Raw genomic sequence first — 57671 nt, forward strand, 5'->3', positions numbered from 1 at the left:
TTCGCCTTCTGAAACTCTTGAACCTGATCGCCCAACATCTCAATCGGATCATTAAGCATCTGTGTGTATTGATATATCAGAAACAGCGTTCCGATGCTGATGATGCCTTGCATGTAGTAATGAACACCGAGCAGAAGTACTGCCGTGACTGCAAGGGCGAACAGAATGACCGTCGTATTCCAAGGAATAACCCGAAGCAGCCAGGCTTTCCTTCCTTTTTGAAATACAACACGCATCGTGCGATAAAAACGATTCATTACATACGGGACATGCCCGTTCGCTTGAACATCTTCAATTCCCGCAATACGCTCTTCAATTAATCCGAACAAGGTTGCACTCGCTTCCCGCTCATTTTTGGAAGAATTTACTCCCAGATTCCGAATGATCACCATAAACAGAATCGATAATAATGTAAACACCGTCATGACGATCGCAATCGGTACGTTTACGCTGAACATAAATCCGAGGATTCCGGCAAGCAAGACAAAGCTCCCAACCACTTGCACAATGAACATCGCGAAGAAGTTGGAGATACTCGTCACATCACCATCCACCCGTTCAATCATCTCTCCCGGTGTCTTCACATTATGAAACCGCATATCCAGACGCAGACAATGCTTCAGGAGATCTCCCCGTAATCGGTTCGTTGCCCGCCAGGCCACATCGTTACCCAGATAACTTACGGCTACTGTAATCAGTTGATTTACAACGGCAACAACCAGAAACAATCCGGCAAGCTGGAACAGGTTAGAAAGGACTCCCCCACTTGCGGCCGTATCAATGAATCGTTTGATAATTTGTGGATTCAGGAGCTGCAGTCCCGTTGACGTCAGCAACATCACCATAAGCAAGGCCAATCGTCCTTTGACGGGTTTTAGATATTGTAGCAGCCAGGACATGGAGCGTTTCTCTGTTTTGGGCATAGCCCCTCACCCCTTCGTATAACATTTCTATTTTATTTTGTGATTCAAAGCATTTTAGTTCCTCGCTAAGATGAATCATACATAATAACAATAAATGCAACATTTCCAACCCGTGGATGAATCTTACCAAGTGTGTTTACCATTTAACATTCTCCCAATCCCTCTGGCATTCTTCCCGAAATCTTTGCACCCATTGTTCAGAAATCTCGTCTGCGATCGGGTCAAAGGACGGGGGCGATACGGCAACACCGTCAGATTGAACATCCAAAAACTCTAGCACTTTCATAACGGTCCCCTCGTAATCTGCTATAAAATCCTCATAAACAATCGTCAGCGGCACAATGCCTGACTCGGACAAGAAATCTTCAATTGCTGCTTCGCACATGTTACTCTCCACAAGCAGATGTTTAATCGCTTCAAAGTTATATTGATCAGCAATATCTTGTAACTGAGGGCTGTCTCCATGCTTGCGGTGCCATTCACCCGAGACGATGGCTCTCCACCACGACACAGCCAATCTGACTTTGTTGCGACGCGTCATGTAAATATGCTTGGTGCAATTAGGGAAACCCGTACTCCATACCTCAGCCCGCGATAACGCTGTTGGCAGACTATAGAGACTGCGGAATGCGTCAATCCATCGTTGTTCAAAATTAATTTTGATTCCGAATACTCCGTTCGACGTTGTTCCCTGATCCCAGATCTGCTCTAGATCTTCACGCTTTAATGTGTCTGGGCTCTTATGCTGATAATGCAGCCACTCCCTCGGATATCCTGCGACACCCGTAGAACTTAAGGCTTCACCCAGCAAAGTACTGCCGGTTCGTTGGGAAAACCAAATGGTATAACTTTGAGTAGGTTGTTTCATATCGCTGCCTCTCTTTCTCCCCTTAGGGGTAGTTTCATACCAAAAAGCACTACAAAATCTCCCTTCTATGTGCAATAAATTGGGTGGAATGCATGCAAAAAAGCCATAGATGAACTAATGTTCATCTACAGCTTGTAACAATAAGAGAACCATATGAAATAAGAAGCGTTTCCGGATTTCTCCTCTGCACGCAATAATGATGAGCGTCCACGACAGGGGTGCACAAACATGACTGTCCAAACGCCAACACCAAAAACATTGGTTAAGTCACTTGCTCATGCGTATTCAGTTATCGATTTAGAATTCGCCCTGTCTGGAACATGTTCATCTTAACCACCCGTCACACATATTTGTTGTTTATTGTATTCGCTCCACCGTAATCCGTCAAGATAATATTAACTTAGTTGTTATTTTCTTCATATCACTGAACATCATATGCTGTGATTTCAACGATCATAACCCAGATAGGGAATTTCTCTGAGATTAAACATTAACTGATTCACTTTCCATACACCATTACTGTAAACTAGTTCAATATTTCGATCATTTACATAATGAGAATCACCCGTTAATGTATTTCCGATTACGAACGATTGGGATAATGTCGCTGTTGTACTGCTTGTATAATAAACGGAAGTCTCTGGAGCATCATATACCATCCAATCACTTACTAGATCCTGTCTCTTGAGAATAAATTGGATTAAATCTTCAGTGAAATAAGGCTTGAAATACGTACTGACCTGCTTTATCTGAGACAAGCCTGAAATTTCATTCAATTTCTCTGACAAAACATTTATTCTTCCCTTTGTTATTTTCACAGAATCAGGTATTTGGATGGTCTCCTCTTGCATACTTACAATCATGTTTTGTTTATTCAAATGGATGGTTGCCTGTTTAGTTTGTGGATTCCACTCTAGCTTGGCTCCTAACGTTTGGCTAACAAATCGCAGCGGAACATATGCTGTATTTCCAATTATTTCAACAGGAGAATCCATTCTAATGATCTGTTCATTCACTTTCGCATTTTTAAAGTTAACCACAAGCCAAATTTCTTTTTCATCCGTTTGAATTCGAATGCTCTTCCCTTCCTTATACCACGTTACTTCTGCTCCCAAGTTGCTGGACACAACCCTCAAAGGAATTAACACCCGGTTATTGGACAATACGCCAGTCCCAATCTCTAGCGTCGCTTCCTCAGCTGAACTCGGCGTTGAAAACGCGGCAAACATAACACACGCCAGTAATGCTAAAGTAAACTTTTTTAATATCATTTGGAACCCCCATGAGGAAATGTTTAACTAATTAACGCTGATTTCTCAATGAAAGTTACCTTTCTCCAAAAAAAGTTAAAACAGCTAAAGCTTATACGCCATGCAACTGTCATCGCTCAAGCTAGGCGCTCACTTGTATGGGTGGTGTTTCCCTCTCCCTGACGACAAGGCGTTTATGCGCTACGATAAGAAAAGGCAGTCCAAGGGCAGTGGTCAGTGCCAGCGGTACAAAAACGAACAGGCCATTCCCCGTCCCATATTGAGTTAATAGGAGCCCTCCAAGAATCGGTGCCATGACGCTTCCCAAGTTGTTGAATCCAATTGTGCCAAAGTAGGTCCCTTTCCATTCAGGTTTGGCAATACGGTCAATCAGAACATCCATCATGGTGAACATGAGCACTTCCCCAATGGTGAACAGAATGACACTAATCATCAGCAGCATAACGCCTTCAGCTATGCCAAACAGGAACAAGCTTGTTGCGACCAGCACGTTTCCAAGAATGAGGGGCACAACCGGCGGGAATTTGCTGGCTACCCGCACAATCGGGAATTGGATTACAAGCACAGTCAACGCATTGAGTGAAAGCATATAGGAAAACACTTGACTTCCATGTTCAAAAAGAGGATTCTGGGCCACATACTGAGCCAGGGTTGAGCTAAAATGCCCATACCCGAGCACGCAAAACGTAGTCCCGATAAGTACTGGAAAAAATACACGGTCGCGTCCCGCAGTAGCGAGTGCATCTCGTAAACGAGGTGCACTGACCTGAACATGTTCCGGCAGATTTGCGCGTTGCAATCGAAATTGCAGGAACAAAACGAGGCCGTAAACGATATATACCAACCCGGAGATCATAAACGGAAACGTAGACTCCGCTGATCCAAGCTGAAGACCGATAATCGGTCCAAACACAACCCCCAGATTAATGGCTGCATATCTGAGGTTGAAGACAAGCAGTTTATTTTGCGGTGGAGTAATATCCGATAGAAGTGCACGTGACGTAGGCTCAAACACGGCGCGGCATAATCCGTTTAACGTATTGGCTACAAAAAATACCCACAGATGCTCAGCTGCTGAAAAGATGAAGAAAACACAGGCCCAGCCAAATACGGAGACCATCATGACCACTTTGCGGCCGATTCGATCCGAAATATAACCTCCATAAAAGCTGACCATAACCCCCGCTAGAGAACTAACCGCGACGGTAATTCCAGTCTGTGTGGGTGTAGCTCCCAGTACCTGAGTCAGATAAATGGATAAAAACGGGATGCTCATGGACGTAACAAGACGTCCAAACATCGTTCCAACAATGATGGTCCAAGCTAAAGGGTGAATTTGACGTAAATGTTGCTTCATGCGTATGGTTCTCCTTCTCCTGTTCTAGATGTTTTTGTCTCAGATGGGCTACCTTTGCCCTATCCCTTTATGTATAATTGTATGGATAAAAGGGGGAAATAAAAGTGTAAGAAAACGTGAGCACATTTCACCCTTTAAGAAGGAGCACTTCATATGGATACAGCAACAACCCATTATCTGCGTCTTGCCACAGCAAAAGAACTTTCTCTTAAATTTCATGAAGCGGTTCCGGTAACGATTGAGAGCCTTTCCGCTGCCCTATGCTGTACTCCACGCAACGTGAAGTTTATTCTGCGCAAGCTGGAGGAACAAGGCTTTATACACTGGCAGCCCGGGCGTGGCCGGGGTCATCATTCTGAGATGACATTGCTGCGCAGTGTGAATGAGGCGCTCGAGGAGAGTTTTTTGGAGCTCATGGGCAGAGGCAAAATGAAGGAAGCGATCGAGTTGATCGGCAGCACAGAGAAGAATGATGCTCTCCGGGAGCGACTGCTGAATTCGTTGAACAAGCAGATGGGATTCCACAGTCATGCCGAGAGCTCTTCCGGTCAGGACGTGCTTCGCATGGTGAGGTCACGAAGGTTGGCAGAGCTGGACCCTGCTTTTGTGTATACTGCTTTTGAAACCTATCTGCTTGGGCAGGTATGCAGCACGCTAATCACCTATGACGCCAAAACAGGAACCTTCCTGCCGGATCTGGCGCATATGTGGGAGTACAACGAGGATCAAAGAGTTTGGATTTTCTATCTGCGCAAAGGTGTGCGATTCCACCATGGTCGGGTAATGACATCCCGAGATGTCCAAGCTACATTAGAGCGCTTGCGCACTGTAGACAGTCCATTCATTTGGCTGTACCGGGATATTGAGCGTACCGAAGTTGTCGGGGATTACTGCATTCGTTTTTATCTAAGTCGGCCTAATCGCTTCTTTCTGCACTTGCTTAGTTGTGTCTCCATGACGATTCTCCCCTATGATGTCGATGTAACCCAACAATTAATCGGTACCGGACCTTTTCGGATCAATGAAATAAATGAAACGGTGTTGATCATAAGCGCATTCGATGCCTATTATGGAATCCGTCCTCATCTGGATCGAGTAGATATCTGGTTTGTGCCCAATCTGGGTCCTTATGAACGTCATTATGAGTTACCAGGAACAGACCGACTTAAATTGGCTACAGACGATACGGGGAGCAACAGTGTTGATTATCCAGCAACAGGATGCCGATATATGCTGATTAATTTTCGTAAAGCCGGTATTCACCATCAACTGGAATTTCGGCAAGCCATGCGCATTGTTTTCGATCCAGTCGCTTTGGTGAGGGAACTTGGCAGCAATCGAATTACACCGGCAAACAGCTTTCTTCCCTGGAAAAGCGCAGAGCATGCTTGGCGCGAGTCTTCACTTGAGGATGCCCGTGAGCTCCTGTACAGCAGCGGATACCAGGGAGAAAAGATCATACTTGCTTATACTGTAGCTAAAGATCAAAAAGAAGCAGAATGGCTTAAACAACGCGGAGCCAGCATCGGTTTATGTATTGAGTTGCAACCCTTCGTTGAATTTCCCAATGTGAGAGAAACAAGCGAAGCCGATTTGATTATCGCAGAAGAAGTTTTGGAAGATGACTGGCAATTTGGCATGATTAATTTTTTCATCAACAAACGTAACTATTTTCATATTTGTTTATCACCCGATTTACAGTCCATATTTTATCGAAAGATGGAGAATTTCCTTCAGCAGAATGAAGAGCAAAGGTCTGTGATGCTCAATGAAGCCGAGGATTTGCTTCGCGATAACTGCTGGATATTGTACGGCTGCCACATGAATAAAAAAGCCCTGCTTAATCAAAGTCTCTTTGGCCTTCATACCGCTGAGTTTGGGTTTATGGATATCTCCAAACTATGGATCAAAAATCAGTAATTTAGTCATTCCCGGAATGGGACAATAGCAAAAAGGCCGTTAACTTATCCATGGATAAGTTAGCGGCTCCATTGCCAATCAAGAATCCGTTCCTACGGAATGTTGAATTCAATTGTAAGTAGTGGGATATTTCTTTATTTTGTAGAATTCCTCCATCACTTGCATAATGGATTCACTTTTAATTGGTTTGCTTACATACGCATCCATTCCAGCCTTCAGACATTTGTCCATATCCCCACGAACTGCGTTCGCAGTAACCGCAACAATATAAGGGCATGCCTCTGGCCGCATTAATTCCTTAATGGCTTTGGTCGCTTCGAATCCATTCAGTCGAGGCATGTGCACATCCATAAATACAATATCGTACGCACTTCTTTTGACAGCTTCCACTGCCTCTATTCCATTCACTACATAATCGACAAGATGTCCCTTCTTCTCAATCATCCGACGCAGAACAAGCTGGTTCACCTCATTGTCCTCGGCAATTAGAATACGAAGTTGATCTGTTTTATTCTTTTTCTGTTGTAAATCGTATCTGTTGAACTCCTCCATGTTGCTGGCTTTAAACGACACCGTAAACATAAATGTAGTCCCCGGATCGTCGGACTCTTCAATCCAAATATCACCGTGCATAAGCTCTACAAGCTTCTTGCTGATGGCCAGTCCAAGTCCAGTACCTTGAGGCTTGCGCGTCATGAAATTCTCCAATTGGTAGAAGGCTTCGAATAAATGCTTTCTTTTCTCCACTGGAATTCCAATCCCTGTATCCTTCACCTTGAACTGAAATTGAACGTCATTGTATTCTTGTCCGGTAACCTTCACCTCGATCTCAATACTGCCTTCCGGGGTGAACTTTACTGCATTACCAATAATGTTGGTTAGGACCTGTTTTAGACGGTAAGCATCTCCGAACAAAGGAACAGGAATGGCGTCATCCAGGCTTAAACGAAGATCCAACTGTTTCTCCCGAATCATTGGCGTTACGATATTAACCGTCTCTGTCACAATTTCCTTAAGATCAAAGGGCTCATCCACCAGATCGGTTTTACCCGACTCTATTTTGGAAAAGTCCAGAATATCATTGATAATCGCAAGCAACGAATCCCCACTTTTTTGGATGATTTCAATGTATTCCTTTTGTTCTCCACTAAGACCAGGCGTATCCAGAAGCAAATCCGTCATCCCAATCACGCCGTTCATGGGTGTACGGATCTCATGGCTCATCATCGCCAAAAACTCACTTTTGGCCTTATTCATTCGTTCGGCAGTCTCTTTGGCTACAAGAAGCTTTTTCTGTTCTGTTATATCCTTGGCAATCAGGTAGAACCCTACGTTTTTCTCATTAATAATGATTGGCGCAAGCGTTGCCAAAACTTCTGTCTCTGAACCATTTACGTGCTGAACGGCATTGATTTCTTTTTCAGCCATCTCATACTGGCTATTGAGAATAAGTCCGAGATGATACGGTCCGATAAACCGGCATATACTTGTTCCAATCATTTCCACAACCGGGCATCCAGTCATTTTCATAGCTACCGGGTTAGCATTTATGATATTGCCGTCCATATCAAAAGAAATGATGGCATCATGATTATATTTTTTGAGTGAAGTATAACGTTCCACCGATTCCTGAAGTTTGAATTCGACGAGTTTACGCTCCGTAATATCCTGCAAAGTTCCGTTCAGCTGAATCGGTTGTTGATGCTCATCAAAAGTAACTAACCCTCGCAGATGAATATACTTTTCTTTACCAGCTGAGCCCAAATGCCGATATTCAAAATCAAGCGGTTGGCCTGTTTTCACCCATTCAATACAGTCCTTCAACCGCTGCTCCTCCGCCTGTTCCATGAATGCAAAGATATCGCTAGCCATATACTGCTTGTTGTTATCAATTTCAAACATCTCGTATATCTGATCGGACATGGAAACATGGCCACTCAGCATGTTCCACTCCCAACTGCCGATCATGGCTATCCGTTCAGCCTCTGCACTAATTTCCTCATGTTTCTTTCTCTCCGATATATCGCGACCAATGGCAAGGATTTGTTGTTCTTGCCCAGGCTCCCCGATAACCTTATAGGTGGTCTCAAACCAAAGAGAATGCCCATCTTTATGGCGAGCCTGCAGATTCAACATATGACCTGTGCTCAAATCGATTTGCGAGACACGTTCCAGGTCCTGCGAGTGGAAAACAGCGGTATTGTTCTTGCCCACCACCTCTTCTGGTGAATAACCAAGCAGATTATAAATGGAAGGAGAACAATAGCGACAAATCCCGTCAATGGTCGCAATATAGATGATTTCTTGTGCATTATCAGAAATAAGTTTGAACATTTCTTCCGTTTGAAGCAGTTTTAGTTCGGTTGTTTTATGATCCGTAATATCTACAACGTGGCAAATAAAATACAACGGTTCACCGCTGACCTCGTTTCGAGCCAATGATATATGCAGTGATATCCATAAAATATCTCCATTTTTCTGAATATAACGCTTTTCGTATTTGTACTCACTCAATTTACCTTCACACAGTTCGCGCTCGTACATCAGATCCTGTGCTAAATCATCGGGATGGGTGATCTCCTGGTAATGAAGATGGATTAATTCTTGAGCTGTATAACCCAGCATACTGCAAAAAGCAGGATTCACTTTCATCCACTGTCCTGTTGGAGCAACAAGTGCAATCCCAATAGGTGCTTGATTATAAATCTGCTCAAACAATTCGTGATGATCGACCTTTTGAACCTGCATCTTAAGCTCTCCTTTTGGTGTATAAACACAATATTTGCTTAATACCCGAATTTTTAATTGTTGAAACATCTCATTTTCTAAACGTTTGTGTCATTAAAGCAGAATAGACCTGGATTCTATTCGCATGGAATCCAGGCAACTTTGTTTCATTTCATATAAACCATGTTGAACATGGGAATGGGTTTTAGTCAGAAACGATTTTACCGCTCCCGTCCAATGATGTAATCCAACAGATGCCTTAGAAAAGAAATCGGCTTCGGCATTTCGTTCAGCGCATCGGTTGCGAGACAATAGTGCTCCCACATCTCTTTCTTCGCGCCATCTTCACCCAGAATGGATACAAAGGTTGAGCTGTTGTTCCGTACATCCTGACCTGCCGGCTTACCGAGTACCCGATGATCCCCTTCCAGGTCCAGCAGGTCATCCTTAATTTGAAAGGCGATACCCGCATGATACGCAAACTTCTTTAAGGAGGCAATCTCCATTTCCTTCACCTGAGCCAGAATGGCTGGCATCACAAGTGCAGCCTCGAAAGCAATACCTGTTTTGTAGAAACAGATCATGTTCAATTGTTCCAGGGTCAATGCTTTGCCTTTGGCATTCAGATCCATCGCCTGTCCCATACACATATCTTCTGCTTTTTCAGCGGAATATTGAATCAGGGTAAGCACGGTTGCGGCATCAAACTGATTGAGGGAAGATTGCTCGCCAATGGCCTTTTGAATGAGAAATAAACCTGTCAATTCTGCTGTTGCGCTGTTATGCACCTGATGTAAGGTAGAGCGCCCCCGCCTGGTCGAAGCATTATCCTGGGTCGGCAGATCATCAAAGATCAGTGAAGCCGTATGCATGTATTCCAGTGATCTTAGAAGAGGAATGATAGATGATTCATGCAGACCATATTCACGCACACCCATCACCCAGGTCAGGATGGGCCTTAGCCGTTTTCCATCTCCTTGTAAACTGTAATTCGCTGCATCAATAAGTGTGCCTTTCATCTCCGGAAGTCCACCCGGCTTGGATATCTGCAATTCAATATTGATCTGTTCACGAACCGTGCGAATCGTATCCAGAAAATCCTGTTTTTCCTGCTTGTCATTCTGCAATTGAAGGATGACCTGATCCCGCAGCAATTTATCCAGGAAATCCACATCATCGGCTTTTCGCACCATTTGCTGAATGAGGCGATTGAATTCAGGTTGTCCGGAGGCAAAGATGTTCATCACTTCGTTGTATTGTTCTTGACCCAAACGCTCTCTACAACGCTTAAGACCATTAAGAGCCCGATCCAGTATGACCTCCCGGGTCTTCGCATCTGAATGGTACACCTCATGAATCAGATAAGAGATAACCGCCCAGTATAGTTCATACGGATTGATCAGACCGGGCCGCAGGTCACGATACTTCAGATAGTAAGTATAAGGAGTTACTGCCTCCTCCTCCATATCGTCAAACATATCAGCGAAATCGTCCGCGAGCTGATTATAAATGCCATAGTAGAATGTCCGCAGATCAAAACCTTCATCCGCAGATGCACTGAGCACGGAACGAACAATGAGTCTGGAGGATGAGGATTTAATAATGATTGGAATATAAAGTTCTTCATTAGAATAATTCGCGTTCGATAGTTTCTTGGCACGGTCTATTTCCTGAGATTGAAAGAATACATAGGATTGCTCGAAGAATGTGCGCTGCGTCTCAGGGCGCTGGTAGTTCTTGATATACTCGAACGCATCACGCAGCTCGGCATGAACATATTGAATGACTTTGAGATTGGCTCCCTTCCATTCGCCGATATCCGGCACAATCCCGGTGAGAAGCGCATTGCGAATCAAGAGAGAATACTGTTCCTTCTCTTGCGCAGTCAACGCCTGCGAATCAAGCAGGTCATCAATAAATGGATAGGTCAATCCGTAAGAATAACCGAGCCTAATCGCAGCGTCCAGCCTCTCGGAACGTTCTACCTGGGGAGTCTCATCATTCATATCATCGTTCACATGCAGAACAACACCAAGAATGATCTTGAGCAGCTTGCGCTGTGCCTGTTCTGCATCCAGTTCTTTGGGAATATTGGAAGCAACATTTTTCAATTTGCTGATCACCCAGATAACAGCTGTTTCCACGTTCTCCTTCTGGGCCCAGCGATACAAAGCGGCCAGACTGATATAATCCGGGCTTCCCTTGCGGTGGGTTGTATTTGAACGCATAAAATACGCTTTGGTATCCTGAGCGACACGCTGAATGCGTGCTTGGGTATCCAAGGAGTCCAGGGCTTTGCCCAGATCTCGCATATAAATGTAAGAAATACTGCGATCCAAGTAATCATCCAGTTTGCCTGTAACATTAAGCCAATGGATATATCTATGAGCATCCCGGGAATCAGGTTTTCTTTGACTTGGTGATAAAAAAGATAACCAGGAAAAAGGTTGAATATGTTTTTTTTGCCACAAGTGGATATCTTGCGTAAGTGCAGTGGTATACGTGTTATTCAGAAGTTGTTCATGAAGAGAAGTAAAATACTGAGCTGCCTTCTGCTCAGCCAACCGATATCCTGCATCAGCCTGATCTGTGAGTACGTTATTCATAGGATGGATACCTCAACTTCTCATAATGTTAAACATGTATCCATGAAAGGAGTTTGAGGGTGCTCCATGGACGAAAACTGATGTGAATTCATGCAACAACAAATTCGCCAGCTCATGTTTATAACCTTTATACGGCATTCCATCCGTTTGGTTACGAAATCGTCATGGACGCTTCAATCCTATGTGGTTTTACAAAATCGAAGACCATACCTTCACTGCTGTAATGGCGATAAGAACCATCAGTCCATACCGAAGCAGTCTCACATTAATCATTGAACTCACTTTGGAACCGAGTGAAGCACCGAGCAGACTCCCGATAACCGTATAAATGATGGGCTCCAACGGAATGTCCCCACCCAGAATTTTTCCCACCACCCCACCAATGGCGGAGATGAACACAATCGCAAGCGAAGAAGCAATGGTCGTCCGGGTAGGGATCTTAAGCACGGTGAGCATGATCGGAATCAATATAAAAGCACCACCCGCACCGACAATTCCCGAGACGATCCCTACGGCAAGAGCTGCTCCTGCCGCAACATATGTGTTAAATGTTACCTGACCAGCCGAGCCTTCTGTTCCCTTACCGGGAATCAGCATAAGTACAATCGCGATAATGGCCAGAATGCCATAGATCAGATTGATGACTTCTCCATTCAGGTGACCGGATATGAAGCCGCCAATCAGACTGCCGACCAGAATACTGGAGCCCATGTAAGCCACCAGACCTTTATGAATGAGAACTTCGCTCTTTTTCCCGTTCCCTGCTCTTCTAAGGTAGGCAATCACACCAGCGAGCGAGGCAAAAAACACCTGAAACATGCTGATCGACGACACCTCATGTGCCGAGAACGGTTCCAGCCCCATGAGAGAAGGTACATACAACAACAGCGGGTAATTAATTATGGCTCCACCTATACCCAACAAACCGGAGAAGAAGGAACCGACCAGACCCAGTATAAACATGATGACAAAAAGCAGAGTATCCATCGGTTTTTCTTCCTTTCTTGCGGTGTAAAAAATGATGCAAAAAACAGTATACGCAGTTAAAATAATCGGCTATAATAAAACCAAGTAAATTAATCCGAAATGAGTGATTAAGCATGTTTAACGTGTTGAAGACTCTTTTTGAAAATAAATGCCCGCAGTGCAACGAAAAATTACAAGTTCACAGTGATGCGTTATGCGCTACAAAAACATGCTCCCAATGTCACTACAAAGAAGAGAGCTATGGCTCTCTAGGTGTGCGTATTGTCTATGACACCACAAAATGATAAAAGACGCATGCCTGCTTATTGTATCATGATCTCTGAACTCCCGGGATGACTATATAGAATTATTTTCATAATAAATACTCTTCTTATATTGATTGCAAAAAAAACGGTGCAGAACGATTTATTCGTTCTGCACCGTTTTTTCTTTTATTTCTCAGAGACGGACTAGACTACCTTACTGTCCAAATCTTATTTTGTTTTGAAGCTGAGGAATCCATCATCTACTGCAACCGTTGTACCATTCACTGCACTGGCAGCGTCACTGAACAGGAAGGCTACAACACTCGCAACTTTCTCCGGTTGAATGAGCTCTCCGCGCATATGTTGGGTGGCAAGCGCATCCTTCATCGCTTTGTCATCACCCAGAATCGGTGTCTCAATAAACCCTGGCGCTACACCAACCACACGAATGCCATGCTCGGCAAGTTCCAAAGCACCGGATTTGGACATCATCACGACAGCCGCCTTGGCTGCATTGTAGTTAAAGCTTCCCACAGCGGCAATACTTCCATAGATCGATGCTGTATTTACGATGGTGCCTTGTACATTCAGTTCAACCATTTTTTTGGCGCCATAATACATACCGTAATAGACACTGTGCTGGTCAACATCGATTACTCTGTGATAGGATTCCGGGTCCATTTCCAGAAATGGCTTCACAAGTCCAATGCCCGCGTTGTTGAAAATACCGCTCAATGTTCCGTATTTCTCTACGGTCCAGTCGATCAGGGCTTTGATCTCATCTCCTTTGGACACGTCCACTTTGTATGCTCCGGCTGTGCCACCACCTGCTTCAATCTCAGATGCAAACTTTTTGGCACCCTCTTCGTTATAGTCTGCTACAACAATCGTTGCACCCAGATCCGAAAGCTGAAGCGCTGTTTCTTTACCAATACCACTCGCTCCGCCGGTGATAATGATTACTTTTCCATTTTGTTCAGACATAACGTAGGTCTCCTTTGATAAGAACATATTGTCATATCCAGCACACAAATCCATTACATAGTCTTGCTAGTGTGAAGCTAAATATTCATCTGACTCGGATGCAGGGTCAAATTTTTCCTTACTCATAAACCAAGCAGCCAATAGAGCAATAACGGCCGGAATGATGGCCCAGGCAAACGTATGAACGATGGATGAGGACAATGCTTCTGTAATCTTATCCAACATTGGCGCAGGAATATCAGCACGAGTATCCGGTTTTAGGACTAAGCTAGGATCACTCAGATTCACGCCACCACCCTGCTCACTACCATTACTATTTCCAAAGAAGGAAACCAATTTACTCGCAAATACGTGACTCTGTACGATACCAAATACCGTAATTCCCAACGTCATACCGAGTTCCCTATTGAAGTTAAGGGTTGAGCTGGCAGAACCGCGCTGTCTTGCTGAGAAACCGTGAATGGCTGCATTGCTCAATACAGAGAACGAAGACCCAATGCCCAGACCAACCAGAATCATGAAAATGGTCACCATAAATCGGGAGGAATCCGTCGTTAACGTTGTCAGCAAGGCGATACCAATGACCAGCAGCGCAAGTGTGGGTAACATGATGGAGCGGTATCTGAGCTTGGTAAGCATGGCTCCTCCACCCGCAGCTGTTACAACTGATCCAAGCATCATCGGCAGCAGAACCAGACCGGAGTTGGTAGCTGATCCACCAAGTACGCCCTGAATATAAATGGGGATATAGATGGAAGCTGTAATAAAGGCTGCACCGCTAAATATAGCCATTAGATTGCTGGTGGAGTACAGCCGGTTTTTGAACATGCTGAATGTAATAATTGGTTCTGCCACACGCCGCTCTATGAACACAAATGCAGTCATCAGCACGGCGAACGCAGCAAACAAACCCACAATCATGCTGGAATTCCAGGCATATTCCTTGCCTCCAAGTTCAAGTCCAAACATGAGGCACACGATGGAAGCTACCAGTGTGAATGCGCCAAAATAGTCGATTTTCTGTTTGGAATGCTCTACGGATTCTTTATAGAAGAATGCAATCATGACAAAGGCGATCAGACCAAGTGGCAGGTTGATATAGAAAATCCAGGACCAATGAATGTAATCAGTGAGATAGGCTCCGAGAAGTGGTCCGAAAATACTGGATAAACCAAAGACTGCACCAAATAGTCCCCCCACTTTACCCCGTTTGTCTGCGGGAACGACATCGAACATAATGGTAAATGCAATCGGCATCAACGCACCGCCGCCGATTCCTTGAATCGCACGATAAATGCTGAGCTGAATGATAGAATCCGCTGTCCCGCACAATGCAGAACCAATCATAAATACAATGATTCCAAAAATGAAAAATCGCTTGCGGCCATACATATCCGATAGTTTACCGAAGATCGGCATACCCGCCATCTCTGCAACCATATAGGCAGAGGTGACCCACATTAATTTATCAAATCCGCCAAGATCACCCACAATGGTACCAATTGCAGTGGCTACGATGGTGTTATCCATCGAAGCCATGAGAATGGCAAGCAGCAAGCCTGCAAGAATAACGCCTAATTTATTGCTTTTTACCATGATTATTTTTCCCCTTATCCATTCTGATTAAAGCCCCTCGGCTAATATACGCTTCAAAAATTGTCCTGTATGGGAGGCTCTGACCTCCGCCACCTGCTCCGGCGTGCCTTCGGCTACTAGCTCACCACCCGCTGCGCCACCTTCTGGGCCAATGTCAATAACCCAATCGGATTCCCGAATCAATTCCAGACTGTGCTCTACAACGACAACGGTATTCCCCGACTCAACCAGCTTATCCAGCAAAATATGGAGTTGCTTGATGTCTGACGGATGAAGGCCGGTTGTTGGCTCATCCAATAGATAGAGCGTGTGTTTTTTGGTCTTTTTACTCAGCTCTTTTGCCAGCCTGATCCGTTGACCCTCACCGCCTGACAATGTTTTGACGGATTGACCCCATTGGAGATAACCAAGTCCAACTTCACACAACATCTCGACGAGATCGGCGATTTTGGTCTGACTTTTCAGGACAGGCAGACTTTCGGCTACTGACATATTCAGTACATCGGATATCGAGAATCCTTCGTATTGAACCTGTAACACCTCATCCATGAATCGTCTGCCCTTACAGTCATGACAAGTTACCTCCAGATCAGGCAGGAAGTTCATGTCCACAGACAACACTCCCAGACCTTGACAGGTTTCACAGCGCCCTCCGGGTGTATTGAACGAGAAATGCTTCGCAGTAAGCTTTCGTGCCTTGGCATCTGGCAAACCAGCGAACAGTTGGCGCAGGTGTGTAAATACGTCTGTGTAGGTGGCAACATTCGACCGTTGCATTCTGCCCATTGGCGTTTGGTCAAAAATAACGATATCACCTACGTGCTCCAAGCCTGTTATCTCTTCACAACCTGATGGTTTCTGACCTGATTCCATTCCCTGTGCGAGGATATCAAATACAAGCGTAGATTTGCCTGACCCTGAAACACCCGTTACGGAGATCAGCGTGCCTAATGGAAAAGATACGACCGGAATATCAATGTTGCGCAAATGCGCTCCCTGAATGGAAAGATGCTGCCCCGTACCTGTTCTCCGGTTATAAGAAGGACTAGCCACAGATTCATTTCTCAGATAAGCTCCCGTAACCGAAAGCTCACTTGCCATTAAATCCTCCAGGCTCCCTTCACCAACAACCATCCCTCCATTGACTCCAGCACCAGGTCCAATGTCGATCACATGATCAGCAGCACGCATCATCTCAATATCGTGTTCAATGACGAGGATCGTATTGCCCAGATCACGAAGCTCCTGAAGTACGCGAATCAGGCCAATGGTATCTTTCGGATGGAGCCCTGTCGTCGGTTCGTCCAGAATATACAATACGCCCGTTAAACCAGAGCCTAGAAGCGATGCAAGTCGTAATCGCTGAGCTTCACCACCAGATAAAGTTACGGTCTGACGATCCATGGAGAGATAGCCAAGTCCAACATCCATAATGCGTTTCAACTTGGTGGGCAGATCATGAAGGATTGGATCAAGCAGGTGATGTGCCTCGGGTGAGATCACTTTTTGTAGGCCTACCGTCCATTCCAGCACTTTACTGAATGACCAGTTGGTTACGTCGGAGATGGATGCGCCAGCTACGCTTACCAAAAGAATTTCTTTTTTCAAACGAGCGCCCTGACATTCAGGACACTGCTGTTGATGAAAAAAACGTCCGTCTTTTTCCGTTCCGCCACCTTCTCCTTCCTTTTCTTTATATCGTCTCCACAATCCGGGGATCACACCTTCGAACTTGGTTCCCTGGATGGGCTTGATATTAGGGTAATGCTGCTTAAACGCTTCGCTCTCGACGCCGTAGTACAGCAAATCGCGCTCGATTTCACCAAGGTCCTTCAATGGACGATCCGGATCGAATCCGAATCCAAAATGTTGTCCAGCTGCAACCAGAATTCGGATCTGGATATCCCGATGCACACCATTTAACGAAGCTACACCTCCATCCCGCACACTAAGCTCAGGATTGAATACTGCCGCTTCGTTGATTGATGCCACATGACCAAGCCCACTACATACATCACAAGCGCCCTCCGGTTTGTTGAACGAAAAGTGTGACATGCCCAGCTTCTCAAGCACGGCATTGCAATGTGGACAATGTATAGTCTGATGACCCATGTATTCGTCTTCCTCGGTTAAATGACCAGCCGCTTCCCACGATGGTGATATGGTGCCATTACAGGATGGGCATATACGCTCTCCAAGTCTGGAAAAAATGAAACGAACGTAAGTGTAAATGTCTGTCACTGTTCCTACCGTTGAGCGTGGATTCCGGTTAGTAATGTGCTGTCCTACGCTGATGGATGGAGAAAGACCTGTGATGGACTCCACTTTCGGTTTGCTGATCGAATCCGATGTTAATCCCATCGATTCCATGTATTGTCTCTGGCATTCTCGCTGAAGGGTATCCATTGCCAGCGTGGATTTGCCGGAGCCGGACGGTCCCGTTAGAACCACCAACTTATACTTCGGAATCGAAAGTGAAATATTCTTCAGGTTGTTCTCCCGTGCTCCTTTAATCATCATTGTTTCTCTCAAAATCGATCGTCCCCTTTGCAAATAAGTACAGAGTTCGTTAAAATAAGTTGAAATTAATCATACGTTAATCTAGTATCTCCAAAATTTATTATCTCGTTAATCTAATATCTCGATAATCAAGATATATGTCATCTTAAGAGGAGGGTTATCTTTTGTCAAGAGAACATCAACAACAACCTACCGAATTACAGGAGAATTTTACGTTGCGAATGCGGAGCCTGGGTACCCGAACCGTTTTATATCAGCAGCATGTGGCTGCCTCTTTGGGCTTGTACAATAACGATTTCATATCCGTGGATATCCTGCGCGAGAAGGGGCCAATCACTGCTGGTGAGCTGTCAAAACTTACCGGTCTGGCCACAGGAAGTGTCACGACATTAATTGACAGGCTTGAGAAGAACGGCTTTGTCCGTCGAGAAAATGACCCTAATGACCGCCGTAAAGTCATCATTGTGCCTTTGTACGAAAACAAGGAAGAGGTCAGCAGCACCTACCTCACCCTTCATGCAGCTATGGTTAATCTGGCTTCCACATACACAGAGGAAGAGCTGGAGCTTATTACAGGGTTCCTGAGTAAAGCAGGAAATGTTCTGGATGGACAGATTGAAGATCTAAGCTCCAAAATTCGTGGCAAATCATCATCGTGATCCATGTTTATATTTTGTGAAAAATGTGAGTTATATTAGAAAAACAAAAAGGACGATATCCGCAAGTGATCAAAATCACTCCGGTATATCGTCCTTTTTGGGGATGAAGCCGCTTTATACTCAAGGCATTTCCTGGTTTAAATCTTAATTGGCCTCGATTCCAAGACCGCTTAACGGATCTTTTAAACCATTAATATTGGTGATCAATTCAGGAATACCTGTCTTCTCCCAGTTTTCTGCCGTAAAACCCTGCGCTGCAAGCGTGTTCTCAAATTGATCTACAACTTCGGTTAATTGATTGTTGTAACTGACCAGATTTTCATGAATGCTTTCCCCTATCGCTGGTGCTGTCAGCTGAGAAAATTCGTCGGCTTCCGCCTGAATCTGATCTATTTTCTCCTGTACCTGAGTTGTTATTTCAGGGTTACTCACCGCTCCTGATGCGAGTTCCTGCAGATCGGCTCCGGCGTTCGATACTTGCTCTATATAATCAGTAGCCCCACTAACGTAATTCAAACTTTGATTCGCTTGTTCTACAACGGAACAGGCCGATATCATAAGAATACTTGACGCAATGAGGCCTGCCATCATCATTGTGTGCTTTCTTTTCCGTTTAATCATGACCATCTCCCCTTCTTCAACTTGAAGTGTTTCTTCCAGATTTATGATAACTGCTCCGTATGCTTCATTGCAAATGGGTCTACATTCAGCGTTATTAACATGTATAATAAAGGAATCATACGGTAAAGGGATGTCATGAATATGCTTCAGGCCTTAAATGTACGCTTGAACCGCATCATGCCACTGATTACTCCAATCAGCATTATTATTGGCGTTCTTTGCGGGAGTCTTCTTTCTTCTTATACCTTTTTGTCGCCATGGCTTTTTGCGTTCATGACGTTTGCGGGAAGCATCAGTCTCGGGATACGGGATTTTGTGAACGTGCTGAAGAAGCCTTTTCCACTGTTCGTTTGTCTGTTTATTCTGCATCTGGCGATGCCTCTGATTGCTCTTGGCATGGGTCACCTGGTCTTCCCAACGGATGCCTACACGATAACGGGCCTTGTTCTGGCTGCAGTTATTCCGACAGGTGTGAGCAGCTTTATCTGGGTCAGTATCTATCGGGGCAATATCGCTCTGACGCTGTCGATTATCCTGATTGACACCATGCTTGCTCCTTTCGTGGTACCCGGCGTATTATCCTTGCTGATTGGCACTAGCGTATCGTTGGATATAGCAGCCATGATGAGCAGTCTGTTCTGGATGATCGTTGTTCCCTCCTTGCTCGGGATGCTTTTGAATGAATGGACCAAAGGGGCCATTGTTCCGGTCTGGGGGCCAAGACTGAATCCGTTCTCCAAATTGTTCATGGCAGCGGTTGTCGCGATTAATGGCTCTGTTGTTGCGCCCTATTTGGCTGACTTTAACTGGCAGCTCGCTGGTCTAGCAGCCATCATTATTTTTCTGGCCTCATTTGGCTATGCTCTAAGTTACTTCGTTGCCCGATTACTCGGTTGGAATGAAGCCGATCAGGTCGCACTTGTATTCAACGGAGGCATGCGCAATATTAGTGCGGGAGCGGTGCTTGCCGTATCGTATTTCCCTCCACCGGTTGCCGTCCCGGTTGTACTCGGCATGGTATTCCAGCAGATGTTGGCCTCGCTTGCAGGATACCTGCTTGGCCGCCGCTCGCAGACTCTTCACAATGCTGATAAGACGTCCGCAGCCTAGTACAAAATAAGCAAATCAAAAACGCCGACAGTATTGTCGGCGTTTTTTTAAAACTTTATCAAGCTACGTATTCATAAACCTAGTAATCCGAGAGCGAAATTCCAGCTCCAATGATAAGTACGAACACAAGAATATACACAACAATCCCGATTGCTGCCCACAGCAATGCTGCTTTGGCATAATTGGCTTTCGAAGGATTCGAATCTCCAAATGCCCATACAAACAACATAATAATGTTTACAAGCGGAATCATCATAAGGAACAACGTGAGCATCCAACTACCGAAACTTACTGGCTGTGGTCCTGGCTTATGTACTCTTTGACTAGCAACTTCTGACATAATATTTCTTCCTCCTTTCTCCTTCATTTCAATTGCTACCTGCTAAGACAATCTACTTCTACTTTATAAAGAAAAGTTTGCCGTTAATAAAAATACCTGAAATCTCATGAATTTACAATGTAATATTTACCATATTAGTTTCAACATAAAATTTTTATAATATATCCTGATTCTGTATAACACAAAGGACCTGCAATAAGTGACACTTATGATTAAAGTGCCTACCCTGCAGATCCCCATTCACTCTATTTCTCTTTTCCTCACACTAATTCACAAGGTATCATAACGATTTCAAAAAGCCCACGATTCTGGAGGCAATTCTTTCATGTCCGGCCTGGTTGGGATGGAGCCCATCCGGTACACCGTTATCACCTGTAAAGTATAAATCTTTGTGCACAGGCAGCAATGGCTGGATTCCAGCAATGTTCCACAGATCGCAGACCGGGATGGAGTATAACGACGCGACCTCTCTAATCGCAGCGACATAGTCACTGTATATCCGTCTGGTTACCGTATTAGGCAGGTCTTCTGGGACAGCTTCACTTGATCCATGGGGCGGAGTAAGAAACACGATCAGCTTGGTTGGATAGCGCTGGATCAACTCTTCTGATATATGTTTAAGCGCCCCATAAAAGGTATCCTTCGAATTGGGCGAAGTGCTGATATCTCCAAATGCCGTCGTACCACTGGAGAAGTCATTTCTTCCGCCCATGAAAAAGATAACATCCGCTTCCGCGTGCATCTGCCCAATGCGATTACACATCGGTTCAAACCCTCCGTCCGCCACACTGCTTCCGGAAATGCCATGATTCTCATAGGATTGAAATCCCAATGCGCTGCTAACCAGCTCCGGATACGGATGTTCCCCTTCCTGGAGTCCATATCCGAAAGTTATGCTGTCCCCCAGAAAAACAGCCTTTTGCCCTTCATAGGATGATGATTGTGACGACATGAGCAGATCCCTTCTTCCCTTGTAACAGATATGTATAGTAACGATGTCATCCAAATACCGAAGCAAAACGGCCTTTCCAGCCTTTCATCGTTCGCTACACTATTGTAACAAAAGTTTTCGTGCCACACGATACCGAGACAATCTTAATAGAGAAGAAGATCAGCATCTATCGCTCTACGTTCCAGGCATTCTCCACTAAAATATTACCTTGTTACATCACGCACGGTGCTGTTCCTCGCCTGGATGATGTCTCCAGTGGAAGCCATTGGTGTATCACCTGCTACGGTATGCGCCAGCATTCCGGCTGTCGCAGCAAAAGAGATTGTCTCCGCTGGCATCCACCCCTCCAGTTCACCATACATGATGCCGCTCGCAAACGCATCGCCCGCGCCGATCCGGTCATAAACAGAAAAGGTCAGCGGCTCGGAATAAGCGAACACCCCTTCCTTGAACATATAGCCCTGTAGGCAGTGTCGGTTATCGCTGTATATGGTACGATGCGTTCCAGCAAGGGTACGCACGCCATACCGTTCGGCAACCAGGGGAATGAGCTCAGTCAGTTGCTCTTCCCTTTGTACTTTGTCCGTATTTAACCCCAGAATATGAAGAGCATCCCGCTCATTCATCAGGACGATATCTGACAAATGCAACATTTCCTCATAATGCGGCTTCGCCATGGCATAACCCTGATCCCCCCATAAAGCAGGACGATAATTACAATCAAAAACAACTGTGCCGCCTTGTTCTTTGACCGCCTGTGCCAATTGTTTCATCGCCAGTCTCACCGAATCATTCATCGCCAGCGTGATTCCGCAGAAATGAATAGCGTCCATGCCTGATGCAACTGCCGCAAAGGGATACGTGCCTTCAGGCGCAATATTAAAGCTGCTCTCCAGCCGGTTAGAGTAAGTCACCCGTCCAGGTCTGGCCCCATAACCATTCTCCAGAAAGTACATCCCGATATACTGCCCTCCGCGACGCACATATTCGGTGCTCAGGCCCAGTCCGCGCAAATAGGATTCGGCGGCATCACCCAACGGATTGACCGGAAGCCTCGACACCAGCAGGCCTGCATATCCGTAACGTGTCATCGCCGACACTACATTGACCCCACTGCCCGAAAAGGAGTATTTCAGCCGATTACTCTGAATCAACAGATCATGTCCCGGAACTTCAAGTCGCATCATGACTTCGCCAAAAGCCCCTACGCGTTTAACCATACTTCTTCGCCAGCGACTTCATTGATGCATATAACGACTGCACATCACTTACAATGGTCAGACCCTCCTGATCAATAATGGAGGAATACACATGTGGAATAACCTGCGGAACCCCCGCCTCCAGTGCGATTTCGAGAATGGCTTCAAAATTATCCATATCGATGCCACCGGTAGGCTCCAACGCAAAGTCCGCTTCTGCACACGCTTTCGCTACCGCTCGCAGTTCATCTTCCCTTTTTAGCCCCTGCATCGGGAAATACTTCAGTGCATTGCCACCCATATCCCGTACCAATGCAATGGCCGCGTGTACAGGCACCACGGCAAGCTCGGATTGGGCAGCGCTCACTGGACCCGTCGAAATATTGACAAAGCCCGGCTGACCAGTCGGGGAGACGAGGCTGTTAATCCAGCTGTCCCGGTCCCCGAGATTCGCTCGGGTAGCTCCAACTGCCGGAAATACCTGATTGATATGACTGCCCGGAAAATGCTTTACGATTTCGGCGACGACAGCAGCCTGTCGATTGTCTCCGGCACCTAGTCCAATTGAAACGGCATTGTCAATTTCCCGCCCATAGGCTTCCATCGCTTCCACCGCTTCAGCCACAGTGGCATAATCCTTGGAAAGAACGCCAACCAGAACATGGCCCTCAGCCGCATCAAAAACCTCTTTTGCATTCGTAATGTCCTTGGCGAGCACATTCAAAGCCACCCGATTGTTATAAAATCGTTTTGCAATCTCAGACATTTCCTTCTCCTCCTGTCAATTGTCGAATTCGATCTTCAATGACCCGCATGTCATCCCCCATCAACGGACGGGGATCGATATCGAAATAACCTTGCCTTACGCCATAATCACGAGTATAAATGGCGATAGGACCGCCTCTCAGCTCCTCATTAAGCTGTTTGGCACTGATCCCCGCCTTCGCTTCGTCGACCTGGATGCGCCCCCTGTAAATCGCTCGGCCCGCTTCGTCCTGGACAATCGATACCTGAATCCCGGCTATCTGATTGAGTGACATTAACTCCTGCAAGGAAGCCTTTTCCTGCTCACTATGGTCAGCTTTGACTGCATATTCATCCAAAGCCTGAAGCAGGCCAAACGTAGTTTCTTTACCTACTTTCATGCTGCGCCCGATCCCGTGAAGCTGAACCTTCAACCATTCGATATAGGTTCGTTTACCTGCCACAATGCCGGAAGTTGGGCCTTCAATGGCCTTGGAGCCGCTGTATATGGCTAAATCCGAATACTTCACATATTTGTGCAGGTCCTCTTCCGCAGCCGCATCGACAATGAGGGGTATCTCACACTTCTGGGCAACCTGCCAGGCTTCCTCTACGGAAATCATGTTTTTCTGTACCGCATGATGGGATTTGACGTATAGGATCGCAGCCGTTTTGTCGGAAACCGCATCCGCGATATGCTCCGCCCGACCTTCATTGGCATATCCGGCTTCGATCAGCTTCCCACCACCAAGGTAAATCATCGTCTCCACGGGAGCTCCGTATTGTACATTGTGGCCTTTCAACATAACAATTTCATTGTTCGTAATGACTTCCTGATGTAGCTTCAAACTTGCGTGGCGGTTGCCCTTTGTTACCATAGCAGCTACGGCGAGCGCGATGCCACTTGAAGCGGAATTGACAACAACGGCCGCTTCGGCACCGATTAGACGGGATACATAGTCCCCTGATTTGTCTACAAGATCTGCGATCTCCACATAACTCTGCCCGCCTTGCTTCATGGCATCCATGACTGTGTCCGTCGGTGCAGATACGCCGAGGATACTCATCCGGCCGCTGGCGTTGATAACACGTTTCAGTCCATATTTAACATTCAATGAATTGGTCACCCACAATCACTCCTTTTACTTCAATTTGACGGCTGCCTATCTTATATACTCCCTCGGAGTCCACAAGCGTTACAGGCTTGTCTACCACTTGAAAAAGAGTCAAATTGGCTTCATCTCCTGCTTGAATCCTCCCCAGCTGCGGTCTGCCCAGCCACTCTGCTGCCCGTACGGTCACCCGATCTATCGTCTCGCTCAACGAGTAGCCAAGGACCAGAAACTTACTTAACAGATTAGACATGCTGTAGACCGGGCCGTTCAAACGATTGCCCCTGTAAATATCCGTACTGATCGTATCCGGGTCAATGCCATTCTTCTTTGCAGCTTCTGCAACTTGAAATGAAAAACTCGCTGTCCCATGTCCCACATCCAAATGCACACCGCGCTTTATGGCATCCTTCAATACTTCCAGCGGCGCGCCTCTATCATCGAACAAATTATTGTTTTTTCCATTCAAATAGTGAGTGACCACATCACCACCCTGTAAGAGCGGCATGACCTCACGAATATCAGGTGGGGCTGATCCAATGTGAACCATAAGCGGCAGGCCTGTTTCCTGCGAAAACTCTCTTGCCAAATACAGCGGCCGCAGTCCACTTTTGCCAACCACACTCCCACTGATTCTTGCTTTTAATCCCACGATGAATTCAGAATATGCCCGGGTAGCCTGTAACAGCTTGTCCCTTTCAATCCAGTCCAGATTCGACAATTCGTCAGTACGCAGTAAGCCGAGGCAAGATATGTTCAAAAAGGCAAACACCCGGGTAGCCGCCTTATGAGTGCTTATCGCCAGATCGCCAATTCGATCAGCACCGCAGCTGCCTGCGTCCACAATCGTAGTAACGCCCTGTTTTACACCGATTTCATCAATGTCGTCCCCGTAAGGATCAAACTCTGGAAAAGCATGCACATGCATGTCGATCCATCCGCTGGATATGTAAGCTCCAGGCGATTCCCATATCCGTTCTCCGGTTGCCGTTCCACCAGGAGCGAATTTCACAATCAGTCCCTCATTGATAACCACATCCACTTCTTCACCACTTGTAAGACGGACTCGACGCAATACCAGCTGACCGTCCATCACAATCCCCTTCCTGTTCTGGAATTTTGGATTCACGTGTTCCTGCTTCATATGTATTGATATGAAAATACCCCTCTGTTCAACAAAAATAAATTCATCTTCCCAGATGCTCATACTCTTGTCTACTAAAAGGGGTAGCCTGTCAGTAATATTCTATTACTTCTATTCCTATTTCCACAATGCCTGTTTATTTCGGCTGAATATATCCTTCAGCTTTGAGCAATTCAGCGATCAGAACAGCACCACCTGCTGCTCCGCGCAGCGTGTTGTGAGACAGTCCTACAAACTTGTAATCATATAGGGAGTCTTCGCGCAGTCTGCCCGTTGAAACGCCCATACCGCGCTCGATGTCACGATCCAGCTTCGTTTGTGGTCTGTTCTCTTCTTCAAAATACGTAATGAACTGTTTCGGTGCGCTTGGCAGACCCAGTTCTTGCGGACGACCTTTGAATTGCAGCCAACGGTCCAGAATTTCTTCTTTGGATGGTTTTTTCTCAAAGGATACAAATACTGTCGCCAGGTGACCATCTGTTACCGGAACACGAATACATTGTGTTGTAATTAATGGTGAGGACGCTTTTACAATCTCATTATTTTGAATGCTTCCCCAGATGCGCAGCGGCTCCTGTTCACTTTTCTCTTCCTCGCCACCGATGTATGGAATCACGTTATCCAGCATTTCCGGCCAGTCGGTAAAGTTTTTACCTGCGCCTGAGATCGCTTGGTATGTGGAAGCCACCACTTGAGTTGGATTGAACTCGCGCAACGCGTGAAGTGCAGGTACATAGCTCTGAATCGAGCAGTTTGGTTTAACTGCGATGAATCCGGTTTTCGTTCCGAGACGTTTGCGTTGAGCTTCAATCACGTCCAGATGTCCTGGGTTAATTTCCGGAATAACCATTGGTACATCCGCTGTCCAGCGGTGAGCCGAGTTGTTGGAAACAACCGGAGTTCCCGTTTTGGCATAAGCCTCTTCGAGCGCTTGAATTTCATTCTTTTTCATATCTACAGCACAGAATATAAAATCAACCTGGCTTGCAAAAGCTTCCACTTGGGAAGCATCCTGCACAACGATGTTTTTCACTGCTTCCGGGATCGGAACAGCAAGCTTCCATCTGCCTTGTACGGATTCTTCGTATGTTTTGCCTGCCGAGTTAGCACTTGCTGAAATAGCCGTTACTTCAAACCATGGGTGTTCATTGAGCAGATCCACAAAACGCTGACCTACCATCCCCGTTCCTCCGACGATACCGACTTTCAATTTTGCTGACATAAAATCATCATTTCCTTTCGGTGTGAGTTTCCCCTTATTAAACACTATTCAGGCATTTCCAAAGCGTGTAGCTAACATCCCGGAAAAACCAAAAAATCCCATCCCCAAGACAAAAGTCTCAGGGACGAGATTGTTACACTCGTGGTACCACCCAGATTCGCCAATATGTCGCCATACCAGCCTCTTCGAGTTAAGGATAACTGCATTCAATTATGCCGCATCCGCATATACTCTCGCTCTGTAACAGGAGCTCCTGTCACACCATCCCTCAATCCTTAAAGTTCCGATGTGCTGCTCTGAGTCTTTATTCAATAAAAAATTCTTTACCCCTTTTCAGCTACCGGAGTTCTCTGTGAAAGAAACCTTTTATCTACTCATCTCTTCGTCGCATTTGATATTGCGATTATAATATCAAAATTACCATCGTGAAGTAAACACATTTTTTTAGATAATGGAATTTATACGTTTTCAGCGGAGCTGAACAATTCAATTATCGCAAGAAAAACTTCATCTAAACGCGGTCTGTCTTCTGTGAAAGTACGTCGATAGACGTTTTTCTTATAAATTGCTGCAAATGGCTATTTCTTTACTGCTTTTTGGCAACAATCGCATACGTTCCCAGTGGGCTCCCAGGCCCCGAGGCATGATGTGTCCTAAGTAATTTCAATTCGGAAAGAAGAAGTGTTTTTACCTTATTCGGAATCGGAAGCATCTGCAGTTCCATAGGCGCTTCTGCCAGTGTCATTTCGGTTTCCCAGCGAGCGTCCTGCAGCTCGGGAGAATGGATCGAAATCTCTTCCTTAATCGTCCAGCCCGCCGCAGAGACAAGCTCTTGAATATCCTCCGGTGTAAAAAGCGTGCGCACATTGGAGAAGCTGTTCTCCTTGTAACATTCGACCTGGGACTGAATCAGAACGGATAACCAATGTGAGAGCTGGCTCACATCTGTAACTCGTGCATCCCATTCGGCGAAACATAACTGATGCCCCCACTTCCTAACCTTGCTAAGAATCTGGGCGAGTTCGTCAAATGATTTCAAGTACCAAGAACAATGGGAAAGTACAATCACATCAAACTCATTTTCGCCGAATTGGGCCTGATCACTTAGAATGTCAAAATCATAATCCATTCGAATTCGATCACCCAGCGGAGATTTCCGCAGTTTGGCTGCCGCTTCACCTACGGTCAGTGGCGCACCATAATCCTCTGGTGCAATGTCTACACCATGAACATACCCGTGCTCCCCCACCAGATGTGCAAGCACGGCCGTTGTATCTCCCTGACCACAACCGATTTCCAGAACGCGGCTGCCTTCCCGGATCCCCCAAAAGAGTCCCAGTTTCATCCGATGCTCGGTCTGAATGTATTGAATGGCGGCATTGTCCTCCACGTCCATATACTTAATAAGGTCACTGATGATAGCCTCACTCATGATTCCTCACTCCTCAAAGAGCAACTTGAACTTCTTGCTCATTGTATCGTGACAGTCACCATTGTACAATGCTGGAGTCTATGCCAGCACCATGACACAGAGGAGACTCCGTCCTAAAGCAGATCTAAACTTCTGCTACATATCAATCCCTATCCCCACTGCGTTGCAAGCTTCTGAAGATATGGTGTCAGCATGGGCTGTAATTCCTTACGCATCAGTCCGATCTCCAAGATCGCCTGAATATATCCGAACTGATCACCAATATCGTAGCGACGCCCCTCCAGCTCAAGGGCCAGCAGCTCTTCCACCTGGCTTACTTCTTTCAGCGCATCCGTTAGCTGATATTCCCCTCCAGCCCCTCTCTCGATTTGATCGAGAATTGGAAAGATGGAAGGTTTCAGAATGTATCGTCCCATCACGGCGGTTCGGGAGGGTGCTTCTGCAATTGAAGGTTTTTCTACCAGATTGGTGATCCGGTGAACCCGATCCTCTGCGCCCTGTGAATCGATAATTCCGTATTTACTCACGTCAGCATCCTGCACTTGCCGTACGCCGACAATCTGGCTGCCTGTCTTTTCATATAAACGAATCATCTGTGCGAGCGCCGGAGGATCAGACACCATAATATCATCTCCAAGCAGTACGGCGAACGGATCATCTCCCACAAACTGACGAGCACACCCAATCGCATGGCCCAATCCAAGCGGTTCTTTTTGACGGATAAAATGAATACTCGCCATTTCGCTGATCGCTTGCACCTCTTCCAATAGAGCTTGCTTGCCTTTGGCATACAGGGAATGCTCCAATTCAACCGATTTGTCAAAATGATCCTCGATCGATTTTTTATTGCGTCCGGTTACGATAATGATATTTTCAATGCCCGATTGTACCGCTTCTTCCACAATGTATTGGATGGCCGGTTTGTCCACTATCGGCAGCATTTCTTTGGGTTGAGCCTTGGTTGCTGGCAAAAATCGGGTGCCAAGCCCCGCTGCTGGAATAACTGCTTTTTTAATTCTCATATCATGAAACACTCCTTTCATTAGCATCAGATGAAGGATCAGATCCTTGAACGGGCTCTGCCCGGAACACCCAATACCGACTGGCAATATAGTTTATAACCATGCCTGAGAGAGTCGCCAGTATTTTACTCATTACAACACTCCAACCTAATGTGCTATTGCAGATATACAAAATCAGGGAGGATAAAGACAGTACCACCAGATTGGTGATTACAAAACGCATGATTTCGTTTTTTTTGCCTTGTCTTCCCGCATCCTGGAAGGTCCACCTGCCGTTCCACCAGTAACTGTTCACGACCCCACAGCTATACGAGATCACCTGAGCAATTAGAGCAGGTGCGCCTGCGGCAGCGAGCAACGTGAATACCATTGCATCCACCGCCGTATTCAGGACACCCACAATTCCAAACTTAAATATAGTGACCAAACGATTAGTCATGATGAGCAACTCTGCCCGTTAACCGTGACTGACTCGACTGACTTTCCACCTGATATACATCTCTTACGATATATAGCGGACGCGCCTTCGTTTCATCATAGATTCGGCCAACATACTCGCCAAGAATGCCCAGCATGATCAGAATGAAGCCGTTAAAGATCAGCATGATGCTGACCATTGAAGGCCATCCTTTGATCGTTGAATCGGTAAATATCGCTGAAGCGATGACACTTAGCATATAAATGAAACCGCCGATGGATAGAACAGCTCCTACGTAACCTGCCAGCTTGAGCGGTTTGTGTGAGAATGAGGTAATGCCGTCCAGACTCAGCTTCAACATGCGTTTTAGCGGGTATTTGGTCTCCCCTGCCAAGCGTTCATCACGTTCATACTCAATGGCCGTCTGACGGAACCCCACCCAACTGACCAGTCCGCGAACAAATCGATTTTTTTCCGGAAGACGTTTCATCTCATCACATACCTTGCGATCAATCAGACGAAAATCGCCGGTATCCACTGGAATATCCGTATCCGTCGACGCACGCAGTACGCGGTAGAACAGGCTTGCCGACCATTTCTTGAAGCGGGTCTCCCCGCTTCGTCTGGTCCGACGGGCATAGACAACCTCATAGCCCTCTTTCCACTTGGCGATCATGTCCAATATCAGCTCGGGAGGGTCCTGAAGATCCGCATCAATAATGACGACCGCATCGCCTGCTGCATAATCCATCCCTGCTGTAATCGCGATCTGGTGACCGAAGTTGCGTGCAAAATCAATCAGCTTCACACTCTCGTCCCAACGGGCGTAGTCACGAATCATCTGTGCACTTTGGTCCACGCTACCGTCATTGACAAACAGCAGCTCGTAGCTCTCTCCCGTACTGCCCATCACTTTTTTCAGACGCCGATAAGTCTCCTCAATCACCGCTTCTTCGTTATACATCGGAATGATAATGCTGTAACGGCACTTTTGAGCCATGTTCGTTCCCTCCCTTATACCAATCGATCACGCTTATAATTTCACTTCATATAAAGTGGTTTGACCACCGAAACCGGAACCGCTGTCCGTACCTGTCTTCCACTCTGAAGTTGGAATTTCGGTACCATGCTCCTTGATCCAGTCACCGATATCAGAACTTCCACCTCGGCCGCCCATGCCACCTACCATGAAGTATTTCACTTGTCCACTCTTCACAAGTTGTTCCAGTTTTTCCGTGGTATACACCGGATCTGAGCCCGAGAACCCCCCAAGCGTAATGACTGCTTCATTCTCATCGATGATATATGGAGCTGCCTGGTTATAGTCCGTCGTTGCGAAGAGATAGGTTTCACCTGTGTTATGCTCTCTCAGATAACTCAGTGTAGTGGTGTCCACTTCTTCGTTGCGGTTTCCCGCTCCACCTCGACCACCTGTCGTAGGCATTCCTCCTCCACCATTCATGTTTCCTTCTGAATTCGGAGGTGTTCCCATGCCCGCATTATTCGGGTCAGCTTCATCGGATGATGGGAAAGCCTGATCGGTGTCGGTGTCATTTGATGCATTCGGCGGAACCATACCGCCACCATTGCGATCACCTTGTCTATCTCCCATCGCCATGCCCATTCCACCGAACATCCCATTGGAACCTGTAGGTCCAGCCGCCGGAATCATGCTGTTGCCTCCATATGTGATAGGGGTGAATGCCCAATAGGTTGGACCGATCAGCATGACCATGAAGCCTGCGATAATCAAACCCTGTTTCCATGGGTGTGAACGATTAAGCATCACAATCAAAATAACCGTGATCAGAATGCCTACGATCAATTCACTTATGGACCAACCTGCCCCAATCGTTTCGTTATACACCTGCATGATGTACCAGCCGAAGATGGTCGTAAGCAGTACGGATATCGGAAGCAGCCAGGCTTGCCAGCCATTGCGTTCACGATACGCCGTCCACATGGCTGCAAATCCTGCTCCGGTTAATGCCGCTACTGGAGGGGCGAGCATAATCAGATAATATTGATGGAAAAAACCAGCTACACTAAAGAAAGCAGCTACCGGAAGCAGCCAGGCCAGCCAGAACAAAGCTTCCTTGTGCTTATCTGTTATATTTCTCCGTCTTAACCCTGCAAAAATCGCGATGCAGCCAAGTAATACCATCGGCAAAAGCCAACTGGCCTGGCCGGACAGTTCGGTCTGGAATAAGCGCAGAGGACCTTTTTCCCCTGTACCAAACATGCCACCCATGCCTCCACCGCCGCCATTACCGCCTCCGAAATTCCTTCCATTAGGCATCTCGCCACCGTTTGGCATCTGACCGCCCGGGAAAGTCATTCCGTTCATGCCACCCATTTCACCATTTCCCGGTGCATTGCCTGTTGGAGCCGAGCCGCTGCCCGACTGATCGGATGCTGATGTCTGGGAAGTTGCGTTGCCACGGACCTTGCCTTCATCAGAGGCGTTTGGCATGCCTGCATTCGCTGATCTGTTCTGTTGTCCCGTGAGACGGGATAAGCCATTATATCCAAAAGCCAGCTCCAGCACCGAATTGGTTTCACTGCTGCCGATATAAGGCCGTTCATCTGTCGGTATAGAATCCACGGTGACTGCCCAGGATAAGGAAACAACTGCCAGCACTGCCGTACTTTCGATCAGCAGGATGATTTTTCTTCTCCACTTTGCATTGAATGCAAGCAGATAGAACAAGTAGAAAGCCGGAAGAATCATGTAGGCTTGCAGCATTTTCATATTAAAAGCAAGTCCAATGAGTGCAAAGGCAACCAGGATGCGCCACGTACTACCTTGCTTGCTTCCCTTGAACAAAAACCATGAACCCAGCAGCAACGTGAATACCAACATGCTGTCAATATTGTTGGTACGGCTGACCGCTGCCACAACAGGAACAGTCGCCATCGCAAGTGCCGAGATTCTCGCCGCGGCAAGACCAAATGTAGGCTTGACCATGAAATATATCAGCAGCACCGAACCGATCCCCGCTAACGCTTGCGGTAAAATAACACTCCATCCATGTAATCCAAATACGTAAGCAAAAGCGGTTTGAATCCAGAAGACAACCGGTGGTTTGTCTACGGTTACCGAACCAGCCGAGTCAAGCGATGCGTAGAAAAAGTTATGGAAATTTCTCAGCATGCTCCCGACGGCGGTCGTATAATAGGAATTGGCATATTGGTCGTTCCAGATGCCATACCCGTTCAGAAATGCCGCCAGTAAAACAATCGGCAGAAGGACAAGGTCAATCCTTCGTTTGGCGTTATTCAATCTCAATCACTCCTTCAAGTTCTTCATGTCTACTATTGTGACAGGCCAAAGTAAAACTGGGATGAGTGCCCGCTGAATGTTGCCTGAGGATAACTTGCAAACTTTTCAGCTAATTTTCAGTTTGGCGAGCGATAATACAGCATATAGACCTCTAGATTTGAGGGTATGTAATCGATGGATTTAACGGGAGGGAACGCCTGCTTATGAAGCTAAGTACTGGCATTAAAATACTATTGGCAGATGATGAACCACATATTTTGCAATTTCTGGAGCTTGGGCTAAGCAACGAAGGATTTGACGTACGTACGGCCCCGGATGGAGCCGCTGCGCTTGAATTGGCACTAGACTTTCGTCCACATATGGCCATTCTGGATGTCATGATGCCCGAGATGGATGGGTTTGAGGTTGTTGAACGTCTGCGCAAGAGTGGGGCTCAGGTCGGGGTGATCATGCTGACAGCCAAAGATGAAGTCGAGAATCGGGTAAAAGGCCTATGGCTTGGTGCTGACGATTATATGATTAAGCCTTTTGCGTTCGATGAACTGCTTGCACGGATACAGGCAAGGCTGCGTAACCAGTTTCCTTTATTAATAGGGGCAGTGACTCATGGTCCATTCCGAATCGATGATCAACGCAAAGAGATTACCTATCACGATCAGATTCTGGAGTTATCTCCAACCGAATATGAACTATTAAAATTCATCGTGCTTAATCATGGCATTGTCCTGAGTAAAGCAACCATTCTGAACCGCGTGTGGGGATACGATTTTGGTGGAGAAGAGAATATTGTGGAGGTGTACGTCCGCTCCTTGCGTGACAAACTGGGGGATAAAGAACATAAGCTCATTCGTACACTTCGAGGTGTCGGATACAGGGTGGATCTCTAATGACCTCTTTATTAAAGAAAGATAAACATTTTTGGACATGGCTTCATCAATGGATATCGCCACGTTCGCTCCGCTCTCAATTACTGGCGCGATCCCTGTTTATTATGGCTGCTCTGTTATTGTTAATTGGCATTCTTCAATTCTGGATTATGGAAAGCTTTCTGTATCGCAACCAGGCGAAAACCATGGAAGAGCAGCTCATGTCCATGCCTCCTGTGTGGCTCGGATCGTCTTCACGAAATGGTGCGACGAACAATCCTTTTGGTGGACAATCTGGATCAGATCCAAGAGGATCAGGCAATCGTTTCTTATACATTCCTGATCGTTCACTGGCTTTATTTGATAATCAAAGTGGCTTCGAGGACATTTTTGATGAAGACGGTCTGACCGCTCCTCGCTTGACATCAGTTGAATATCAGAACATTACAGATCGGATCAACGATAAACAACATGTTCCGTACCGGATTGTAACGGATAACCAAGGCAATGAGCAGCTAATCGTCTTCTCCTCGCCTGGACCGCGTAATCGCGGCTTACCCATGGTGCAGATGGGCACTGCTACGAAACCGCTAAAAGATTTGATTGTGAAACAGCTTCTGATCTTCTTGATGTTATCCCTGCTGGCTATGGTGGCTGGACTCGTTCTATACGCCAAAGCACTTCGCCGGACACTGATTCCCTTGTCCAGTATGGTAGATACTGTGCAACGAATCGATGCAGGCAGCCTGGCCGAACGCCTTCCTTCTGTCCAGGGACAACAGGAAGTGGATCAGCTGGCACTTTCATTTAACGGCATGCTCGAGAGGCTTGAAGACTCGTTTGAAGCAGAGCGGGAGTCGAAAGAACAGATGCAGCGTTTTCTGTCTGATGCTTCCCATGAACTGCGTACCCCTCTTACCTCCATTCACGGATTTATTGAGGTGCTCAAGCGCGGCGCAGCTTCCAACAGCGAGCAATTATATAGCGCTTTGAACAGCATGTATGGTGAATCGGTGCGGATTAACAAACTTGTAGAGGATCTGCTGATGCTGACCAAGCTGGATCAGGCGCCTCACCAGGAGCAGGAAGTCATCCAACTTGACAGTCTGCTGCTCGAAATGCAGCCACAGCTGATCATGATGGCTCAGGAAAGACAGGTTCATCTCGACCTGACCGCTGAAATTCATGTAATGGCCGATGCTCACAAACTAAAACAGGTTGTACTCAATCTGTTCCACAATGCAGTACAGCACACCGATTCAGATCGGGGAACCATCAGTATTTCGTTGTATGCCGCTCAGCATAAAGCCGAGTTAACCGTCAAAGATAACGGCTCAGGAATTGAACCGGAGCATCTCCCTCATATCTTTGAACGCTTCTATCGCACAAGCTCTTCCCGTTCTAGAAAACAAGGAGGCGCGGGTCTCGGCCTTGCCATTACCCGTTCGATTGTGGAATCGTATGGAGGGAAAATTACAGTGCGTAGCCAATTAGGTGCAGGAACGGAATTTACGATTTTGCTGCCATTGGTCAAGAGTGAATCCTAAGCTGAACGAGGCTTGTAAGATGCAGCCTTTCGTTTTATTGCGGCTCTTATCACATGACAAATGCCCCTTTCATTTCTGCGGAGAAATGAAAGGGGCATTTGTTTGGTATCGGATTGGTAGAATGTTGAAGAGTGCATATGTATCAAGGATTATCGTTGGTCTGCGAGCCATTCGTCAATTTCAACAATCCATTGATGCTGTTCATCAGCAAGTAATGTTTCCCATCCCAGCTCAGCAGCAGGCTTCAAATTTTTAGCCTGATCATCCACATATATAACAGGTACATCCCTATATAGATGAGATTGTACAAGTTTATATATCTCTATATTGGGCTTGCAATATCCGACCTGATTGGAAATGGTTATGCTCTTGCAGTACGGTTGGATCAACGGCAAAATAGATTGAATCCATTCATGACAATGATTGCTCAAGAGATGAAGTTCTGCCTGCTCGCTCCATCGTTCAAGACAATGCATGGCAGGTAGCAACTCTGTTGTTTGTTCAAGCAATTCATAAGCATACATCTTTTCAATATTGGGATATTGTGTTTGCATCCAGATCCAGAACTGTTCCTCCGTCAGCTTCCCTGTCCACAAGTCCTTGCGTATACCGCTTAATTGCTCGATTAAAACAGGAAAAGGCGTACCTGCATACCTAGCAAGCTCCTGCCAGAATGAAGAGGAAAGATTGGTGATCAACACACCCGCCAGATCTAAAACAAGCTGCGGTTTGGAATCCATGGGATCACTCCTGTACAGTCATCTTGAGCCAATTACAGTAGGGTTATCGTTGGTGCTTCAACAGTTGATAATGGTTGTACGGTTCATTCTCGATTTCGATCAAATTCAGCCATTCAAAATTGCATTTCTGAATTACCTTATTCGATGCCTGATTCGTTATTAAAGCGATGGCATTCAATACTTCAACGTTTGTATTTCCAAATAAATACTGCGTTATTCCTTGTACTGCCTGCGTTGTATAGCCACGGTTCCGGAAGTGTTTCGAAATGCCGTACATAATCTCCCGATTGGGCGCTGGCAGTTCATCCTTGATCCCCGAACAGCACCATCCAATAAACTCATCATTTTCTTTGAGTACGATAGCCAACCGTAAATAGAGGTCTCCAATGTCCCCTCCCGTCAAAACAGCTTGTTTAAAATTCTGATTCTCAGGGATTTCGTATTGAGTGAGCCAAAGTGCTCTATCTTCAACCGCAGCATTCCATCCCGGCAAAAATTCGTAAACCTCAGGTTGCCAGGTGATTTCCTGCAATTTCTTCAAATCCTCAAGTCGATACTCGCGCAAATAAATATCTTTACATTTAATGATCAATTCATCACTTTGGTTGGATTGTTTCATAATGCCTCCTGGTGTACATCTTATCTACCCTTATGCGTTCACTTTAAAGCTCGATAACAAAAAATCAATTCAAATTATAAGCTCGTATTACGTTGTTCTCTTCATCAAGAGCATACACATTCGTGAACGTTGTCATTAACATCATTTTGTCTTCACTCTGGTAAGCTTCCGGCATTCTCATGATAAACGTATTATTGCTTGACTCAACCTCCTGAGTCTCACCATTTGTGTATTCAATCTTAAACTTGTGTACAGGCATATCGGAATATAAAGCGCCCCATATAAAATCCCCTTTGTTGTTCTTCGGTTCCGCTTGTACCAAAAAGGCGGGCCCCACATCTGAACTCGCTGTCCAACCTGATTCACTATCGGTATCATAGTGATATCTCCCATTCTTATGTTCATAAGCAGCGAAAACATATTGTGTTTGGTCCAGTGACAAAACCAGTTCATTTTGCTGATCTACATTAACCACTTGAAGGGGGTATTTCCAAGTAGACTGAACAGCCTTCTCTAACGTTTTATATCCAAAAATATCATTCCAGAAGAATGCAGTAACACTAACCAATACACATACAATAAAGCACGAACCCATCCATAGCAGCTTCCTCATATTTCCCCCCTTGCACATTGTCAGCTACCGAACTAACATTGGCAGTCATAAACACCGGGTCGCTCTGATTTAAATTGGGACTCACGCCAGTCCCTCCTTATCCATAAACTCGTCTTTGGTTAATCCGAACAGGATCATATCCTGATATTTCCCATCGGTATAAATCACCTGACGACGCACACCTTCCTGCACACATCCAAGCTTTCTCATCATGGCTGCGGAAGGTTCATTACCTTCGAGAACAGAATCATTGAATTTATTAAGCCTGCGCTCGAAAAAGGCATATTTCAACAATATTCGAATAGCTCTCGTCCCGTATCCTTTTCCGCGATGGTCCCTGTCAATCTGAATCCCAATACTAAAGGTCCCATTCCGCTCATCGATGCTGTTCAGGTTCACGCCCCCGACATTCTCACCATCCATATTTTCAATCGTGAACATGATTCGTCCTCTGTCTAGAGAGAAATCAGAAAAGTCTTCCGTAAATTTCTTCGCCTCAGCATTCGTAGGTGGCAGCTCTACTGCACATTCCAGTAAGCGACGAGCGGGTGAATCAAACCGGTTATAATAATGATCCTCCCAATCTTCCTCACGCAATGCACGTAATCTGACCTCATCATCCTGCCAAAAATAATCGCTATAGTTAATCTCTCTCATTCTGATAACCCCCACTTGGCCATGAAATGTTTTCATTTTAATATGAACTACGCCTATGATAACCCATATTGTGGAATTTGAGGAGAATTGTTTTCATAGCCAATACAACTAAAAATAGCCCCCGGACAGGAAGATCCTGCCGAAGGCTATCATCTATTTTATATAATACGTCATTATGATTCTTCTTCTTCCGGGTATTGAGGCTTGGTTACATTATCGGGGACCGTTTCATCGTAGACGTCCTGACCGGGATAATCCCGAACTTCCCCTTCGTGCAGCTCATGATTTTCATAATCGAAACGATGCGCGGTCCTTTGATCCACTCGCCACGGCGAGCTTTTGCCAAGAGATTCAGACATTAGAGATGAGCCGTAAGGACCTTCAGGGAACTCTTCGAGTGTGATATCATTTCGCTGCGACTCCACCGTGGACACATCGGTATATTCTTGTCTTTCTTCTTGCAAAAATTTATCCTTCATCGTTCGTCCCTCCATATCTGCTTCGTGGTGATCAAAGCATGTTTATTTTGAGCGGAAATGAAAGGATTTATGCATGATCAATGGCAAACACTGCGTTTCAGTCTCTGATCCAGATATAAAATACAAAAACAATAAGTCCGATTATGCAAGTCCATGTATCTCGTTTGGACCATACCAATAAGGAGGAACGTGCTCCAAGCAGGGAATTCTCTCTAACTTTCCGCATTTCCATCGCAATCGTCATATCTTCTGCACGCTGAAACAACGCCATGAGCAAGGGAATGACCATTGGGCCAAGATCACGTACCCGTACCGTATTCGGTCGTAATGCAGCTTTGCCGCGTGCCCGGACGATCAGCGAGAATCGCTGCCATTCACTCCAGATCATCGGGATAAAACGAAAGATTAAAGACACGGCGAGTGCAAACGACGACACGGGCAGCTTGATTTTTTCGCCGATACCAAGTACCCAATTCAGTCCCTCGACCATACGGCCATAAGGCGTAGTCAGTGAAAACCAAAGACTTGCTAACGTAACGATAAACAAACGGTAGACATTCATTAACGTCCCCTCCGCCTGTATCAGGGAAAATCCGAACTGTAGGCCGCCACCTTCTGTAGAAAGAGTTGTGCCCGACAACGCAGTTGATACGAGAAAGAACAGTACGAGCGGTTTCATTAATTTCAAGCATCCTATCAGAGCCTGACGTGGCAGCATAACGAGCGCCAAGATGACTGGCACCAACGTAAGAGATAGACCTAACCAGTCGTGTTGAAGCATCGCAGCGGTCACGAGCAAAATGTATAAAACCCATTTCAGACGCGGGTCCATGGCACCATACAATCCTCTGTTGGATCCTGATTCTGCGTGGGTGTGTATGACCCCCTGTGTGCCTTCTCCTCCCAAAGTGTCGGAGCTTGAAAAGGCAAGCTTCGCTTCATCTGTGAATTGATCCTCATTACCAATAACATCAACCTTCTGCTCTAAAGGCTCATTGACGGACTGAACAATACCTTCAGCCATTTCCTCCGGGGTCAACGCAGTAGAAGGAAAATGAATGCCCGCCGCCGCAAATTGTTGTGCCAGCTGCATGGAGGGTGGCAGACCAATTCCGGCAAGCTCCAGCAGATCTGGCCTTGTATGAAGTTCCCTTGGTGTGAGATCAGCAACCAGACGCCCCTCCTGCAACAAAAGAACCCGATCTGCATGTGGTAAAAATGTGTCCAGGTCGTGTGTAGCCACAATGGCTCCATCACCTGCAGTTCGATGCTGATTCAAAGCATCCAGCAGCATAAGCACACTTTGTGCTTCCAATCCGGCGCTGGGTTCATCGAGCAATAGCCATGAAGGCTGCGTAGCAGTTCCCAAGGCAAGCCCCAGTCTTCTCCGTTCCCCCCCACTTAGTGCAAAGGGTGATCTGTCCGAATGGAATCGTTCTTCCCCTCCCTGACCCGCTGGGGAGTCCCAGCGCTCCAGCGCTTCGGAAATCTGCTTTTTCTTTTGTTCATCTGGTAGACGATATGGACGCAGGGAATAAGCAAATTCACGGCCAATGCTTCGGGCGAACAGCTGTTGCTCTGGGAATTGAAAGACCAACCCCATTTGCAACAGAATGGACTGCGGCAATTTCCCGTTATGCCAGAAAGGCTCTCCGTCCAGCTTAAGGCTACCCTCATCTGGAGGTTTTAGGCCAGCGATCGTTTGCAGCAGTGTGGTTTTGCCTGATCCTGTGCAGCCTAATAATAAAGTGATTTCGCCACGGTTCAGTCGGACAGTGATATCTTGAAGCAGCGCTCTTTTGTCAGCCTGTGACGAAGCTATACCTACATGTTCTAATTCGATTGCCAAAGGGCTACCTCCTTAACCAACTGCTCTGGTCGCAGAGGTGTCGCATGTTGCAGCAGACCTTTCCGTTTTAGGAGTAGAGCCGTCTGCACTGTAAAAGGTGGAGCAAGCCCAAGTTGTTCGCAGAGTGATGGTTGTTGTGCTTCTTTTCCAGCGTCAGCCGTCGTCTCTTCCTTATCTTTTCCATAAAAGAAAGCCGCAGGCACTCCATCGTAAACACAGCGTCCCTGTTCCATGGCAATAATTCGATCGCACAGCGTCGCTTCCTCCAAATGATGCGTAATCCAGATTACCGCCGTCCCTTGCTGGACAATGGCTTGGACTACCGCCTCCATTCGTTCTCTGGCTCCCGGATCAAGCATGGCCGTAGGTTCGTCCAGAATGAGTACATCCGGCTTGGCCGCCAGCGCTACCGCGATATTAAGCAACTGCTTCTGTCCTCCAGACAGCATCGATATTGCCGCCTCCGGCGAGTGCTCAAGTCCTACCGTATGTAATGCGTGCTCTCTCCGTCGTAATTGTTCATCAGGAGATTCCAGCAGCGAGGATAAGGAAAAATGAAATTCCTCCTCAATGGTGTCTCCAAGTACCTGCGCATCAGGCTGCTGGAGGACTCCACGAACAACCAGTTCCGAAGAAGCCTTCCTTTCCCCACCGGATAGCGGAGTGAATCCGATTAGCAGCCCTGCCAGCGTACTTTTGCCGCTACCATTGGCTCCCACAATACTTATCCATTCTCCCGGAGCTAATTCCAGCGAAACTCCATCCACTGCCTTACGAACACTTCCTGACTCCGACGCATAATGAACACGGACATTCTCTAGTTTTATCAAAGGTGTAACGTCTTGCATCGCAAATTGGTCCTTTCCCTTTTGAATCTTTTGTGGTACGATCCAAATCGTTAACCACATCCGTTTAATCGGTTAACAATAAGATTACCAAAATTGAAAGGAATGTTCAAACATGAAATTATCTTTGCGAGGTATTGTATTCAGCGCACTGATGGCAGCCATACTTGTTCTTTTTGGTTACATAAGTATTCCCATTGGTTTCTCTCCTGTGCCGATTACGCTGCAAACTCTTGCGGTTATGCTGGCAGGCGGACTGCTTGGCCCATTATATGGTTTTCTAAGTGTCGCTTTGGTCGTGGTCCTGACTGCAATTGGCTTCCCGCTTCTGCATGGCGCAGGCGGACTTGCAGTACTCCTTGGGCCTACCGGGGGATATGTTATGATGTGGCCCTTCTCCGCATTGCTCATTGGACTATTGCTCAGCAGAATCAAACTGAACGGATTCGTTGGTTATTTCCTGGCCTTTATTGTATTTGAGGTGTTTGGTTCAATGTTGATCTATGTCTCGGGCGTTCCTTGGCTGGCCTATGCTTACAAAATGTCTTTACCCGAAGCGATGATTCAAGGATTCTATCCTTACATCATCGGTGATCTGATCAAAGCCTTGTTCGCTGCGATCATCATCGCACCTGTGCGCATGGTCTTCCCTCCGCAACGACTGACAGGCAATATGAACTCAACGATTGTGCGAGCAGATTCTTAGGACATCATTGGATCGTGAATAAAACGAAACAAATGCCTCCAAAATTAATTTTTGGAGGTATTTTCTTTTGTGCCAGAACGTCATGTCCATATTTTCCATGCTTCAAGTCCATATTCAACATGTTCTTCAAAAGAAGTCTTGACTATAATAATTGATAATGATTATCATTATAGAAGAAAAAGGGGATTTCATTATTATGTTGCGTCATCCAAATAAACTCCAGCTTTCGTGCATTATCCTTGTGCTAACCTTGCTTCTCTCCGCTTGCGGTCAAGGGAAACAAACATCATCACCTTCTACTGAAGGTAATTCTGCACAGCAGACAGAAACATCAACCGATACTGCCTTAGAATCGGCAACTCGCGTATATAAGGATGCTCTGGGCCGTGAGGTAACGATTCCAGCCCATCCCCAACGTGTTCTCACTACACAATATTTACCGGAAATGCTGGCAGCAGGACTTAAGCCCGCTGGGGCAGCATCTCATCTGCTTAACAACTATGTCTCGATTCAAGATCAATTGGAAGGGATCGAAGATATCGGGGTCTCCAATAAGCTGAATTTGGAAAAGGCACTCGAACTGCAGCCGGACCTCATCATTGCTGCAGAGTGGAATGAGGATCAATTGGAGCAGCTGTCCAAGATTGCCCCTACGGTTGTTGTTCAATGGGAAGGTGCCGATGCATTCCAACATTTCAAGTCAGTGGCTGACGTTATTGGCAGAAGCGAACAGGCACAGGAATGGATTCAAGCATTTAATCAGAAATCCGAAGAGGCACGGACCAAGCTTTCTTCCTTCGTTTCACCAGATGAGACATTCGGCGTTGTGGTTATTGGCGGATTTGAAAAAGGTCAACTCAGAGTGTACGGGAACGCTAATGTCGGTTATACCTTATATGATGCTCTGAAGTTCAACATGACGGATACCGTCAAAGAGGAATGGGCAAAAGGGAATCATGAACTCGGCATCAATATCTCTCTTGAGAAACTGCCGGAATATGCTTCAGCAGATCGACTGTTTGTGGTAAGATTCGATAATGATCCTGATTTCCTGAAAGAGGTGGATGATAGCCAGTTGTGGCACTCACTGCCTGCCGTCAAAAATAATAAAGTTTACGTGGTTGATGAGAGCCTATGGTTCTCTTACGACGTGATGTCTCTCAGTGCTCAATTGGATGATGCCGTTCAATTGCTCACCAAATAAAAGATATTAATCACATCATATACAATAGAGGAGAAGTTCTTCAGCGATCCTGCCTGAAGAGCTTCTTTTCAGCTTTTGAGGAGGGATACCATGATTTCGCTGGTCTATATACTTACAGGGACATACTGCGATGCGATATCCGGTCCGTGTACAAAATCAATACACCGTCATACATTGATGATCATCACCGAAGGGCGTGGTAAAGTCCATTCCATGGATAAACAGACTGAGGTTATGCCAGGAAACTGCTTTCTATTTCATCCCGGTATGGAAGTGCAGCTTGAGAGTCTGTCAGATCTTCCTCTGCAAGTATATAGCGTTGAATTCGAACCTCTGCCCGTGCCTGTTCAGGGTACGCCCCGAATGGCTGCATTAGCGCAAGGACAAGTATACCCTGAACATGTTTCTCGCATGATTCAATTGGTACACTTGCTGCATCCCGTGGAGGATCTTTGCGATGAAAAGGAAAACTACAGCAAACATGTGCTGTTTCAGGAATTGATTTTACTAGCCATGAAAGCCGACACGATGGATAAAGAGCATCGCAGCATACAGGCCGTGGATACACTCCTTCAACGGTTGGAACAATCCGTTACACTTGACTATACTTTGGATCAACTTGCCGCAGAGACTGGGCTATCCACACGCCATTTTTCACGTCTTTTTCGTGAGCACACCGGACAGAGCCCTATCCAATATTTGAATGCCTTGCGAATGAATCGTGCCAAAAAACGTCTGCTGGAATCAAACGATTCGATTCAGGAAATTGCAGGACACATCGGATTCCGCGATCCTTTTCATTTCAGTCGCAGCTTCAAGCAATATACCGGTGTATCGCCGCGTTTATATATTCATTTAAGAAAGCATACAATGCGTGTCGCCTCCTTTCAGTTCCTGGGTGAGCTGCTGGCGCTCGGCATAACACCGATTGGTGCACCTTACCAATTGCTAGACTGCCGTTATTACCAGGGTCATGTGCGAGGTGTTCCTTCGATTGGAAATTCCGTGGTAACGCCATATATGGATAAGATATCGGAGCTGAAACCCGATCTCATCGTGACTTTTAACGGGCATCATTATGCCGAATACTCCAAAATTGCTCCTACACTGGATGTTCCCTGGTCCCTGCCCTTCTTTGAACGCTTTCGTCTTATTGCGGATTTGACTGGAAGGACATCTGTGGCAGAAGCCTGGATGGAAAGCTATATGAACAAGATCAAGGAAACCCAAAGAGTCTTGTCTCCTCTTCAAGATGGTGACCAAACAGTTTCATTCTTCTGGATGAGAGGACTTCCCGCTACCTTCCAGGTCTACTACGACGTAGGTGTGTTATATCGTGATTTGCAATTAAAACCACCTGCTCCGGTGCTGGCAGCCCAGCAAAATAAATCTCATCCGTTCAAAGAAGATATTCCTTTGGATCAATTGCATAAGTATGCGGGTGATCATCTCTTTATCGTTGTGTCGGGCGACCCGGAATCCATCAGACAGTTTGAACAGCTTGAACGCAGCAAGTATTGGCAGCATCTTCCGGCAGTGCAGAACGGTCAGGTTTACCGTATGACGGAAGACTGGCTTCGGGAAGATCCAATCTCCATGATGGGACAGGTTCAGGATCTGATGAATTTGATTGGGTAACAGCAAAAAAAGCCGCGTCCACGTAAACAGAAATTGTTCTGTTCCACCTTGGACACGGCTTTTGTTATTTTTACTCTTGTTCCTGTCCCTTTCCTCCATACAGGGTAAGTAAAGGCTCTTGAACCCGAACTTGTCCCGTAGTCAAAGGAACCACTTCCTCATAATTCGCAGAATTCGTAACAATTATAGGGGTTACCGTATGATAACCCGCGCCCTTGATTGCAGCGATATCGAATTCCAGCAGCAAATCTCCTGCTTTAACCCGATCACCTTCCTGAATATGTGATGTAAAGTGCTGACCATCGAGCTTGACGGTATCCACCCCAACATGAACCAAAATCTCCGCACCTGTATCCGATACAACAGCTAGGGCATGTTTCTTTTTGAAAGCCACGGTAATAGTACCGTCAAAAGGAGCAACGACTCGGCCAACTGCTGGCTCAATCGCAATGCCTTTGCCCATCGCGCCGGATGAAAATGCCGGATCTGGCACCTCAGTCAGTTCAACAATGGTTCCCTCAATCGGGCTAAGAACTTCTTGATCCAAGGAATCCGCTGTTCTTACTGATGCATTGGTGGATTCCGTGCTTTTTTCTTGTTCTTCCTCTTCCACCGGATCTTTGAATCCCATAATGTACGTCAATGCAGCCGAAACAACAAAGGATACACAGATCCCAAGAATCAGTCCAGGGAAGCCCTCTCCACCTGGTCCATAGAAGATCGGCAAAGTCAGTAATCCTGGAGCGCCCGAAGCAAATGCCTGAGTACCTGCCTGACCAATGATGGCCCCACCAACAGCACCCCCGATCACTCCTGCGATGAATGGACGTTTGAGTGGCAGAGTGACACCATAGATGGCAGGCTCGGTAATCCCGAACAAGGCCGTCAATGTCGATGAACCCGCCAGCGTTTTCAGCTTCTTATTTTTGGTTTTCAACATAACGCCGAATGCAGCTCCGGTCTGTGCGAAGATGGAAGCCGTCGCAGCCGGTTTGACACCATCGCGTCCATATACAGCAACGTTGTTAATAAATACGGGAATGAGTCCCCAGTGAATTCCGAAAATAACGAGCAGCTGCCAGCTTGCACCCATAACTGCTCCTGCTAATAGAGGACTGAATCCGAACGCGGCCACAAGTCCTGATGCAATGGCATTACCTACATATACTCCAAATGGACCGAATACAAGCAAAGTAAGAGGAACCATAATGACAAGTAAAAATAATGGAGTGACAAAATTTTTCACACTTTCGTGAAGAACTTTATTGAAGAATTTCTCTAATTTGCTCATAACGATGACTGCCAGAATAATAGGGATAACGGTAGATGAATAATTCATCAAAATCACAGGGATACCGAAGAAATCGGTTGGCGTTCCCTCCGCCTTGAGCGTGACGATGGAAGGATAGATTAATGCGCCAGCAATGGTCATCGCCACAAACATATTACCCTGGAATTTGCGAGCGGTTGTAACCGCTAACAGCAAAGGCAAGAAATAAAACAGGCTGTCTGCTGCTGCAAATAAGATCTTATACGTGGTTTCCGTTGTTTCCAGCCAGCCGACATTGCTTGCAATGAGCAGCAGCCCTTTCAAGATACCTGCTCCCGCCATTACCCCTAGCAGTGGTGCGAAAATACTGGAAATCACATCGATAATGCCGCCTAAACCTTTCGCGGACTTCTTAGGCTTTTCCTTTTCGGAAGAGTCATCCAAAATGTTGCTGATCTGACCAATGGCGCTATATACCTCAGGCACCTTATTGCCCACGACCACCTGAAACTGACCCCCATTTTCCTTGACTGCGATGATTCCTTCTGTCTTTTCTAGCTTGGCTTTGTTTGCCTTCGCGTCATCCTTCAATACAAACCGCAAACGTGTTGCGCAATGTACCAGTGATACCACATTCTTTTCGCCGCCGACCAGCTCGACGATCTCTTTTGCGAGTTTTTCCTGACTCATGATGTGCACCCCCATATTTACTAAAACAGGCACCTTACCGATTTTTTTGCACGCAAAAAACCTAAGCCTTGAGTAAGGTTTGGACACATTGGTCCTGCCTTCTCATGACTTAGGTTTTGCCTGCATAACCAGTAACAATCCCAGTTAAATCGTATTCAATTCCTGTTAATCTCATATTATTATGATTTAACCAAATTTGTCAACATTTTAATTATTATCGATTAACGACCCGTTCAATGTGGACGGTCAGATACAATTTCTCTTCGTTGGTAAGCTGATGGTTATATTCCTTGTTGACGAACATTTCGATTTTCTCCGTACATGCCGCCGCTTCCGGGTGCTTCTCTTTGATCATGTCGTAAAAGTGGTCATAATTATTGTCATAATGCGTCCCGCTTAATACCCTCTGGGAGAAGAATTTCAGATGCGTAATGAAGCGAAAATAGCTGAGAGACTCTTCATCGAATTCCATCTTGAAGTGATATTTGGCTATATTAATAATTTGCTGAATAAACTTGGTGATGTTCATCGTTGTAATGACTTCTTCATTCATCTCCGCATTGACAATATGCAGGGCTATATACGCTGCTTCATCCGGTGGAAGCTCGATATGAAGTCTGGACTTAATCTGCTCCAGCGTTTTCAGACCCAGTCCAAACTCAGCCTTGTACAGCTGTTTGATTTCCCACATCAGTGCATTTTTGATTTCTATCCCTTCACGATATCGTTCAATCGCAAAGTTAATATGATCTGTTAGGGAAACGTAGATATTTTCATTCAGGTTACGGCCCAGATTCTCTTTGGCGTAGGTAATAATTTCTTCCACAATTTCGATCAGTTCCATTGGCACTTCGCGCAGCAGCATTTTGAAATTGTCGGATGTCTGCTTGTTTTTAAGCGCAAATACTTTCTGGATGCGGGTCTCGTCTACTTTATCCCCGGGCTTTTTCTTAAAGGCAATCCCACGCCCCATCACTACAAGCTCTGCTCCATCCGCCTGATAGATGCTAATGACGTTATTGTTGATAACCTTTGCTATTTTCACTTCAATCCCCCCGTCACGATCCACTCTCTTGGCAGTCATATATCGCCTTTTGGGCATACAAAAAAAACCTGAAGCATCACAAAATAAACAAAACATGTACGTCTGTTTTTTTGGTGCTTAGGTTTTGCCTACTTCAAGTAGTAACAATCCCAAAACGATATAATTGCGTCAAGTATAGCGCGAAGAGACACAAATGTCAACGCTTTCAACGAGGGAACAATCGGAAGTTCCATGAAAAGTGGTCCTTCCGATATGATCATGGAGAATGTCCCTGTTTTTTCCCTGCTTATTCCTGTTCTAAATTGCTGCCATCTGATTCAATCACATTTTTGTACCAATGGAAGCTCTTTTTCTTGATCCGCTTCAAGTCACCCTTACCTTCATTGTCACGGTCCACATAGATGTAACCATAGCGTTTTCTCATCTCTCCTGAAGAAGCGCTGACAATATCAATTGGCCCCCAGCTTGTATAACCAATGATCTCTACACCATCCTGAATAGCTTCACCCATCTCGGCAACATGGCGTTTCAGATAATCAATCCGGTACGCATCATCAACCTCACCTTCAGGGGTAACCACGTCATTGGCTCCAAATCCATTCTCTACAACAAACAGCGGTTTTTGATATCGGTCGTGCAGTTGATTGGCTGTAATACGGATGCCTTTGGGATCAATCGTCCAGCCCCATTCCGATTTTGCCAAATATGGATTCGCTACAGAACCAAATACATTGCCGCTCGTCATGTTTTTGACGACTTCCGGGTCTGTGGAGGTTGTACGACTTGAATAATAACTAAATCCGATATAATCAACCGTATGGTTTTTCAGAATTTCCGCATCGCCTGGCTGCATGGCAATATTCAATCCATGATCCTTGAAGAAACGTTTGGCATAACCTGGGTACTCTCCACGCGACTGAACATCAATGAAGAAATAGGACTCCCTGTCTTTCTCCATTCCCTGGAACACATCATCCGGATTACAGGTATAAGGATAAAAGCTTCCTGCCGCAAGCATACAGCCGATCATTGCGCCCGGGATGATCTCGTGACAGGCTTTAACCGCCAGTGCACTTGCCACCAATTGATGGTGCGCTGCCTGATACTGAATCTCTTTCACATGATCACCATCCTTGAAGACCAGACCCGCACCAAGGAATGGCAGATGCAGCAGCATGTTAATTTCGTTGAACGTCATCCAATATTTCACCTTGTCCTTGTAACGGCTGAATACGGTTTTCGCGTAGGTTTCGAACAGAGTCACCAACTCACGGCTTCTCCAACTGCCATATTTCTCAATTAGATTAACGGGTACATCGAAGTGAGCAAGTGTTACTACAGGCTCGATACCCTGCTTCAACAGTTCATCGAATAATCGATCATAAAACTGCAAACCCGCTTCATTCGGCTGTGCATCTTCTCCAGTTGGGAAAATCCGCGCCCAGGAAATGGATACACGCAACGCTTTGAAGCCCATCTCGGCAAACAGCGCGATATCCTCGGGATAACGATGGTAGAAATCAATTGCTTCATGTGAAGGATAAAACTCGGTTTCCAGCGGGGTTAATGCAGGAACATTACCCTTCATTATGCTTCTGCGATTCTCTCCTGTCGGCAGCAAGTCAACAATGCTCAGCCCTTTGCCATCTTCCAGATAAGCACCCTCTGCCTGATTGGCAGCAATGGCTCCACCCCACAAAAAGTCTTTGGGAAACTTAAAATTAGTCATCCTTATTCTCCTTCCAAATATGTAATTCTGTTATCCGCTCAAATCGCAAGAAACATTAATAAGACAAAATACAAAAAACCCGAACCAGCCCGGATACACGTTGCAGTGTATACAAGCCAGCTCAGGTTATGCCCTTATCGGTAACATTCCCAGATCACAATTATGCGGATTGGATAAAACTTTAGCAAGAATTAGGGCCATTGTCAATTTAATAAGCGTGATATATATCCTGCATCTGCATGGAACGTTGTCCCTGCAACATACGAAGACGCATCGAATACTAAGCAAAGACTAGAAAGATCGGTAATCGATCTCAAGTAGAGTTCATGCTATTGTCCACGAAGGTTTTTCATGCAAAAAAACCTGTTTCGTGCACCACATATAATATTCCAAAATTGTCATAACCACTAATTTTCACATGAAATATCAACCAATTATACTGGTATTATCTTCTATTAAAGCATGATATATTTCAATTCAGAAAACGCTTTCAGTAATTTTTATTTGGAGGTGATCCGCGTTTTTAACAAGCTTACGGCTTATTTTTTGTTGAGCTTTATTGCCAATCTTTGCAAGCATCCTATTTTAGTTCAACGATTATAACTCAAAGGAGAATATGTTAATGAAAAACAACCGCAAATCGGCTCTCTCACTCACGCTCGTGACTGCGATGATCCTGTCCCTCTTCTCATCGGCCATCGCTTCTGCTGCTACTGATGACTCGATTCAGGCAAGTTCAGCCGCTGCTCCAACCAATATTCAGTCCTATGTTACTGCGATGGAGCCGGGCTGGAATCTGGGTAACTCGCTGGACGCTGTTGGTGCAGATGAGACGGCCTGGGGTAACCCGCTGATTACTCAGCAACTGATTCAAAATATCGCCAATCAAGGCTACAAGAGCATTCGTATTCCAGTGACCTGGCAAGCTCATATAGGTGGAGCTCCTAACTATACTATTGATACCGCTTACATGAACCGTGTACAACAGGTTGTAAACTGGGCGCTTGATGCCAATCTGTATGTCATGATCAATATCCATCACGATTCATGGCAGTGGATCAGCTATATGGAGAATGACCATGCCAATGTCCTTGCACGTTACAACTCTGCCTGGACTCAAATTGCAAACAAATTCAAAAACTCATCCACTAAGCTGATGTTCGAAAGTGTAAATGAACCACGCTTCACCGAAGGTGGTACAACGAATACCGCTACAGCGTATGCTTTGCTGGATGAGTTGAATGTATCTTTTCATAACATCGTGAGAGCATCCGGCGGCAACAATGCAACACGTCCATTGGTCCTCCCAACGATGCATACTTCTTCCGCTCAACCAGATCTCGATGCATTATCTCAAACAATTGCGAAATTGAATGACCCTAACATTATCGCTACCGTTCACTACTATGGTTTCTGGCCATTCAGTGTGAATATCGCAGGTTACACCAAATATAATGCTGAAGTGCAACAGGATATTACGACTACATTTGACCGAGTGTACAATGCATTCACAGCCAAAGGTATTCCGGTTATCGTCGGTGAGTATGGCTTACTCGGCTTTGATCAGCACACAGGTGTCATCGAGCAAGGTGAGAAACTGAAATTCTTCGAATTTATCGGCCAATACCTGCGTCAGAAACAGATGACCACCATGTTATGGGATAATGGACAGCATTTTGGCCGTACCAGCTTCACCTGGTCTGACCAGGATCTGTATAACACAATGAAAGCAAGCTGGACAGGTCGTTCCTCCACAGCTGAATCTGATCTGGTTTATCTGAAAAAAGGGGCTGCAATTCAGGATAAAACAGTAAAACTGAATCTCAATGGCAATACATTTAGCTCTCTTGCTAATGGTAGCACTACCCTTGTTCAAGGTACAGATTACACGATCAGTGGTGATGTGCTGACATTGAAATCAAGCCTGTTAACCAGACTGACCACCTCAGGTAATCTTGGGGTTAATGCCAAGTTGACCGTCAAATTCAACAAAGGTGCAAACTGGAACCTGAATATCATCAAGTATGACACGCCTAAACTGAGCAATGTAACGGGCACAACGAGCTCGTTTGCGATTCCGACTACCTTTAATGGCAATCAGCTGGCCACCATGGAAGCAACTTATACAAGTGGCGGAAACGCGGGTCCGCAAAACTGGACTTCATTCAAAGAATTTTCCTACGCATTCAGTCCGAATTATAGTAGCAACGTCATTGAACTGAAACAAAACTTCTTCAACGAAACGAATAATGGAGAAGTCATTCTCAAGTTCCACTTCTGGAGCGGAGACGTAATTACGTATAAAATTACAAAGAATGGTTCCAGTGTTGTCGGAATCTCTTCCTAATTGGATTTCACAACTCAATCTACAGCATATTGGAATTCACGAAACGTTCTGTCCAGGGCAAGAGGCTCTGGGCAGAACGTTTTCATTATTATACTTGGTTAATCTGACTGGCGACGAGGACCCACTATCAGTGCCTTTACAATAAAAATGAAACATCTCCACTCCGGCTGTGAATGACATATGTTGCTCCCAGACCTTTATAAACAAGCCCAACAGGTGCCCTGTTGCTGGAAACGACATAGAGTTGTTGCGGACACAAGCTGCGACACAGCTCAATGTCCTGGCAGCACTGCGGCAAGCTATTTTCGAATACAAAGGCGTTTTTCACTACAAATTCTGGCGGAAGCTGATTACGGAATGCCATTTCCTGAATGTAACGCACGGTGACTGCACCAAGCGATTGAAGTTGTTCCCCCTCTTCTTCGCTGTGTACAAGCACGACAACTGCAAATCCCCTCTTCAGTAATACATCCACAAAATTCATTCCCGCCGCACCGTGTCCTGTCGAAACCACCATCATTGCTTCATCCATTGCCGCCAACCTCGCCTTCACATCAGATCCTGCAAATGCCATCTGGAGTACGTTATGTGCGAATCATAGTCCTCTGTCTGCATCTCTGCAATTCAAATGCATCCGATTTTCACCCCGTCCTGATCGATTCCAGACAATCCAGGTGAGCAATTCTTGCCTAATCTCCTCTTTTCGCAGTCATGCGGCATGTTGCTCGGTCTGTCATAAGCGGAAGAAAAAATCGAGTTATTCGTGTCCAAAACGAAGATATATCACTTGTTAATCGCTTACATGTGTGAATTCTATACCAAAAATCGGAAAATCAGGCGTATATCCATTCCGGTTGATTTTACTTGAGCTGTGTTCAGTCGTAATATAATCGGCAGGATAACAAAAACAACAGAAAACAATAAGATGATTTTGCCTATGGAGGTTGGAGCGTGTGATTGCAGATTGTGATGTGGAAATTCGAACGGAGATTTGTGTTGATACCCGAATTAGTTCCATGGAGATTATTCGTTACGATATGCGAAAATTACCCTTCATAGCGCAGGAACGTTCATCCTGCTACTGTGGATTGTTCAAAATCTCATGCGGGAATGTTCATGGTTTTGCTGAATTTGAATTGCCTGTAGGCTCCCATCCCTCTGATCTGGTAAAATGGGCTTCGGTGTTCAGAGCTTTAAAAGGCATGAAACTGTCACAGGTCATTCAATATATCCAGAAGCATCAAGAGCTATGGGGAAATAAACGCATGCTTTTCCTGCATGAAGCCGTCAGCAATTTGCTTCTTAACCTGGAGCAAGCCAGCACATCTGATGTGATGTTAAACCGGGAAGAAATTCGTGCCTTTATGATGCAATACGCACTGACGTATTATTCTTTTTGATACCTTCCGTTTAGAAGAAAAGATACATAAAAGTGCAAAGAAACCCTGGTGATATACACCGGGTCTTTTTGCATTTTTTAACCTGTCTTTTTCAAAAGTTTACGCTTATTGCGGTTCAGTAAATTTCACAACGATTAGTGCTTCTCCATTAGCTTGAACAGGGCCGGTCATCGTTGGCATCACCTGTTCGATCCTATCATTCCCATTCGGGATGAGCACAGGTGTAATCAACGGCAGCCCGGCAGCCTGTATCGCTTCCATGTCAAATTCAATCAACAGTTGACCTGCGGTTACGGTGTCTCCGCTATTCACATATGCGGTAAAACCTTCACCCTTCAGTCCAACGGTATTAATTCCAATATGCACAAGCATCTGAATACCGGTTTCGTGTTCCAGGATTACGGCATGTTTGCTTTTATTCATCACATGAGCGATGACGCCGTCAAAAGGTGCAAATACTTTGCCCTCAGAAGGCTCGATAGCGATCCCTTCTCCCATATGCTTTTCCGAGAATGCAGGATCAGGAACCTGATCCAAAGCAACAGCTGTGCCTGTGATCGGTGATGCAATTTCTAACAAATCTACCTTGGTGCGATGGTTGACGGCCTGGCTGGCAGATGAGTTTGACTTTTGCGACAGAACTTCCGTCTTGATCTCATCTCCTGCATTGCACGGAACTTCCTCCGCAACCGGCTGATCCTTATATCCGAAGAACCAGGTAAGTGCAAATGCAATTCCCATGGCCACCACGTTGGACAAAATGTACAAAGGCAATTGGCTGTTCAGATACAGCAGGGTGCCCGGAATAACCGTCACCGCCATACCTGTACCTTGCAAATGGAACAATGACGCGATAAATCCACCGACAGCCCCTCCGACAAGGCCCATGATAAACGGTTTCATATACCGCAAGTTAACCCCAAAGATAGCAGGTTCGGTAATCCCTAGAAATGCAGAGAATGACGAAGGAAGTGCGAGTGCCTTTAGCTTTGTATTTTTGGTTTTCAACCCCACCGCCAGACAAGCTGCTCCTTGCGCAGCCATAGCACAGGTAATGATCGCGTTGAACGGATTAAAGCCCGTTTTCTCTAACAATTGAATCTCCAGAAAGTTAAAGATGTGATGTACACCGGTAACGACAATAATTTGATGGAAGAAACCAATAATAATACCCGCAATACCAAATGGCAGTCCCAATACGGCTGTTGTTCCATGCAGAACCCACTCCTCCAGGGAATGGAAAACCGGACCAATCGCGAAGAGACCAAGTGTAATCATGACCGTCAGTGTAATAAAAGGGGTAAGAATTAAGTCGAGCGCCTCTGGCACGCGTCTTCTTAGAACCTTCTCAAACTTCGCTCCGATCAACCCGACGAAAAACGCAGGCAGTACGGAACCCTGATACCCGACCACCGTTATGAATCCGAACATATGCAGCGGTTGTGCTGATCCATCGGCCACAGCGTATGCGTTCGGCAGCGCCGGATTCACAAGCATCAGACCCAAAACGATGCCGAGAACCGGACTCCCGCCAAACACGCGGAACGCAGACCAGGCTACGAGTGCAGGCAGAAATGCAAATGCCGTGTCCGTCAGGATTTGAGTAAATAATAAGAAATTGGGCGAAATGTCCTCCGGTGTTGCACCAAATAGCGATAGAATTTCATTTTGAGTGAGCAGCCCGCGCAGACCCATGAAGAGCCCCGTTGCGACCAGCACAGGAATAATCGGTACAAAAACGTCACCAAACGTGCGAATGGCCCGTTGAAAAGCATTGCCTTCCTTTTTGCCCTGACTCTTCACGTCTTCCTTGGAAGACCCTTCGATGCCCAGCTTCTCAACCTCTTCAAATATCCGGTTCACTGTTCCTGTTCCAAAAATGATCTGATACTGGCCCGAGTTGAAAAAGGCCCCTTTCACTTTGTCGATGTTCTCGACCTGCTTCTGATCGATCTTGTCCTTGTCATTCACCATGATCCGAAGACGTGTTGCACAGTGTGCAAATGATGCGATATTTTCTTTGCCCCCGATGGCACGAATAACGTCCTGGGCAATCTGCTGATTATCCGACATGGTTCTTCATTCCTCTCACGTTATATCTAATAATCCCATTTTGATGCCTGAAATCCTGCTTTACCCCTATGTGCAAAGAAGCGAATCTCCACACTTTCCTTGCTTGGGAAGATACGGCTTGTGAATACCTCTTCTCCATCATTGACAAAGATCTCAACAGAAGAAGAATCCACAAAGATATGGAACTTCAGCACGTCTGCATTCAATGCGCAGCGCCGAATATTCCCGTTCTGATCCGCGAGCGTGGCGCCTGACTGTGAACGATTCAGGGTTACTTTCTGAGTCAACCGATCATATTGCAACACGGTCTTCTCTTCTGCACTCGCCCGCAATTCAATGCCTACTACCTCTGCGTCAAAATTACGGATTTCACATTCCAATTCATAAGCCATTCCAGCAAAGTCTGCGAAAGATCGAGTCTCATGATCCATTGTGAATTCCATGTGAGTCCCTTCAGAATCCCCACGCAGCTTCACCATTTCAAAGACTGGCTGCTGAATTAATTTCCCCTCCCGGAGTGACAACTGCCGCGGAATTGTTAGGCAATGTGCCCATCCACTCTTATCTGTCGGATACTCCAAATCGGGAAGTCCCATCCAGCCCACCAAAATTCGTCTTCCATCTGGCGCCTGCATCGTCTGCGGGGCATAAAAGTCAAATCCACGATCCAGCTCCTGAAATGAACCATGTTCGAAGTGCCTTGTCTGAAGATCCAGTGGTTCGCCAATCAGATAGCCCGACTGAAAAATGTTCTGATACTCATCTCCCTGACTCTCTATTCCCTGCGGCGAAAAGATCAGCACACCCTTACCCTGCATCTCCATATAATCGGGGCACTCCCACATGTAGCCAAAGTTAGGTAGCCCAGTATGAATCTCTCCAAGAAACGTCCAGTTTCTGAGATCTGACGAGCGATATAATACGGTGCATCCCTTTTCATCTACACGCTGGGCTCCAATCACACAATAATACGTGTCACCCTGCTGCCAAGCCTTGGGGTCTCTGAAATGTTCCGTGTAACCAGAAGGTACTTCAGAAATCACAGGTTGATGAACTTTGGTTATTGAACCGCTTTCATGCATAATCGCCAGACACTGATACGGATGCCTGATCCAGTCCTCATCTCTTGTATTACCTGTGTATAGCAGATTGAGCTGGCCATCTTTTTCAATAGCACTGCCCGAATATGCCCCGTGTGAATCATATGTGTCGCCCGGCTCGATTCCGATTCCGACTTCTTCCCAGTGCACCAGATCCGTTGAACGGGTATGGTACCAATACTTCATTCCATGCTCGGTCCCGAGCGGGAACCACTGATAGAACAGATGATAATATCCCTGATAATAAGAGAATCCGTTAGGATCGTTAAGAAGCCCGGTTATCGGCTGGATATGGTAATGCTGTCTCCACGGACAAGCAGAGATCAAAGCTTCCAGCTTGCCTATTTCTCCAGGCTCTGCCTGTTCGATTCGTCTGTAGCGTTGCTCTCTAGTCATTTTCATAAAAAGTGTTCTCCATCCTAGCTAATATAAATTAGAGCAAGAAATTTTACACTTGGCCACTTCAATGGCAGAACAATCCTTCGATCGCTGTTATCCCCAGATTTCCTTGATCCCTTTTCTAAAGGGTGAAATCCGCTGTAGCTTATGCTTCCGAAGCAGCTTTCTTACAGAAAGCTTTTAGGCGAACACTACGTTTCTACAGATTTTTTCTGCCCTCTCCGTGATAGTGTAACTCTTAATTTAATTTAATTTATTTAAAAATCCAAAAAATCAGAGGAACCGGTTCCAACGCGCTCAAAAAAATAATTCCATATGGCTTTTTCGCCTGCCACCGTGTTCCCATATCCTTAATGGATTTTCGGAGTGGAACCGGTTCGATGGAATTATCATAAAGGATTCATTTATATCTTGTCAACGCTTTCTCGTGGAATAATCTCCACATCAAGAATCGTGCACTGCTCCACCGGCTCGCCTTTTACCAGACGAATAATGTGCTGGGCCGCCACTTGACCTGCCTCAAAATAATGATATTTTACTGTCGTTAGTGTAGGGTGAATCATCTCGGTAATTTCATAACCGCCAAATCCAGT

47 protein-coding genes and 1 other annotated feature (2 of these 48 running past the window's edge) are annotated in these 57671 nt (G+C 45.9%); of the genes, 10 read left to right on the forward strand and 37 right to left on the reverse strand.

Translation table 11 applies throughout. The features are described from left to right. The 4 genes from CRO25_RS06545 to CRO25_RS06560 form a co-directional block, all read right to left on the reverse strand. Positions 1–923 carry the 5' portion of an ABC transporter ATP-binding protein gene (locus tag CRO25_RS06545; protein ID WP_072732664.1) on the reverse strand. It extends 823 nt beyond the left edge of the window, so only the first 923 of its 1746 coding nucleotides appear in the window; the start codon lies at positions 921–923; the stop codon falls past the left edge of the window. A gap of 136 nt (positions 924–1059) precedes the next feature. Next, positions 1060–1791 (reverse strand): Stf0 family sulfotransferase, encoded by a 732-nt coding sequence (locus CRO25_RS06550; protein ID WP_079694390.1) that lies wholly within the window; start codon positions 1789–1791, stop codon positions 1060–1062. A gap of 446 nt (positions 1792–2237) precedes the next feature. Continuing rightward, entirely contained in the window at positions 2238–3062 is an 825-nt protein-coding gene (locus CRO25_RS06555) for a stalk domain-containing protein (protein ID WP_079694391.1), read from the reverse strand. Positions 3063–3183: 121 nt separating this feature from the next. Continuing rightward, complete coding sequence (locus CRO25_RS06560) at positions 3184–4419, reverse strand: MFS transporter (RefSeq protein ID WP_079694392.1); 1236 nt, start codon at positions 4417–4419, stop codon at positions 3184–3186. A 153-nt stretch (positions 4420–4572) separates the two neighbouring features. On the opposite strand from CRO25_RS06560, the gene CRO25_RS06565 reads away from it, so the two are divergent. Further along, entirely contained in the window at positions 4573–6339 is a 1767-nt protein-coding gene (locus CRO25_RS06565) for an ABC transporter substrate-binding protein (RefSeq protein WP_079694393.1), read from the forward strand. Positions 6340–6447: 108 nt separating this feature from the next. Here CRO25_RS06565 and CRO25_RS06570 read toward each other — a convergent pair whose 3' ends face one another. From CRO25_RS06570 to uvrA, 6 genes are all read right to left on the reverse strand, one after another. Further along, the gene (locus CRO25_RS06570) at positions 6448–9087 is read right to left on the reverse strand and encodes a PAS domain S-box protein (protein WP_179132103.1); all 2640 of its coding nucleotides are present in this window, start codon (positions 9085–9087) and stop codon (positions 6448–6450) included. A 200-nt stretch (positions 9088–9287) separates the two neighbouring features. Beyond that, positions 9288–11672 (reverse strand): polyprenyl synthetase family protein, encoded by a 2385-nt coding sequence (locus CRO25_RS06575; RefSeq protein ID WP_079694395.1) that lies wholly within the window; start codon positions 11670–11672, stop codon positions 9288–9290. Positions 11673–11861: 189 nt separating this feature from the next. Next, the gene (locus tag CRO25_RS06580; protein ID WP_079694396.1) at positions 11862–12659 is read right to left on the reverse strand and encodes a sulfite exporter TauE/SafE family protein; all 798 of its coding nucleotides are present in this window, start codon (positions 12657–12659) and stop codon (positions 11862–11864) included. A 473-nt stretch (positions 12660–13132) separates the two neighbouring features. Next, positions 13133–13888, reverse strand: coding sequence for an SDR family NAD(P)-dependent oxidoreductase (locus CRO25_RS06585; RefSeq protein WP_079694397.1), 756 nt, complete (start codon positions 13886–13888; stop codon positions 13133–13135). A 66-nt stretch (positions 13889–13954) separates the two neighbouring features. Next, entirely contained in the window at positions 13955–15484 is a 1530-nt protein-coding gene (locus CRO25_RS06590) for an MDR family MFS transporter (protein ID WP_079694398.1), read from the reverse strand. A 27-nt stretch (positions 15485–15511) separates the two neighbouring features. Continuing rightward, complete coding sequence (uvrA, locus tag CRO25_RS06595; protein WP_079694399.1) at positions 15512–18016, reverse strand: excinuclease ABC subunit UvrA; 2505 nt, start codon at positions 18014–18016, stop codon at positions 15512–15514. A gap of 209 nt (positions 18017–18225) precedes the next feature. On the opposite strand from uvrA, the gene CRO25_RS06600 reads away from it, so the two are divergent. After that, the gene (locus CRO25_RS06600; protein WP_170867822.1) at positions 18226–18663 is read left to right on the forward strand and encodes a MarR family winged helix-turn-helix transcriptional regulator; all 438 of its coding nucleotides are present in this window, start codon (positions 18226–18228) and stop codon (positions 18661–18663) included. A gap of 144 nt (positions 18664–18807) precedes the next feature. Here CRO25_RS06600 and CRO25_RS06605 read toward each other — a convergent pair whose 3' ends face one another. After that, positions 18808–19284: a DUF6376 family protein gene (locus CRO25_RS06605; protein WP_063563532.1), complete on the reverse strand. Its 477-nt coding sequence runs from the start codon at positions 19282–19284 to the stop codon at positions 18808–18810. Positions 19285–19425: 141 nt separating this feature from the next. Here CRO25_RS06605 and CRO25_RS06610 point away from each other — a divergent pair, with 141 nt between their 5' ends. Next, positions 19426–20394: a bile acid:sodium symporter family protein gene (locus tag CRO25_RS06610; RefSeq protein ID WP_063563531.1), complete on the forward strand. Its 969-nt coding sequence runs from the start codon at positions 19426–19428 to the stop codon at positions 20392–20394. A gap of 79 nt (positions 20395–20473) precedes the next feature. Here the strand turns inward: CRO25_RS06610 and CRO25_RS06615 are convergent, their stop codons facing one another. The 12 genes from CRO25_RS06615 to CRO25_RS06670 all read right to left on the reverse strand — a co-directional run bounded on the left by CRO25_RS06615 (position 20474) and on the right by CRO25_RS06670 (position 33262). Continuing rightward, entirely contained in the window at positions 20474–20734 is a 261-nt protein-coding gene (locus CRO25_RS06615) for a hypothetical protein (RefSeq protein WP_240321307.1), read from the reverse strand. A gap of 280 nt (positions 20735–21014) precedes the next feature. Further along, positions 21015–21686 (reverse strand): SGNH/GDSL hydrolase family protein, encoded by a 672-nt coding sequence (locus CRO25_RS06620; protein ID WP_079694400.1) that lies wholly within the window; start codon positions 21684–21686, stop codon positions 21015–21017. A gap of 203 nt (positions 21687–21889) precedes the next feature. Continuing rightward, a complete protein-coding gene (locus CRO25_RS06625; protein WP_079694401.1) occupies positions 21890–22906 on the reverse strand; it encodes a sugar kinase in 1017 nt (338 codons plus the stop codon). Further along, entirely contained in the window at positions 22899–23651 is a 753-nt protein-coding gene (locus CRO25_RS06630; protein WP_079694402.1) for a KDGP aldolase family protein, read from the reverse strand. The genes CRO25_RS06625 and CRO25_RS06630 overlap by 8 nt, the downstream gene beginning before the upstream one ends. Further along, entirely contained in the window at positions 23644–24756 is a 1113-nt protein-coding gene (locus CRO25_RS06635; RefSeq protein WP_079694403.1) for a DgaE family pyridoxal phosphate-dependent ammonia lyase, read from the reverse strand. Before CRO25_RS06635 ends, CRO25_RS06630 begins: the two co-directional genes overlap by 8 nt. Then, positions 24734–25834, reverse strand: coding sequence for an amidohydrolase/deacetylase family metallohydrolase (locus CRO25_RS06640; protein ID WP_079694909.1), 1101 nt, complete (start codon positions 25832–25834; stop codon positions 24734–24736). Before CRO25_RS06640 ends, CRO25_RS06635 begins: the two co-directional genes overlap by 23 nt. Positions 25835–26021: 187 nt before the next feature. After that, positions 26022–27107, reverse strand: a complete 1086-nt coding sequence (gene asd / locus CRO25_RS06645; RefSeq protein ID WP_079694404.1) for an aspartate-semialdehyde dehydrogenase — start codon at positions 27105–27107, stop codon at positions 26022–26024. A gap of 117 nt (positions 27108–27224) precedes the next feature. Further along, positions 27225–27502: a binding site (T-box leader), on the reverse strand. Between the two features lie 191 nt (positions 27503–27693). Next, complete coding sequence (locus tag CRO25_RS06650) at positions 27694–28539, reverse strand: class I SAM-dependent methyltransferase (protein ID WP_079694405.1); 846 nt, start codon at positions 28537–28539, stop codon at positions 27694–27696. Between the two features lie 149 nt (positions 28540–28688). Then, positions 28689–29561: a UTP--glucose-1-phosphate uridylyltransferase GalU gene (galU, locus tag CRO25_RS06655; protein WP_079694406.1), complete on the reverse strand. Its 873-nt coding sequence runs from the start codon at positions 29559–29561 to the stop codon at positions 28689–28691. A 1-nt stretch (position 29562) separates the two neighbouring features. Further along, positions 29563–30000 (reverse strand): GtrA family protein, encoded by a 438-nt coding sequence (locus CRO25_RS06660; RefSeq protein ID WP_079694407.1) that lies wholly within the window; start codon positions 29998–30000, stop codon positions 29563–29565. Next, complete coding sequence (locus CRO25_RS06665) at positions 29993–30979, reverse strand: glycosyltransferase family 2 protein (protein ID WP_079694408.1); 987 nt, start codon at positions 30977–30979, stop codon at positions 29993–29995. Before CRO25_RS06665 ends, CRO25_RS06660 begins: the two co-directional genes overlap by 8 nt. Positions 30980–31012: 33 nt before the next feature. Continuing rightward, positions 31013–33262, reverse strand: a complete 2250-nt coding sequence (locus CRO25_RS06670) for a glycosyltransferase family 39 protein (protein WP_079694409.1) — start codon at positions 33260–33262, stop codon at positions 31013–31015. Between the two features lie 203 nt (positions 33263–33465). Here CRO25_RS06670 and CRO25_RS06675 point away from each other — a divergent pair, with 203 nt between their 5' ends. Together CRO25_RS06675 and CRO25_RS06680 are read left to right on the forward strand one after the other, a co-directional pair. Then, positions 33466–34149, forward strand: a complete 684-nt coding sequence (locus tag CRO25_RS06675; protein WP_063563521.1) for a response regulator transcription factor — start codon at positions 33466–33468, stop codon at positions 34147–34149. After that, on the forward strand, positions 34149–35675 hold the full coding sequence (locus CRO25_RS06680) for a cell wall metabolism sensor histidine kinase WalK (RefSeq protein ID WP_079694410.1): 1527 nt from the start codon (positions 34149–34151) through the stop codon (positions 35673–35675). Before CRO25_RS06675 ends, CRO25_RS06680 begins: the two co-directional genes overlap by 1 nt. 149 nt (positions 35676–35824) lie before the next feature. Here CRO25_RS06680 and CRO25_RS06685 read toward each other — a convergent pair whose 3' ends face one another. The 7 genes from CRO25_RS06685 to CRO25_RS06715 form a co-directional block, all read right to left on the reverse strand. Continuing rightward, the gene (locus tag CRO25_RS06685; protein ID WP_079694411.1) at positions 35825–36415 is read right to left on the reverse strand and encodes an HAD-IA family hydrolase; all 591 of its coding nucleotides are present in this window, start codon (positions 36413–36415) and stop codon (positions 35825–35827) included. A gap of 43 nt (positions 36416–36458) precedes the next feature. Next, the gene (locus CRO25_RS06690; protein ID WP_079694412.1) at positions 36459–37034 is read right to left on the reverse strand and encodes a GNAT family N-acetyltransferase; all 576 of its coding nucleotides are present in this window, start codon (positions 37032–37034) and stop codon (positions 36459–36461) included. A 64-nt stretch (positions 37035–37098) separates the two neighbouring features. Continuing rightward, positions 37099–37647: a hypothetical protein gene (locus CRO25_RS06695; protein WP_079694413.1), complete on the reverse strand. Its 549-nt coding sequence runs from the start codon at positions 37645–37647 to the stop codon at positions 37099–37101. An 81-nt stretch (positions 37648–37728) separates the two neighbouring features. Next, positions 37729–38304, reverse strand: coding sequence for a GNAT family N-acetyltransferase (locus CRO25_RS06700; RefSeq protein ID WP_079694414.1), 576 nt, complete (start codon positions 38302–38304; stop codon positions 37729–37731). A 173-nt stretch (positions 38305–38477) separates the two neighbouring features. Continuing rightward, positions 38478–38783 carry a hypothetical protein gene (locus tag CRO25_RS06705; RefSeq protein WP_064638752.1) on the reverse strand — a complete coding sequence of 102 codons (306 nt, stop codon included), beginning with the start codon at positions 38781–38783 and terminating at the stop codon, positions 38478–38480. 97 nt (positions 38784–38880) lie between these two features. Beyond that, a complete protein-coding gene (locus tag CRO25_RS06710) occupies positions 38881–40632 on the reverse strand; it encodes an ATP-binding cassette domain-containing protein (RefSeq protein WP_079694415.1) in 1752 nt (583 codons plus the stop codon). Continuing rightward, a complete protein-coding gene (locus CRO25_RS06715) occupies positions 40617–41462 on the reverse strand; it encodes an ATP-binding cassette domain-containing protein (protein WP_179132104.1) in 846 nt (281 codons plus the stop codon). The genes CRO25_RS06710 and CRO25_RS06715 overlap by 16 nt, the downstream gene beginning before the upstream one ends. A gap of 130 nt (positions 41463–41592) precedes the next feature. Here CRO25_RS06715 and CRO25_RS06720 point away from each other — a divergent pair, with 130 nt between their 5' ends. The 3 genes from CRO25_RS06720 to CRO25_RS06730 all read left to right on the forward strand — a co-directional run bounded on the left by CRO25_RS06720 (position 41593) and on the right by CRO25_RS06730 (position 45025). Then, a complete protein-coding gene (locus CRO25_RS06720) occupies positions 41593–42183 on the forward strand; it encodes a biotin transporter BioY (protein ID WP_079694417.1) in 591 nt (196 codons plus the stop codon). 157 nt (positions 42184–42340) lie between these two features. Continuing rightward, positions 42341–43387 carry an ABC transporter substrate-binding protein gene (locus CRO25_RS06725; RefSeq protein ID WP_079694418.1) on the forward strand — a complete coding sequence of 349 codons (1047 nt, stop codon included), beginning with the start codon at positions 42341–42343 and terminating at the stop codon, positions 43385–43387. A gap of 90 nt (positions 43388–43477) precedes the next feature. Further along, the gene (locus CRO25_RS06730; RefSeq protein ID WP_079694419.1) at positions 43478–45025 is read left to right on the forward strand and encodes a helix-turn-helix domain-containing protein; all 1548 of its coding nucleotides are present in this window, start codon (positions 43478–43480) and stop codon (positions 45023–45025) included. 70 nt (positions 45026–45095) lie between these two features. Here CRO25_RS06730 and CRO25_RS06735 read toward each other — a convergent pair whose 3' ends face one another. From CRO25_RS06735 to CRO25_RS06745, 3 genes are all read right to left on the reverse strand, one after another. Then, positions 45096–46985 (reverse strand): beta-glucoside-specific PTS transporter subunit IIABC, encoded by a 1890-nt coding sequence (locus CRO25_RS06735; protein WP_079694420.1) that lies wholly within the window; start codon positions 46983–46985, stop codon positions 45096–45098. A 214-nt stretch (positions 46986–47199) separates the two neighbouring features. Continuing rightward, positions 47200–48030 (reverse strand): BglG family transcription antiterminator LicT, encoded by an 831-nt coding sequence (gene licT, locus CRO25_RS06740; protein ID WP_079694910.1) that lies wholly within the window; start codon positions 48028–48030, stop codon positions 47200–47202. Positions 48031–48316: 286 nt separating this feature from the next. Then, positions 48317–49759: a 6-phospho-beta-glucosidase gene (locus CRO25_RS06745; RefSeq protein ID WP_079694421.1), complete on the reverse strand. Its 1443-nt coding sequence runs from the start codon at positions 49757–49759 to the stop codon at positions 48317–48319. Between the two features lie 622 nt (positions 49760–50381). Here CRO25_RS06745 and CRO25_RS06750 point away from each other — a divergent pair. Next, positions 50382–52106, forward strand: coding sequence for a cellulase family glycosylhydrolase (locus CRO25_RS06750; protein WP_079694422.1), 1725 nt, complete (start codon positions 50382–50384; stop codon positions 52104–52106). Between the two features lie 136 nt (positions 52107–52242). Here the strand turns inward: CRO25_RS06750 and CRO25_RS06755 are convergent, their stop codons facing one another. Further along, the gene (locus CRO25_RS06755) at positions 52243–52680 is read right to left on the reverse strand and encodes a hypothetical protein (protein ID WP_079694423.1); all 438 of its coding nucleotides are present in this window, start codon (positions 52678–52680) and stop codon (positions 52243–52245) included. 379 nt (positions 52681–53059) lie between these two features. Between CRO25_RS06755 and CRO25_RS06760 the strand changes: the two genes are divergently transcribed. After that, positions 53060–53506 (forward strand): hypothetical protein, encoded by a 447-nt coding sequence (locus tag CRO25_RS06760; protein WP_079694424.1) that lies wholly within the window; start codon positions 53060–53062, stop codon positions 53504–53506. 105 nt (positions 53507–53611) lie between these two features. Here CRO25_RS06760 and CRO25_RS06765 read toward each other — a convergent pair whose 3' ends face one another. The 3 genes from CRO25_RS06765 to CRO25_RS06775 all read right to left on the reverse strand — a co-directional run. Further along, entirely contained in the window at positions 53612–55579 is a 1968-nt protein-coding gene (locus CRO25_RS06765) for a sucrose-specific PTS transporter subunit IIBC (protein ID WP_079694425.1), read from the reverse strand. A 26-nt stretch (positions 55580–55605) separates the two neighbouring features. Continuing rightward, entirely contained in the window at positions 55606–57081 is a 1476-nt protein-coding gene (locus CRO25_RS06770) for a sucrose-6-phosphate hydrolase (RefSeq protein WP_079694426.1), read from the reverse strand. 401 nt (positions 57082–57482) lie between these two features. Then, positions 57483–57671 carry the final stretch of a LacI family DNA-binding transcriptional regulator gene (locus CRO25_RS06775; RefSeq protein WP_079694427.1) on the reverse strand. It continues 795 nt past the right edge of the window, so the window shows 189 of its 984 coding nt (coding positions 796–984); the start codon falls outside the window, past its right edge; the stop codon is at positions 57483–57485.

Source organism: Paenibacillus sp. RU5M, assembly GCF_900221055.1.
GTDB classification, from domain to species: domain Bacteria; phylum Bacillota; class Bacilli; order Paenibacillales; family Paenibacillaceae; genus Paenibacillus; species Paenibacillus marchantiae.

Excerpts from the sequence above, each read along its gene's own strand:
- CRO25_RS06560 (WP_079694392.1), bottom strand. The coding sequence starts at position 4,419 with ATGAAGCAACATTTACGTCAAATTCACCCTTTAGCTTGGACCATCATT.
- CRO25_RS06625 (WP_079694401.1), bottom strand. The coding sequence starts at position 22,906 with ATGGTTAAACGCGTAGGGGCTTTTGGCGAAGTCATGATGCGACTTGAA.
- CRO25_RS06765 (WP_079694425.1), bottom strand. The coding sequence starts at position 55,579 with ATGTCGGATAATCAGCAGATTGCCCAGGACGTTATTCGTGCCATCGGG.
- CRO25_RS06685 (WP_079694411.1), bottom strand. The coding sequence starts at position 36,415 with ATGGATTCCAAACCGCAGCTTGTTTTAGATCTGGCGGGTGTGTTGATC.
- CRO25_RS06730 (WP_079694419.1), top strand. The coding sequence starts at position 43,478 with ATGATTTCGCTGGTCTATATACTTACAGGGACATACTGCGATGCGATA.
- CRO25_RS06650 (WP_079694405.1), bottom strand. The coding sequence starts at position 28,539 with ATGAGTGAGGCTATCATCAGTGACCTTATTAAGTATATGGACGTGGAG.
- CRO25_RS06630 (WP_079694402.1), bottom strand. The coding sequence starts at position 23,651 with ATGTCTGAGATTGCAAAACGATTTTATAACAATCGGGTGGCTTTGAAT.
- CRO25_RS06640 (WP_079694909.1), bottom strand. The coding sequence starts at position 25,834 with ATGGACGGTCAGCTGGTATTGCGTCGAGTCCGTCTTACAAGTGGTGAA.
- CRO25_RS06720 (WP_079694417.1), top strand. The coding sequence starts at position 41,593 with ATGAAATTATCTTTGCGAGGTATTGTATTCAGCGCACTGATGGCAGCC.
- CRO25_RS06665 (WP_079694408.1), bottom strand. The coding sequence starts at position 30,979 with ATGGCTCAAAAGTGCCGTTACAGCATTATCATTCCGATGTATAACGAA.
- CRO25_RS06745 (WP_079694421.1), bottom strand. The coding sequence starts at position 49,759 with ATGACTAATTTTAAGTTTCCCAAAGACTTTTTGTGGGGTGGAGCCATT.
- CRO25_RS06565 (WP_079694393.1), top strand. The coding sequence starts at position 4,573 with ATGGATACAGCAACAACCCATTATCTGCGTCTTGCCACAGCAAAAGAA.
- CRO25_RS06570 (WP_179132103.1), bottom strand. The coding sequence starts at position 9,087 with ATGCAGGTTCAAAAGGTCGATCATCACGAATTGTTTGAGCAGATTTAT.
- CRO25_RS06610 (WP_063563531.1), top strand. The coding sequence starts at position 19,426 with ATGCTTCAGGCCTTAAATGTACGCTTGAACCGCATCATGCCACTGATT.
- CRO25_RS06600 (WP_170867822.1), top strand. The coding sequence starts at position 18,226 with ATGCGGAGCCTGGGTACCCGAACCGTTTTATATCAGCAGCATGTGGCT.
- CRO25_RS06555 (WP_079694391.1), bottom strand. The coding sequence starts at position 3,062 with ATGATATTAAAAAAGTTTACTTTAGCATTACTGGCGTGTGTTATGTTT.
- CRO25_RS06660 (WP_079694407.1), bottom strand. The coding sequence starts at position 30,000 with ATGACTAATCGTTTGGTCACTATATTTAAGTTTGGAATTGTGGGTGTC.
- CRO25_RS06615 (WP_240321307.1), bottom strand. The coding sequence starts at position 20,734 with ATGTCAGAAGTTGCTAGTCAAAGAGTACATAAGCCAGGACCACAGCCA.
- CRO25_RS06585 (WP_079694397.1), bottom strand. The coding sequence starts at position 13,888 with ATGTCTGAACAAAATGGAAAAGTAATCATTATCACCGGCGGAGCGAGT.
- galU (WP_079694406.1), bottom strand. The coding sequence starts at position 29,561 with ATGAGAATTAAAAAAGCAGTTATTCCAGCAGCGGGGCTTGGCACCCGA.
- CRO25_RS06755 (WP_079694423.1), bottom strand. The coding sequence starts at position 52,680 with ATGGCATTTGCAGGATCTGATGTGAAGGCGAGGTTGGCGGCAATGGAT.
- CRO25_RS06750 (WP_079694422.1), top strand. The coding sequence starts at position 50,382 with ATGAAAAACAACCGCAAATCGGCTCTCTCACTCACGCTCGTGACTGCG.
- CRO25_RS06675 (WP_063563521.1), top strand. The coding sequence starts at position 33,466 with ATGAAGCTAAGTACTGGCATTAAAATACTATTGGCAGATGATGAACCA.
- CRO25_RS06550 (WP_079694390.1), bottom strand. The coding sequence starts at position 1,791 with ATGAAACAACCTACTCAAAGTTATACCATTTGGTTTTCCCAACGAACC.
- CRO25_RS06590 (WP_079694398.1), bottom strand. The coding sequence starts at position 15,484 with ATGGTAAAAAGCAATAAATTAGGCGTTATTCTTGCAGGCTTGCTGCTT.
- CRO25_RS06605 (WP_063563532.1), bottom strand. The coding sequence starts at position 19,284 with ATGATTAAACGGAAAAGAAAGCACACAATGATGATGGCAGGCCTCATT.
- CRO25_RS06690 (WP_079694412.1), bottom strand. The coding sequence starts at position 37,034 with ATGAAACAATCCAACCAAAGTGATGAATTGATCATTAAATGTAAAGAT.
- asd (WP_079694404.1), bottom strand. The coding sequence starts at position 27,107 with ATGTCAGCAAAATTGAAAGTCGGTATCGTCGGAGGAACGGGGATGGTA.
- CRO25_RS06705 (WP_064638752.1), bottom strand. The coding sequence starts at position 38,783 with ATGAAGGATAAATTTTTGCAAGAAGAAAGACAAGAATATACCGATGTG.
- CRO25_RS06735 (WP_079694420.1), bottom strand. The coding sequence starts at position 46,985 with ATGAGTCAGGAAAAACTCGCAAAAGAGATCGTCGAGCTGGTCGGCGGC.
- CRO25_RS06700 (WP_079694414.1), bottom strand. The coding sequence starts at position 38,304 with ATGAGAGAGATTAACTATAGCGATTATTTTTGGCAGGATGATGAGGTC.
- CRO25_RS06695 (WP_079694413.1), bottom strand. The coding sequence starts at position 37,647 with ATGAGGAAGCTGCTATGGATGGGTTCGTGCTTTATTGTATGTGTATTG.
- CRO25_RS06620 (WP_079694400.1), bottom strand. The coding sequence starts at position 21,686 with ATGTCGTCACAATCATCATCCTATGAAGGGCAAAAGGCTGTTTTTCTG.
- CRO25_RS06575 (WP_079694395.1), bottom strand. The coding sequence starts at position 11,672 with ATGAATAACGTACTCACAGATCAGGCTGATGCAGGATATCGGTTGGCT.
- CRO25_RS06680 (WP_079694410.1), top strand. The coding sequence starts at position 34,149 with ATGACCTCTTTATTAAAGAAAGATAAACATTTTTGGACATGGCTTCAT.
- CRO25_RS06725 (WP_079694418.1), top strand. The coding sequence starts at position 42,341 with ATGATTATCATTATAGAAGAAAAAGGGGATTTCATTATTATGTTGCGT.
- CRO25_RS06580 (WP_079694396.1), bottom strand. The coding sequence starts at position 12,659 with ATGGATACTCTGCTTTTTGTCATCATGTTTATACTGGGTCTGGTCGGT.
- CRO25_RS06770 (WP_079694426.1), bottom strand. The coding sequence starts at position 57,081 with ATGAAAATGACTAGAGAGCAACGCTACAGACGAATCGAACAGGCAGAG.